This is a genomic window from Methyloparacoccus sp. NF-16 (genome assembly GCF_056880625.1).
Map to the genome: position 1 here is coordinate 1683403 of NZ_CP174130.1, position 55885 is coordinate 1739287.

Here is a 55885-nt window from a genome sequence, read left to right on the forward strand (position 1 = left end):
GGCCGTCCAGAAAACGGCGCGGAAGTCGTTTGCCCAGGCCAGCATCAGCCCCATCGCCAGCAGGGGGCCCAAGAAGGCGCCCAGGGTATCCAGCGACTGGCGCAGGCCGAAGGCGGCGCCCCGGATGGCCGGTGGCGCCAGGTCGGCGACCAGCGCGTCGCGCGGCGCCCCGCGGATGCCCTTGCCCGTTCGGTCGACGAGACGCGCGGCGAACACCAGCCCCGGGCTTGTCGCCAGCGCGAACAGGGGCTTGGACAGAGCCCCCAGACCATAGCCGAACAGGGCCAGGGGCTTGCGCTTGCCCCAGAGATCGGACAGCACGCCGGAGAAAACCTTGACGATCAGGGCGGTGGCTTCCGCCGCCCCCTCTATCAGCCCCACCTGCAGAAAACTGGTGCCCAGGGAGGCGACCATGAATACCGGCAACAGGCTGTGGATCAGCTCGGAGGAGATATCCATCAGCAGGCTGACGAAGCCCAGTGCCCAGATGGCGCGCGGCATGCGGGGGACCGTGCCCGATGCGGCGGCGCCGGCATGACAGCGTGCGCTCATTGCGCCGCGGGATGGCAAGCCCCAGCCGGGTGGACGGCGTCCTCGGGCACGGGCTTCGCGGCCAAGGCTAGCGCCGTGTCCGGGGCCTGCCGCCCGGCTGGCGCGCCGCAGTTTTTGCCGGCCGCGCGGACCTGTCCGGGTGCCCGGCGGAACCGCCGACGGCAGGCGCCAGGCCGACGAAGCCAAGGAGCTGCTCGACCTGCTCCGGCGGCAGTTCCAGGAAGGTCCGCGCGCGCAGCCGGGGCGGCAGGTCGATATGCGCGAAGCGCACCCGGATCAGCCGGCTGACGGTGATGCCCTGCGATTCCCAGAGGCGGCGCACGATGCGATTGCGACCCTCGCGCAAGGTCACGTGGAACCAGCGGTTGGCGCCTTCCCCGCCGGCCTCGTGCACGGTTTCGAAGCGCGCCGGACCATCCTCCAGCTCGACGCCGCGGGCCAGTCGCTCCAGCATGCGCTCGTCGACCGGACCGAGCACGCGCACGGCATATTCCCGCTCGATTTCCCGCGACGGGTGCATCAGCCGGTTGGCCAGCTCGCCATGATTGGTCACCAGCAGGAGGCCCTGGGTATTGATGTCCAGCCGGCCAACGGCGATCCAGCGGCCCCGGGCGGGGCGCGGCAGCTGGGTGAAAATCACCGGGCGCCCTTCCGGATCGCGCCGGGTCACCAGCTCGCCGGTGGGCTTGTGATACAGCAGCACGCGCACCGGCTCGTCCTGCTGGGCGTCGAGGTTCAGCGGACGTCCATTGACGATCAGCCGGTCTCCCGGCTGGTAGCGATCGCCCAGCTGGGCATAGCGCCCGTTCAGGGACACCCGGCCCTGGCGAATCCACGTCTCGATCTCGCGGCGGGAGCCCAGGCCGAAGCGCGCCAGGACTTTCTGCAGGCGTTCGCCGGCCGGATCGGCCGGCGGCGCCGGCTTGGGGTCAGGATGGGGTCGGTTCTGGCTGGGGGTTCGCATCGTCGCTGGTATCGGGAAGGTCGGCAGTGGCAGGGGGTTGCGCGGCCGCCGGGATCGCGGCGGCCACGGCGGGCAGTTCCGGCTCCGGTTGCTGCAGGAAATCCTGCATGGGTGGCAGGTCTTCCAGGCCGGTCAGGTTGAAGTAGTCGAGAAAGCGCCGCGTGGTGGCGAACAGCGCGGGCCGGCCGGGTACCTCCTTGTGCCCGACCGCGTGTATCCATTCGCGTTCGAGCAGGCCCCGGATGATGCCCGAACTGACGGCAACGCCGCGGATGTCCTCGATCTCGCCGCGGGTGAGCGGTTGCCGGTAGGCAATGATGGCCAGGGTTTCGAGAAAGGCCCGCGAGTAGCGTCCCGGCCGATCCTCGAACAGGCGCCCTATCCAGGGTGAATAGTCGGCGCGCACCTGCAGCCGGTAGCCACTGGCCACCCGCTGCAATTGCAGCGGGCGCGCGGCATAGTCGCGCTCGACCTCGCCCAGCGCCTGCAGCAGGGTCTCGTCGTCGGGTCGCTCGCTTTCGCCGAACAGGCCGGCAAAGGCCGCGAGATCCAGCGGCCGGCCGGCGGCCAGCATGGCCGCCTCGAGGATATGGCGGAGTTCCATGCTCAGGCGACCGCTTCTGCCGGTGTCGGGGTCCTGACATGCAACGGCCCCAGGGGTTCGTCCTGGAGAATGTCGATCAGGCGCTCCTTGCTCATTTCCAGGATGGCCAGCAGCGACACCAAGGCGCCCGCCCGCCCCTCGCGCGGCTCGAACAGGGCCGTGAACGGCAGGCTGGCATGGGTCTGCAGGCGGGCCAGAATGCTGGCCATGCGCTCGCGCACCGAGAGCGGCTCGCGCCGGATCTGGTGATGGGTGGAACGCTCGGCGCGCCGCAGCACCTCTTCGAAGGCCAGCAGCACCTCCTTCAGGCCGACCTCCGGATAGATCCTGTTGACCTTGATCTGGCTGGTGTCGGCCGAGGTCTCGTGCACCTCGCGCTCGCAACGGGGCAGTTCGTCGAGCGCCTGCGCGGCGGCCTTGAAACGCTCGTATTCCAGCAGCCGGCGGGCGAGTTCGGCGCGCGGATCGTCCTCCGCCGCCGGCGCCTCGACCGGGCGCGGCAGCAGCCAGCGGGACTTGATCTCCGCCAGGATGGCTGCCATGAGCAGGTACTCGGCGGCCAGCTCGATCCGCAGTTCCCCCATCATCTCGATGTAGGCGATGTACTGGCGGGTGATCTCGGCCACGGGGATGTCCAGGATCGAGAAGCCTTGCCGGCGGATCAGGTAGAGCAGCAGGTCCAGCGGGCCCTCGAAAGCTTCCAGGAAGACTTCCAGGGCGTCGGGCGGTATGTAGAGGTCGTCCGGGAGATCGTGCAGGGGTGCGCCCCGGACACGCGCCAGCGGTATCGATTCGCCTTCGGTGGCCGGCGGCGCCGGTGGTTCGCGGACCTCGGTGCAGTCAGCCGTCATGAAACGCCGGCGATCCCCATCAGCAGGCCGCGCAGCAGGTGCATCGGCAGCCCCAGGAACAGGCCCAGGATGCCGGTGAACATCAGGCCCAGCAGGATGAAGAAGCCATAGGGCTCCAGCCGGGCCAGCTTGTCGGCCAGGTGATAGGGCAGCAGGCCGACCAGCAGGCGGCCGCCGTCCAGTGGCGGGACCGGCACCATGTTGACCAGCGCCAGCATGGCGTTGAACAGGATGCCGATCATGCTCATCAGGCGCAGGGGATCGAGGTAGGGGCTGTCGTCCGGCAGCAGGCCCGAGGCGCGCGCCACCAGGGCCCAGAAGATGGCCATCAGCAGGTTGGCGGCGGGACCGGCGATGGCAACGATGGCCATGTCGCGGCGGGGATTGCGCAGGCGCCCGAAGTCGACCGGCACCGGCTTGGCCCAGCCGAACATGAAGCCGCTCTTCATGGCGATCATCAGCCCGGGGATGAGCACGGTGCCGACCGGATCGATATGGTGCAGCGGGTTGATCGACAGCCGCCCCTGGCGCTCGGCGGTATCGTCCCCGCAGAGCCGCGCGGCCCAGCCGTGGGCCACTTCGTGCAGGGTGATGGCAAACAGCACCGGCACGATGCCGGCTATCACGAGTTGTTCGATGGAATACTGGTCCATGAGCGGTTTCCAGGTAGGGTGGGGTTAACGCAGCGATTCGACGATGCCCTTGCCTTGCCGCAATATCTCCGGCCGGTCACCGGTAAAACCGATGATGGTGGTGGGCTGGTAGGCCACCACGCCGGCGTCGATGATCAGATCCACCTCCCGCTCCAGGCGGTCGCGTATCTCCTCCGGGTCGGTCATGGCCGCGTCCTCGCCGGGCAGGATCAATGTCGAGCTGAACAGGGGCTCGGCCAGCTCCCTGGCGATCGCCTCGGTTATGGGATCGTCGGGCAGCCGTATGCCGATCGTCTTGCGCTTGGAGTGCTGCAGCCGTTTGGGAGTTTCCCGGGTGGCGCCGAGGATGAAGGTGAACGGGCCCGGTGTCAGGGACTTGATCAGCCGGAAGCTCTCGTTGGTGATGCGCGCGAACGTCGAGACCTGCGAGATGTCGATGCAGACCAGCGTGAAGTTGTGGTCTTCCTCCAGCCGCCGGATGCGGCGGATGCGTTCCAGCCCTTCCTTGTTGTCCATCCGGCAACCCAGCGCATAGGAGGAATCGGTCGGATAGACGATGATGCCGCCGTCACGGACGATGTCCACCGTGCGGCGGATGAGCCGGGCCTGCGGGTCCTTGGGATGTATCTGGAAGAACTGTGCCATGGCCGCATTCTACACCAGCGATCCGGGCGATCCGTCCGGGCGCGTGCCGGCCACGGCCGGCTTGCGGGCGACATCATCACGCAGGTAGACCGGCAGCGCCAGCTCCGCCGGCACACCGCCCTCCCGGGGAAAGCGTCGGGCGGCCAGCCGCGCCACCGCGCCGGCGCCCGGGAACCGGTCGGAGAGGACCGCCGCCAGGCAGCCTTCGGCCTTCCGGGACAGGATATCCGCATAGGTGGACCAGCCGCTGCCGATACCGATGCCGGCCATGCCAGGCGGAACCGTCACGGTAGCGGCGGGACAGACGCGCTCCTGCCCGGCCAGCTGCGGATAGCCGTCGGCATCACGATCGTAGACCGCCCAGTAGACCTCGTGCATGCGGGCATCGAGGCAGGGATAGGCGCGCGTCAGGGCCGGATAACGGGCCAGGGCGTCGAAGGCCAGGGCCGCCAGCGTCGAGATCCCGATCACCGGCAGGTCCAGCCCCAGCGCCAGGCCCTGGGTAACCCCGGCGGCCATGCGAACCCCGGTGAAGGACCCCGGTCCACGGCCGAAGGCGATCAGGTCCAGCGAGCGGGCCGGGCAATCGGCCTCCGCCAGCAGCGCCTCGATCATCGGCAGGATCAGCCGGTTGTGTTCGCGGGGAGCCAGCTGGTACCGCTCATGCAGGCTGTCGCCGATCAGGAGGGCCGCCGAGCAGGCCTCCGTCGCCGTCTCAATGGCCAGCACCTTCATGGGGCGGCCGCCGGAATGGCGTGTTCGTGGGCGAAGAAGGCGGTGACGTCATCGAGGGAACGGCTCCGGGGCAAGGGCGGCAGGCTGTTCAAGAAGGTTTTCCCATAAGGTTTGGCAAGCAGGCGGGGATCACAAAGCATCAGCACACCGCGGTCCTCGTGGTCGCGAATCAGCCGCCCGACGCCCTGCTTCAGGGCGATGGTCGCGGCCGGCAGCTGATGGCAGGCGAACGGATTCAGGCCGGCACGGCGCAGGCTGTCCAGCCGGGCAGCCAGCACCGGATCGCTGGGCGCCGCGAACGGCAGCTTGTCGATGATGACGCAGGACAGGCTGGGGCCCGGCACGTCGACGCCTTCCCAGAAGGTGGCGGTACCGAGCAGCACGCCGTTGCCGGCGCGCTTGAAGGCTTCCAGCAGGCGCGATTTCGGCTGTGTTCCCTGGACGAACAGAGGATAGTCGACCGCCGTCGCCAGCCGGGCAGCCGCCTCGGCCAGGGCCTGATGCGAGGTGAACAGCATGAAGGCCCTGCCCTGGCTGGCGGCCAACACCGGCAGGCTGGCCTCGACGACCCTGGCCGTGTAGTCCGGCGCGGCAGGACCGGGCATGCCCTGCGGCAGATAGAGCAGGCAGCGGTTACGGTAGTCGAAAGGACTCTCCCAGGCCTCGCAGCGGGCGTCGTACAGGCCCAGTTGCCGGGTGAAATGATCGAATCGCCCGTTCACCGTCAGGGTCGCGGAGGTAAAAATCCAGGCGGCCCTGGAGGTGCCGCGGAAACGGCCGAATTCCTCGGCGAATGCCAGCGGCGTCCGGTTGAGGGTGAAGCCTCGCTTGCGCGTCTCGAACCAGCGCACCTGGTTTTCCGCCTCGCCGTCGAAGAACAGCTGCAGGCGCTGGTCGAGTTCCCGGCAGCGCTGCCGGCAGGACTCCAGTCCCTTGCCCCGCACCGCCAGCGGTTGCAGCAGTTCCGCGAGCGTCAGCAACTGCCGGCAAACGGCCGCCAGCGCCTCGGCAAGCTCGGTATCCTGCGCCACCGCCTGCCAGGCATCGCGGCGCGCCTCCAGTCCCAGCGCCAGTCGCGCATCGTCCACCAGGCGTTCGAGCCGTTCCGCCTCCTCGGCCAGGGTCTGGGCGTCCGGGGCGTCGCGCAGGCGTTCCACGCCGATGTCGCTGGCCAGTTCATGCAGCTGGCGCGAGCTGATCGAGAGCCCCAGGAACTGGGCGGCCGATTCGAGGAACTGGTGAGCCTCGTCGATGATGACGGTATCGGCGGCCGGCAACAGCTCGCCGAAGCCTTCGTTGCGCAGCGTCCAGTCCGCCCACAGCAGGTGGTGATTGACGACCAGGATGTCGGCCTCGCGTGCCCGGGCGCGCGCCCTGACCAGATGGCAGTCGGCATAGTGGGGGCAGTCCTGTCCCAGGCAGTTGTCCACCGTCGAGGTCGCCGCCGGCCACAGGGGGCTCTGTTCGGGCACCTCGACCGCCTCGCCGATGTCGCCGGTCTGGGTCCGGCGGGCCCAGCGGCGTATCGCCCCCAGATGGCTGGCTTCCTGGCTGCCGTGACCGGCGCGGAATCCCAGCACATGTTCGAGCCGGTACAGGCACAGGTAGTTGGAACGTCCCTTGAGCAACGCGATGCGCAGGGGCTGCCCGAGCACACGGCGCACCATGGGCAGGTCCTTGGCCACCAACTGGTCCTGCAACGTCTTGGTGGCCGTCGAGATGAGGGTTCTTTTACCGGACAGGAACGCCGGCACGAGATAGGCGAGGGTCTTGCCGGTCCCGGTGCCGGCCTCGGCCACCAGGCAGCCGCCCGCTTCGACGGTCTCCGCCACCGCCACCGCCATCGCGGACTGGGCCGGGCGCAGCCGGAAACCCGGCAACGCGCTGGCCAGCGTCCCGCCCAGGCCGAGAACCGCCGCGAGATCGGGTCGCACCTAGTAGCGGGCCTTGTCCATGGCCTCGGCCGCGCAGCTGGCATCGCCCTTGAGGCGGCAGGCCTCACCGATGATGCGCCAGTTGCCGCGGACGAGTTCGGCATTGTCCCTGGCGAGAAGGTTGGATTTCCTCGCCAGATCCTCGGCCAGCCCGGGCTGCTGCTGCCGCAGCCGCACGTCCGCGAGCACATGCCAGAGTTCCGGGTTCTTGGGCTGGATGCGGATGGCGCGCTCCAGCGACGCGGCCGCATCGGCGTAGCCACCGGAGCGGAACTGGCTCTCGATGTCGCCCTGCAGCGCGACCACCGCGGGCGGTGCGTTCATGGCAAACAGCCTGGGTGCCGGCGGTGGCGTCAGCGCGGGCGAGACCGGCTCGCTGGCGGCGGATGGCCAGACCGGCTCCGCGGCCGCGGGCGGCGTTGCGTCCTCGGGCGGTCCATAGGGGACGGGCTCGGCGGTTTCCACCGGCGGCAGCGATTCGGGGATCGGGTTCACCCCATAGGGGGAGGACGAGTAGCCCGGCAAGATCTCCCGCGGCGCGGACTCCGAGGGCAGGCTTTCCTCGAGCAGGGGCGGTCGCGAACTCGGCAGCGGGGTGATCGTGGGGGTCGGCATGGATTCGGTCGCCGCCGGCTGCGGCGTGACGGCCGGTGCCGGTTCGGGCAAGCGGACCGGCTCGACTATCGGGGCCGGCGCCGAACGCTGTCCGCCGATGCCGGCGCAGCCTGCCAGCAAGAGCGCCGGCAACAGGACGAGGCAGCGAAACCGCTGGTCAATGCCGAGCGAAGCGGCTGGATGGCCTTGCGGCAGGCCGCTCCGGTTTCGCGCTGGCGATACGCTCGGGACAGGAGTGATCATGGCCGGAAAGCATACCGGAAATTCCCGCTCCCGCCGCAGGAAACCCTTGCCCGGCGACGCGCGGAGCCCCCCTGAACTTTTACCGCCATGGCCTGTCCATGGGCTCCGAATGTCCGGCGGAATGTTCTTGCCGGACGCGAAATTTCGGGATCAGGGATTGGCGATTGATCGGTCGCTTTGTTGTGCAAGGCAGGGCGCTTCGGTATATTCGCAGAGACTGTATCTAATGACACGCGGCCCACAACCCCCGTCCTTAGCATCCAGCCCGAGCCATTCACACTATAACAATCGATCTGTCACGATCGAGTGAGGGAACAGAACATGCGCAACATCAAGGTCATGAAAAACAGCCTGGCCGCCCTGGGATTCCTGGCTGCCAGCCTTCTTCCACTCTCCGCCTGGTCCCATGGCGGCGCCAGCGTCGACACCGACCAGTGCCGGGTCCAGATTGGCTCTCACCTGGTGCACTTTACCGCTTACCAGCCGCAGCTGACCGGCACCACCGAATACTGCAACGCGATTCCCGAGACTGGCCCCACCACTGTCGTCTTTGACTACGAGGGCAAGGCGCTCCGCAACATGACGGTCGAGTTCGAGATCACCAAGGAGCCGGAAGGCACCCGGGTCTTCTACCAGCCGCCCAGCACGCACCCGAACGGCACCTTCAACTCCATCGTGAACTTCACCGAGGCGGGCAAGTACCGCGTGCACATCACCCTGGTGAACGAAGGCCAGAAGGTGGATGAGCACATCGGCCTGGCCGTCGGCGCGGGCGCCAGCGGTATTCCGACCAGCACCCTCATCGTCGTCCTGACCCTGCTGGTGGCGGGCGGCTACATCTTCTACCTGTCCAACGCCGGCTTCAAGAACGCGGTCGACAAGCTGATCTCCAAGAAGCAGGCCTGATCGTTGACCGGCCCGTTGCCACGGGCCGGTATCCCGGCGCCAGGATGGGGGAAACCCTGTCCTGGCGTTTTACCAACCACGGTTAACCGCCATGTCCAGACTAACGCTCGCTACCCTCACGGCTTCACTGCTCGTAACGCTGCCCCTGCCTTCGGCCGCCGTCTTCAAGGCGCCCCCCACGGCCAAGGTTGAAGCGGGTCAGGCCGAGCCTTTCTGCAACAGCGGCGCGCCACCCGAATGGCGACAGGCGCAGGTGGTGGAAGGGGTGCAGATACAGGAATCGCGCTCCTGCAATCCGGACAACCCGAACGACATCGCCGCCTTCGTCAAGGGCACGAACAACATATCCATGGAAACCCTCATGGATACCTCAAATGTCGCCGCCGATACCCTGACCCTGAGCAACGATATCGACAAGGATGGCGATCCCGACCATTACATCATCAAGCTCGAAATCATGGAGGTCAACGGCCACTCGCCCGACTTCCCGGGCGTGGTCCCCACCTTCGACATCGCCCCGGGCATCCAGCCGAGCTTCTGGGTCTTCACCCCCAAGAGCCGCGACATGTCGACCCGCAGCTTTGCCAGCGCCGAGGCCAACCCCTTGCTGCGCATGCCCTCCCCGCCCATCCGCGTCGAGCAGGGTGACGTGGTCTGGCTGGTGGTCGAGAACTCGCACTATTTCCCGCACTCCATCCACCTGCATGGCGTGGATCATCCCTTCATGGATCATGCCGGCGAAGGCAATGATGGCGTGGGCCAGACCAGCGAGATGGACATCATGCCCGGCCAGAGCAAGACCTACGTGATCCGCCCGCGGCAGGCCGGCACCATGTACTACCACTGCCACGTGCAGCCGCATACCCACATCGCGATGGGCCTGGCGGGCATGTTCATCGTCGAGGAAAACCGCCCGAACAACTGGCCGCAGGTCTTCAACATCGGCGCCGGCCAGGTGCGGCATCCCTCGGTGGCGGTACTGGAAAAATACAAGCAGGAATACGACCTGCACTACCAGTCGGTGGACAAGGAACTGCATTCGATCCCGCAGTCGGCCAACGACGTGCGCCTGGTGGCCAAGAAGATGAACCAGGAATACGACATGACCGACGCCACGGATGACTACTACCTGCTCAATGGACGAGCCTTCCCCTACACCCTGCGCGAGTCGCTGATCACCGTCAATCCCAGCGAGAAGGTGAAGATTCGCATCCTGAATGGCCATACCGAACCGATGGGCCTGCACATTCATGGACACAAGGCTACCGAGACCGATTACGACGGTGTGCCGGTGAATCCCGCCGCCCAGGTCACGCGCGATGTCTACAGCTTGACGCCGGCGCAGCGTCTGGACCTGGCGCTCAACACCACCGATGATGGCCTGCACAGCTTCGGCTCCGGTCTGTGGATGTTCCATGACCATACCGAGAAGGCCTTCACCACCGACGGCATGGGCGAAGGCGGCAGCATCAGTCTGGTCGCCTACAAGGATTACGTGGACGAGAACGGCACCCCCAAGAGCCACGGCATGGATCTGAAGCCCTACTTCACCCGGGAGTTCTGGCAGCGCAAGATCCCCGTCTGGCAGGATCACATGGAGGACTGGAGCCCCCTGGGCGCACCGGCCGGCACCATGGATACCAAGCCCGGCATCAACGCCGGCAACGAGTTGCTGCCGCCGCAGGCAGCGCCTGCCGCCGGACCTTCCGCCAGTGGCGGGACCGCTCCCGTCGCCCCCGCCGGCAATGGCGGCGGCCTGTTCTCCGGCCTGCTGCTCGGCATGGCGGCTTATGTCCTCTACCTGAACCGCGCAAAGGTCATGGCACGACTGGGCCAGCTGCCTTTCCTGGCCAAGCACAAGCAATGAGGTGGATAGCGATGCTTAACCAATCCCTGAAGTTTGTTGGCGCCGGCCTCTTGTTGACCGCGTCGCTGGGTCAGGCCGCCGAAAAGACCGAGACCTTCGCCGAGCACAAGATGCTCATGGACCATGGCGGCGGCCATCTCATGGACATGGAAGGCGGCATGGTCATGGGGCAGAACAAGGACACCCTGCCGCCCGGCTGTTCACGGGTGAGCGAGGACGTGTCGATCACCGTGCGCGCCGGCCACAAGTATGCAAAGGATTATCCCGGCACCATGTTCGGTTTCGATACCCATGAATGGCGTGTCAAGCCGTGTACCCGCCTGACCGTGAACTTCATCAACGAGGACCACATCCGCCATCAGTGGATGATGCATGGCCTGCCCAAGTTCATCTACGACAAGGGCATGTTCCATCTGGAGATGACCGGCCCGGCGAAGATATCCGGCACCCTGATCCTGCCCGCCGAGGACAGGACCTATCTGGTCCATTGCGACATTGCCCAGCATATGGAAAAGGGCATGAAGGGCCAGTTGATCGTTGGCAAGGGCAGCACGCCCTTCCCCAGCATCCCGGGCATCACCGATTTCGTGGTTCCCGACGACTATGGCCCCAAGGTTCCCGACTCGGTCAAGCTGCCGCCACCCGCACCGGCCGGCGCACCGGCGGCGGGCGTGTCCGCCGGCAACAGCGCCACACCAACGTCGTCCAGCAATGGCACGTTCCTGCTGGGCTTGGTACTCGGCATCGTGGGTACCCCCCTGGGTATCGGCTACTATCGTCGGCGCTTTGCCGGCATGTCGGGGCAGGAGGTCGCCACCTGCCTGGTGGATGGCAGCCGCTCCTGGCTGGACAGGCTGATCGGCTTTCTTACCACCCTGATCGGCGGCGTGCACAAGAAGTAGCCGGGTTCCCTGCTGCCCGGCTTCCGGAGAAGCCGGCGATTGGCCGTCGGGGTGACATGACGTCATCCGGCGGCCTTTTCATGTCTGGAGCATCCAGCGCTGGCGCAAACATCGCTCGCATCCATTCCGGGGCATGCCGCACCATTTCGGTGATGCGGCAAGTCCCACGGGACCGGAGCGCCCCGTTATCAGGCCGCTCGCACCAGTAATGACCTGGCCTGAACCTTGCTTGCCTCTCGCGATCCCCTTGATGAGGTCATGCAATGGATAACGTCAACCAAAGTCAGGACGTGCTGTTTGTGCTGCTCGGCGCCATCATGGTGCTGGCCATGCACTCCGGGTTTGCCTTCCTGGAACTCGGCACCGTCCGCCGCAAGAATCAGGTCAACGCGCTGGTCAAGATCCTGGCGGATTTTGCCGTATCGACCATCGCCTACTTCTTCGTCGGCTATTACCTGGCCTATGGGGTGCAGTTCTACCATGCTGCCACCCAATTGACGGCCGACCATGGCTACGCGCTGGTCAAGTTCTTCTTCCTGCTGACCTTCGCCGCGGCGATACCCGCCATCATTTCGGGCGGCATCGCCGAACGCGCGCGCTTCAACCCGCAGATCGCCGCGACCTTCCTGCTGGTTGGCCTGGTTTACCCGTTCTTCGAGGGTATCGCCTGGAACAACCATTTCGGTGCCCAGGCCTGGCTGGAAAAGACTTTCGGCGCCCCCTTCCACGATTTTGCCGGCTCCGTTGTGGTGCATGCACTGGGCGGCTGGGTCGCGCTCACCGCCGTGTTGCTCATGGGGCCGCGCCGGGGACGCTACCACCGCAACGGCGGCATGTCGGCCCATCCGCCATCCAGCATTCCCTTCCTGGCACTGGGCGCCTGGATATTGACCGTGGGCTGGTTCGGCTTCAACGTCATGTCGGCGCAGACCTTGCATGCCATCAGCGGCCTGGTGGCCATCAACTCTCTCATGGCGATGGCCGGCGGCACGCTGGCGGCGTTGCTGGCGGGCCGCAACGACCCGGGCTTTGTCCACAACGGCCCGCTGGCGGGGTTGGTGGCCGTCTGTGCGGGCTCCGACATCATGCACCCGGCCGGCGCCCTGGTGCTGGGTCTCTGTGCCGGCGGGCTGTTCGTCGGCATGTTCACCCTGACGCAGAACCGCTGGAAGATCGACGACGTACTCGGCGTGTGGCCCCTGCATGGCCTGTGCGGCGCGCTGGGCGGCCTGGCGGCCGGCCTGCTGGGGCAGCCCTCGCTGGGAGGGCTCGGCAAGGTCGCCTTCATGTCCCAGTTGCTGGGCACGGGACTGGCCATCGTTGTCGCCCTGACCGGCGGCTTTCTGATCTATGGCGTGTTGCAGCGCCTTTTCGGATTACGGCTGGATCCAGAGGAGGAGTTCACCGGTGCCGACCTGACCATCCACCGGATCAGCGCCAGTCCGGAGAAGGAGTCCGGCTGGTAGGAGGTATCGGCCCCGACCCTGCGGCACGCCGCTGCCACAGGGTCGCGATACCATCGGCGAGACACTCAGGCGTCGCCGTGCACCAGCCTGGCCAGCTGGATCGCCGGGCTGAGGACGCTACCCTGGAACTGCAACCAGTTCAGGAGACCGTCCAGATACACGATATGCGGCGCGACACCCTGGGAGGTGATCCGCACCACGCACTGATGTCCTGGCCCTTCCCAGAGAGAAAAGGTGACTTCCCCGGCATCGACTTCCCGGCGCGTCATCGGCTCGTAGCCTTCGGCCAGGATGGCCTCGACCACATCGTCGGGATGCCTGACCTTGCCGCCGAAATAGCGGGTGACGTCGGCGGGCTGGAATTCACCGCCCTTGTAGGTAAAGAACAGGGCTGAGCTGGATGCCTGGGTCATGCTTGCGCTCCTCGTCAAGGTAAAACAGCGATTGTAACAACCTTGCCCCAGAATGAGAGATTCCGGCGGCAGCCGCCGGGGCCCTCCGTGCCGGTTGCCGAATACGGACGACTCTCTCACACTAGCCGTTTCCAACAGCATCGGATTCACCCCCACGGCATGCCCCGCTCCGCGCTCAAATCGCTGCACGAGACCCTGGCGCTGGCGACCGGGCTGGGCATGCTGGGCGTCGCCTGCCTGCTGTGGTCGCCGCTGGCCCTGATACTGAAGATGCTGCTGCCGGAACGCCACGGGCGCGCACTCGGACGGCGGGTCATCAGCCTCGCGTTCCGGGGCTACCTCCACGTCCTCGGTGCCCTGAACTGGGTCAAGGTCGATCTTGCGGCGCTCGACAACCTGACCCGGCAACCGGCGACGATCATCGCCCCCAACCACCCCAGCCTGCTGGACGCCGTCCTGATCTTCTCGCGCATTCCCGACATCGGCTGCATCGTCAAGGCTCCGCTGCTCGACCATGCCCTGCTGGGTGCCGGTGCCCGGCTGGCCGGCTACATTCCCAACCATCGGTGCCATGACATGATTCGCCTGGCCGTCCGCGAGCTGCGCGAAGGCCGTCATCTGCTGCTGTTTCCGGAGGGCACGCGCACCTCGCGACCACCGGTCGACCCCCTGCGCAGCAGCCCGGCGCTGATCGCGCGCCGGGCGGGAGCGCCCATCCAGACCCTGCTCATCGAGATGAATGTGCCATTCCTCGGCAAACACTGGCCGCTGCTGCGGCGCCCGAGCCTGCCGATCGTGGTGCACGTGCGGCTGGGACAGCGGTTCCCGCCCCCCGGAGAGGTACGCGCCTTCACCGGCACGCTGCAGCGGCATTTCGAGTCCGAACTCCGGCCGGTTTCCCCGGAGCCGGCCACCGAATCCCTGTCCATCTGTTCCGCCAACCCATGAAAGCGTCCACCACCCATCTGGTGCTGATCCCGAGCTACAACCCCGGGCGCAAGCTCCTCGAGACGGTCGACGCCGCCCGCCAGTACTGGAATCCGGTGTGGGTCGTTGCCGACGGCAGCACCGATGGCTCCACCGAACTGCTGGCGGCCCGGATCGCCAAGGACAGCGGCCTGCGCCTGCTGCAACTGCCCGGGAACCGCGGCAAGGGCGCCGCCGTGCTGGCCGGTCTTGAGGAAGCGGCAGCGGCGGGATACACGCACGCATTGACCCTGGACGCCGACGGCCAGCATCCGGTGGCACTGATCCCCGAGTTCATGGCCGCTTCGCGGCGGCGCCCCGAGGCCATGATCCTGGGTCTGCCGGTCTTCGACGAGCAGGCGCCGAGGGTGCGTGTCCGCGGGCGCAGGATTTCCAACCTCTGGGCCAATATCGAGACACTCTGGTCCGGAATCGGCGATTCCCTGTTCGGTTTTCGCGTCTATCCGGTACAACCGCTGCTGAGGATCATGTCCCGCCAGCCCTGGATGCGGCGCTTCGATTTCGACCCCGAGGCTGCCGTTCGCCTGTGCTGGCATGGCGTGCCGGCCATCAACCTGCCGGCGCCGGTACGCTACCTGAGCGCCGCGGAAGGCGGCGTATCGCATTTCCACTACGGGCGCGACAACCTGCTGCTCACCTTCATGCATGTCCGCCTGGTGCTGGAGTCTCTCCTGCGGCTGCCCGGCCTGCTGATCCGGTGGCTGTCGGAGCGAGCCTAGTCCCGGCAGGGGCGCGCCACGAACAGCACATTCGCGAAAGGGGTGCCGCTGCTCATGGGCTGCGCTTCCGGCGTGAATCCCGCCTGCCGCAGCAGCGCATCCCAGGCCTGCCGGGTTCGGCAGCTGAAGCGCCGCCGGCCATAGCCGCGCAGCCAGGCAACGGTATGATCGACCAGGTTGGCGCGCCGCTGGCCGAGGCCGGCAGCCCGATCGCCGACCCGCAGCAGCAGGCGGCCATCGGCCGGCAGCCCGTACCGGATGCGTTCGAGCAGCCGCGGCTGCGCCTCGGCATCGAGATAGTGGAGCACGTCGAAGAGCACCACCACATCCGCCGCTGGCCACGGCAGGTCGAGCAGATCGCCGCATTCGAATGCAGCCCTGGGGCCGAGCGCCATCCGCGCGCGCTGGATGTCGACCCGCAGGGCGTCGATGCCCCGGTAGCCGCGCAGGGATGGCGGCGCCGGCAGGCCGGCAGGCCAGTCGCCGGCATCCCTGCGTTCCCGCGCCGCCCGCAGCCAGGCAGCCAGGAGACCCTGCCCGCAACCGAGATCCAGCACCCGCGCCCGGTCGGGAATCAGCGCCTGCTCCAGCAGGGCGGAGAAGATCGGATCGCCGGCCAGCTTGCCCTGGGCGAAATGCCGCGCATAGAGGCCGGCCGGGCGATAGGCCTCGGCCGCCGACCGGACCAGCGTCTGGCGGAACGCATCGGGCAGCTGCGCCCTCATGCCAGGGTTTGCGGCAGGCTGACCGGCCGCAGGCCCGCCGCCCGCGCTGCCGCCAGAACCTGCGGCAGGGCTTCGAGGATGACCGGGCGACCCGCCGGGGTACGCGCGGCGTTGCCGTCATGCAGGAGCAGGATGTCGCCCGCCGCCAGGCCCCGCAGCAGACGCCGGCTGACTTCGGCGGGCGCGCCTTCGCGCGTGTCGAAGGCGCGCCGGGTCCAGCTGGCCAGTTGCAGGCCAAACCGGCACAGGGCCGGCTCCAGCAGGGGGTTGCGGATACCGAACGGCGCCCGGAAGAACCGCGGCGCCTGGCCGGTGATGTCGGCCAGCGTGGCCTGCGCCGCGCCCACCTCCGCGACGAACCCCCGATAGCCGGACAGGGCAAAGCCGAGCCGGTGGCGATGGCTGTGGTTCTCCACGCTGTGGCCACGCGCGACCATCGCACGGCACAGGGCGGGATATCGCCGCGCCTGCTCGCCGATGCAGAAGAAACTGGCGCGCGCGCCCGCGGCCTCCAGCACGTCCAGCACGGCCGGCGTGACGTCCGGATCGGGGCCGTCGTCGAGGGTGATGGCGATGTCGCCCCGGGCCGCGGCGGCGGTCGGCAGCCGGGTCCAGTTCGGCCCCAGCAGGCGGCTTCTGGGCCACATGCCCGCGGCCGAAATGAGCGCCTGATCCAGGGCGACCGCGCCGGCGCACCAGGGCCAGAGCCCGCCGTCGAGGCCGGATACGATCACGGCGCCCGCGTGTAGGGCCAGGGAGCCCGCGATGAAGCCCGCCGGCCGCCAGGGTCTTGCGGCGAGCGCGACAGGCTCTCGGCGAACCCCGGTAACATATTGCGAACCTTGTTGCGTCACTCCCCCTCCCTCACCTGCGTGCATGCCCGTGGCCCCGGAAAAACCCCAAGTTCCCCACCCCGCCCTGCATCCGCATTTCAGCGACCTCGGCGAGAAACAGGCGTTCCTGCGGCGTGTCTTCGACGACTCGGCCAAACATTATGAACGCATCGCCAGCTGGGGATTTCTCGGTACCGGCGGCTGGTATCGCCGCCAGGCGCTGGCGCGGGCCGGGCTGCGGCCCGGCATGCGGGTGGCGGACATCGCCGCCGGCACCGGCATCACCGCCCGGGCGGCCGCCGCACTGGCCGGCGATCCCGCGCTGGTCACCTGCGTGGACCCGAGCGGCGGCATGCTGCGGGAATCCCGGCGGCGGCTTCCCGCCGCCCGGCATGTGCAGGCCGGGGCCGATGCCGTCCCCCTGGCCGACGCGACGTTCGACCTGCTCAGCATGGGCTTCGCCCTGCGCCACGTCGAAAGCCTGGACATGGCGTTCGGCGAGTTCGCCCGCATCCTCAGGCCCGGCGGACGCCTGCTGATCATGGATATCACCAGGCCCGAGGGTAACACGGCATACCGGCTGGCACGCCTGTATTTCCGCGATCTGATGCCGCGCCTGACCGGCATCGTCACCGGCAGCCGGCAAGCCCGCCAGTTGATGGAATACTACTGGGAGACGCTGGATCGCATGGTGGAGCCCGCCTGCGTGCTGGCGGCCCTGCGCCAGGCCGGTTTCGAGATGCCGGATCGGCATGTCGAAGCCGGCATCTTCAGTGAATACAGGGCCGTCAAGCCATCGGCCTGACCGTGCCCGCGCCCGGCCGGGGATGCGATCGCCCGCCACCCGGGCCACCCGGCCCGGCCCTCCCGATCGTCCCGCGGCGGCAACGTTGTCGCGCCCAAGCCTTTGTTATACTCGGAGTGGCCCGCACGGGTTGCCGCATGGCGGCGTAGACAACCCACGACATGCGGGAACGCGAATCCCCCGTCAAACGAGCGATGATCTTGAACGCGGATACCGTTTCATCCCGCCACTGCGACGTACTGATCATGGGCGGCGGACCGGCCGGCGCAGCGGTGGCCGCGTTGCTGGCCAGACGCGGCTGGCATGCCGTGATCCTGGAGAAGGATCGCCACCCGCGCTTCCATATCGGCGAGAGCCTGCTGCCGCTGAGCCTGCCCTTCCTCGCCGAGCTCGGCGTTCTGGAGGAGATCGAGGCCATCGGTCTGCGCAAGTACGCGGCGGAGTTCCACTCCGTCTACCACGGCAAGAGCATGACCTTCAGCTTCGGCGAGGCGCTGCGGCCCGATTATCCCTATGCCTACCAGGTGCGCCGCGCCGAGTTCGACCATGTGCTGCTGCGCAATGCCGGCCGCCAGGGGGCCGAGGTGCACGAGGGCTGGCGGGTCGACACGGCGGCGATCGCCGACGGCGAAATCCGCGCGGTGACCGCGGTCGACGAGACCGGCGAACGCGCCCGCTGGCAGGCCCGGTTCTATGTCGACGCCACCGGCCGCGATACCTTCCTGGCCGATTTCCTGGCACTCAAGGAGCGCAATGCCCGCCATCGCAGCGCGGCGCTGTACGCCCACTTCGAGGGCGCCGAGCGCGCGCAGGGACAGGCCGAGGGCAACATCTGCATCCACTGGTTCGATCACGGCTGGTTCTGGATGATCCCGCTGAAGGACGGCACCATGAGCGTCGGCGCGGTCTGCAAGCCGGAGTATCTGAAACGGCGCAGCGTGCCGGTGGAACAGTTCCTGTTCGACACCATCGCCCTCTGCCCGGGCGTCAGCCGGCGCCTCGCCAACGCCAGCCTGGCCGGCGAGGTGACGGCGACGGGCAATTACTCCTATCAGTCCCGGCGGATGACCGGCAAGAATTTTCTCCTGGCTGGCGACGCCTATGCCTTCATCGACCCGGTCTTCTCCAGCGGCGTGCACCTGGCCCTCAACAGCGCCTTCCTGGCGGCCGAGGCCGTCGACGGCATCCTGCGGCAACCGGCCAGCGCCAGGCAGCGGCTGGCCCGCTTCGAGCGCGAGGTCCGCAAGGGGCTGGGCGTCTTCTCCTGGTTCATCTATCGCATCACCACCCCCGCCATCCGCGACCTGTTCATGAATCCCGAGAACCTTTTCCGGGTGCGGCAAGCGGTCGTCTCGGTCCTGGCCGGCGACCTGTTCCGGGGCACCCGCCTGCGCGGTCCGCTGCTGGCGTTCCGCCTGATCTATCACGCGAGAAGTCTGCTCATCCGCTGGGGCGTCATGCCGGCAGTAACCCGCTGATGCCGGCGCGGCCCAGTTTCGCCATCCCCGACCTTCGCGGACCGATCGCCCGGCCGGCCGGCCGTCGCAGCGCGACGCCGAGTCTCGGCCAGGCCTACCGGCCGGCGGACGGCCCGCTCGTCCAGGCACCCGGGCAATATGTGCTCGGCGTGCTCCAGCATGGCGGGGACGGCGACCATGACGGTCCGGGACCGGCGCCGGTCGTTGAGGTGCCCGCCTGCCGCGTGGCCATGCCGGTACTCGCCGGTGCGCCCGGCCGGGAGGTCTGGTTCACCGATCAGCCGGTCCATTACGGCCAGCGGCATGGTCTCCGCTATGCCTATCGGGACGGACTGATGTTCGGCGTCGTCCGCTGCCCCGCCGGGGAGCCGGACCGCGCCGCCCACGACGCCTATCTCGACATCGTCCGGCTGACGCGGGAGCATGGAACCGGGCCGATCTTCCGGGTCTGGAACTTTTTCCCGGACATCAACGGGGAGCAGGCGGGACTGGAGCGCTACCGCCGCTTCTGCCTCGGCCGTTACGAGGCGCTGTCCGCCGCGGGTTACCGCCTGGATGCGGATCTGCCCGCCGCCAGCGCGGTCGGCACGCACGGCGGCGACCTCTGGATCGCCTTCCTGGCCGGGCGCGGCATCTTCGCCCAGATCGAGAACCCCCGCCAGGTCAGCGCCTTCCGCTATCCGCCGGCATACGGCCCCCGCAGCCCCTCCTTCTCGCGCGCGATCCGCTTCACCACACCCCGGCAGGACCGGCTGTTCATCTCGGGAACCGCCAGCATCCTCGGTCACCGGAGCCACGGCACGGGCGATCCGGCGCTGCAATGCCGGACGACCGCCGACAACCTGCAGGCCCTGCTGGCAGCCGCCGGCGCGGACCGCCTCGACCGGCTGGGCGAGCGGGCGCGCTGGAAGATCTACCTGCGGCACCCGCGGCAACTGGAGCCGATCCGCGAACAGCTCGGCACCCTGCTGGATCCCGCGAGTCCCTGCCTCTATGTCGCGGGCGACATCTGCCGCGCCGACCTGCTGCTCGAGATCGAAGGCGTCGTGGATCTGTAGGTCCGCCCTCCGGCAAGCCGGTGGCCAAGGCCGCGGCTTGCCCCTGTATCCCATCTTTCCAAGGATCGATCGCATGTCATCACCGAACGCACTGGAAGCCGAACTGGCCCAACTCATGGTCGATACGCTCAACCTCGACATCGCCCCGGCGGCGATCGACCCTGCCGCGCCCCTGTACCAGGAGGGGCTGGGCCTGGATTCCATCGACCTGCTCGAACTGTCGGTGGTCATCTCCAAGCGCTATGGGTTCCTGATCAAATCGGACGATCCCGAGGTGAACCGCATGTTCTCCTCGCTTGCCGCCCTCGCCGAGGCGGTCTCGCATCGGCGGACGACCTGATCAATGACGCGCAAGACCCGGACCAGCGTGCTCCTGATCGCGGGATTTCCGCTGGTTTCCTACCTGTTGCTGCGCTACAGCCCGCTGCCGCCGGACTGGCTGGGCCTGCCCGATGGCCTGCTGGCCGTGGGCCTGTTCCTGGGACTCGGCACCCGCGGCTCCCTGGCCTTGCGGCTGGGGCTGACCCTGGCGGGCCTGGCCGTCACCCTGCTGGGATTCTGGCGCGCGCCGGCCACGACGCTGGCGCTGATCCCGGCCGTCGTCAACCTGCTGCTGGCGCGGATGTTCCAGATGACCCTGGCAGCCGGCCAGGAACCCCTGATCACCCGCATCGCGCGGCTGGCCCGCCAGGAACCCCATGGCCTGCCGGCCGAGCTGCGGGTCTATACCCGCCGGCTGACGGCGGCCTGGGCCCTGTTCTTCCTGGCGCTGGCGCTCAGTTCCGTGCTGCTGGCCTGGCTGGCCACGCCGAAAACGGTCTGGCTGTTCGCCAATACCCTGAACATGCTGCTCATGGCGGCATTCTTCATCGTCGAGAACCTGTACCGGCGCCACCGGCTTCGCGCCTACCCGCATACCCCGCTGCACCGCCTGCTGGCCACCCTGCTGCAGCATGGCTGGCAGAGCCCGGGACGGGTCATGGAGACCCCGCGATGAGCACGCCCCCCGGCTTCACCATTGATGCTGCTCACCCCGCCCTGCCCGGACACTTTCCCGGCCGGCCAGTCGTGCCGGCCGCGGTGATCCTCGCCGAGGTGCTTTCGGCCGCGGCACGGCACCATCCGGCCGCTCCGGTCACCGGCGTCGTCCAGGCCAAGTTCGTCGCCCCACTCGAACCGGGCAGGCGCGCCGAGATCCGCTTCACGAGCAGCGCCCGGGGCCTCTGCTTCGACTGCGTCGCCGACGATCGCCGGATCGCCACGGGTCTGCTGCAAACCAGGCCATGAGCACGGCCTGGCAAAGCCTGCCGGAGCGCAGCAATGCCTTCTGGCTGCGCACCATCGCCTGGATCGCCCTGCATCTGGGGCGGCCCTTGGCGCGCGGCCTGCTGTATCCGATCACGGCCTACTTCCTGCTGGTGCGCAACGCCACCCTGCCGGCCGCCCGGCGTTTTCTCCGCCGCGCCCTGGCGCGGGAGCCCGGCTGGCGCGATCTCTTCCGCCTCTACCACACATTTGCCTGCACCCTGCTCGACCGGCTGTTCGTGCTCGCCGGCCAGGACCATCGCCTGAGCATTCGCGTGCAGGGGCTGGAGGTCCTGGAGCGCTTCACGAACACGGGCAGTGCCTGCCTGCTGGTCGGCTCGCACCTGGGCAGCTTCGAAATCATCCGTGCCCTGGGCCGCAGCCGCTTGGGGCTGCGCGTCAAGGTGCTGATGGATACCGAGGCCACCCCGCAGATCACCCGGCTCTACCGCTCGATCAACCCGTCCCTGTACGAGGACATCGTGCCCATGAACCAGCCGGGCGCCCTGCTGGAGCTGGTCCCGCTGATTCGCCAGGGCGGCATGCTGGCCCTGCTGGGCGATCGCTGCCTCGCCGGCGACCGCCGTGCCGGCTGCCGCTTCTTCGGCGAGCCCATCGATCTGCCGCAGACGCCGTTCATGCTGGCCCAGGCCCTGGAACTCCCCATGGTGCTGTTCTTCTGCCTGCACGAGGGCTGGGGACGCTATATCGTGGTGTTCGAGGACCTGGCTCCGTTTCATCCCCTGCCCCGCCGCCAGCGGGAGGCGGCCGCCCAGGCCACGATGCAGCATTACGCGGACCGGCTGGAGCACCATGCCCGCCGGGCACCCTGGAACTGGTTCAACTTCCATGACATCTGGCAGCGCGAAGCCTGAGGCGAAACCTCTCCCGCCCTGGCGCCGGCGGCGGCTGGCGGGGCTCTGCCTCGCGGCCCTGTCCACCTGGGTCGCCGCGGCCGAGCCCGGTCCCGTTCCCACGCTGGAAAGCCTGCTGGCGCGCCTCGCGGCTCGCGCAGCAATCCGCGTGCATTTCGTCGAGACCCGGACGCTTGCCCTCCTGACCCAGCCGCTCAGGCTCGAAGGCACCCTGGAATTCCGCCCGCCCGACCACCTCGCCAAGCATGTGGAACAGCCTGCCGAGGAGCACTACCTGATCGACGATGGCGTGGTGACGGTGCGCAAGCCCGGCCAGGGCGCCGATCTCACCCTGAACCTCCAGGACTACCCGCCCCTGCAGGCCTTCGCCGAGAGCCTGCGCGCGCCCCTCGCCGGCGATATCGAGGCGCTGCGGCGCTACTGGCAACCCAGCCTCGGCGGGTCGTGGCGGCGCTGGCAGCTGACGCTGACACCGGCGCGGGCGGAACTGGGCGCCGTGGTGCGCAGCGTCCGCCTGGAAGGCGAGCAGGACCGCCTGCTGCGCATGACGCTGGAGGAGGCGAACGGCGACCGTTCGCAGCTCGGTTTCCAGCCCTTGCGATGAGGCGGCGGCTGCCCATCCTGATCTGGCTGGCCTGGCTGGGCTTCGGCCTCGGATGGCTGTGGCTGCGGACGCCGGTCTCGACCGACCTGACCTTCTTCCTGCCCCGCACGCCGACCCTGCTCGACAGCATCCTGGTGCAGCAGATGCGCGAGGGACCGGCCTCGCGCATGCTGCTGATCGCCATCGGCGGCGGTACGCAAGCCGACCGCATCCATGCCAGCCGCCGGATCGTGGAAGCCCTGCGGCCCCTGCCGATGTTCGAGACGGTGCTCAACGGACCCGATCCACGCAGCCTGGCCGGGCTGGAGACACGGCTGTTCCGCTACCGCTACGCCCTCAGTCCGGCCATGGCGCCCGATCATTTCGATGGCCCGTCCCTGCGCGCCAGCCTGGAGCAGCGCCTCGGGGAGCTGGCGTCTCCGGCCGGCTGGCTGGAGAAGAACTGGCTGCCGCGCGACCCGACCGGGACCTGGATGGCGCTGCTGACCACCTGGCTGCCCGCGACCGGTCCGGCGCTGGAACAGGGCGTGTGGGTATCCGGCGACGGCCAGCGGGCGCTGGTGCTGGCGAGAACCCGCGCCTCGGGCTTCGATCTCGAGGCCCAGGCGGTCGCCCAGGAGGCCGTGCGCATGGCCTTCGGTGCCCAGCCCGAGGCGGCCCGCCTGACGCTGACCCTCGGCGGACCCGGTGCCCTGGGCGTCGAGGCGAATGCGGAGATCACCGCCGATGCGGGCCGGCTGTCCCTCGTCAACGGCCTGCTGGTGCTGCTGCTGATGGGCGCCGTCTACCGCTCGGCCCGGGTGCTGGGCCTGAGCCTGCTGCCGCTGGCCACCGGCCTGGTCAGCGGCGCCACCGTCACCAGCCTCGCCTTTGGCGGCGTGCACGGCATCACCCTCGGTTTCGGCGCCACCCTGGTCGGCGTCGCGGCGGACTATCCCAATCACTACTTCACGCATCTCTCGCCGCGGGAAACCCCCGCCGGCGCCATGCGCCGCATCTGGCCCACGCTGCGCCTGGGGCTGCTGACCAACATCGCCGGCTTTGCCGCCATGCTGTTCTCCGGCTTCGTCGGTCTGGCGCAGCTGGCCGTCTTTGCCGGCGCCGGACTGCTGGGTGCCGGGCTGTCGACGCGCGGGGTGCTGCCGGCGCTGTCGGCGGCGCAGGTCCGGCTGCCGGCCTGGGTGGAACGGGGGTTGCCGTCGCGGCGCCCGGGCGCCCCTCCCGCCCTGCGCTGGCTGCCGGCCGGCCTGACCGCCGTGGCCGGGCTCGCTTTCGTGTCGCTGGACCGGCCGCTCTGGAACGACGACATCGCCGTGATGAACCCGGTACCGCTGGAGCGCCTGCGCCAGGACGAGGCCTTGCAGCGGGATTTCGGCGCGCAGGATCTGCGCCAGCTGCTGGTCGTGGCCGCGGCGAGCGCCGAAGCCGCCCTGCGTGGCTCCGAAGCGCTGACGCCGGTGCTGGATCGCCTCCGGGCGGATGGCGTGCTGGGCGACTACGACGCGCCCGGACGCTATCTGCCCAGCGCCGCGCGGCAGGCCGAGCGGCTGGCGGCGATCCCCGCCCCGGAAATCCTCGCGGCCCGGCTGCGCCAGGCGCTTGCCGGCCTGCCCTTCCGAAACGATGCCTTCGCACCCTTCCTGCGCGAGGCGGCGGCAGCCCGGCTGGCCGGGCCGGCAACGCGGCACGAACTGGCCGGGACGCCCCTCGCCGACCGTCTCGACGGTCTGCTGCTGCCGGTCGGCGCATCCTGGGCGGCGCTGCTGCCGCTGGCGCGGATCGCCGACCCATCCGCCCTGGCCGACCGCATCGCCGCCCTGGACCGGGCGGATGTCCGCCTGCTCGACCTGCGCGCCGAATCGACCCGGCTGATGCGTGATTACCGCCAGGAGGCCCTGCGACTGCTGGCCGGGAGCCTGATCGCCATCGTTCTGCTGCTCGCCGCCGGCCTGCGCAGCCTGAGGGAGAGCCTCAGGGTGATCGCACCGGTGCTGCTGGCGGGCCTCTGCACCGGCCTGATCATGGCGATCGGCTTCCGGGGCCTGAATCTCTATCATCTGGTTTCCCTGCTGCTGGTCATGGGGCTCAGCCTGGACCAGGCGCTGTTCTTCAACCAGGACGCAGCCGATCCCGAGCAGCGACGGCGCACGCTGCTGTCGCTGCTGGTTTGCAGCGCCAGCGCCGTGCTGGCCTTCGGCACCCTGGCGCTGTCGCGGGTCAACATCCTGCAGGCCATCGGCACCACCGTGGCCGTGGGCGCCATCCTCGCCATCGGCTTCGCCGCGCTGCTGGCGCAACGGCACCGGGTTCCGCGATAATCGAGCCTTATGCCCGCCCTCATCGATCTCCGCGCCCGTTACCCGGAACTTCACGCGGTTCGCCCCGGCTCCCCCCTCGCCATTCGCCATTACACCCTGACCAACGCGCTGGGCGCGGGCCGGGCGGCGAGTCTGGAGGGCCTGCGCGGCCGCCGCTCCGGCCTGCGGCCCTGCGATTTCCCCGGAGCCGGGCTCGCCACCTGGATCGGCCGCGTCGCGGGACTGGAAACCGCGCCACTGCCGGCCGAGCTGGCCCGCCACGAGTCCCGCAACCACCGGCTGGCCTGGCTGGCCCTGCAGCAGGACGGGTTCCTCGCGGCGGTCGCCGCGGCCATCGGCCGGCACGGAGCCGAGCGCGTCGCCGTGGTGATGGGCACCAGCACCTCCGGCATCCTCGAAACCGAGCGCGCCTATCGCCGGCGCGATCCCGACAGCGGCCGGCTGCCGCCGGACTTCCGCTACCGGGAAACCCAGAACACCTTCGCGCCGGCCGATTTCGTGCGCCGGGTCCTGGGCACCCGCGGCCCGACCCTGACGCTGTCCACGGCCTGCTCCTCCAGCGCCAAGGTGTTCGCCAGCGCCGCCCGCATGCTCGCGGCCGGCTGGTGCGACGCGGCCGTGGTCGGCGGCGTCGACAGCCTCTGCCTGACCACCCTGTATGGCTTCGATGCCCTGGACCTGATGGCCGAGGAGCCCTGCCGCCCGGCCGACGCGCAGCGCCGGGGCATTTCCATCGGCGAGGCGGCCGGTTTTGCCCTGCTGGAGCGGGCCCGGCCCGGCGAGCCGGGGCTGGCGCTGCTCGGCCATGGCGAGAGCGCCGATGCCTACCACATGTCCTCGCCCCATCCCGAGGGCCTGGGGGCGGCCCTGGCCATGGCCCAGTGCCTGCTGCGCGCCGGCCGCGAATCCGACGACGTCGACTTCACCCTGCTGCACGGGACCGCCACGCGCGCCAACGACAGCGCCGAGGACCGGGCGCTGGCGGATGTCCTCGGACCGGGACGACCGTGCAGCTCGATCAAGGGCTGGATCGGCCACACGCTGGGTGCCGCCGGCATCATGAACGCCCTGATCGCCTGCCTGTGCCTGGAGGAGCGGTTCGCGCCGCCCAGCCTCCAGACCCGTCAGGTGGACCCGACATTTGTCGGCCGGGTTCTGCTGGCGGAGGAACGCCGGCCGCTGCGCACCGTGCTCAGCAACGCCTTCGGCTTCGGCGGCAGCAATGCCTGCCTGCTGCTGGGCTGGCACCCATGACACTGCCGGTCCGCATCGTGGGCATCGGCGTGCGTGGCCCGGGCCTGCCCGACTGGCCGGGCTGTCGCGACACGCTCCGCGAGCCGGCCTCCCATGTCCCCGGGCCGCTGTCCCGCCCGGTCGGCCAGGGATTGCCGGCCACCGAGCGGCGACGCGCGACGACCGTCACCCGGCTGGCGCTGGACGTCGCCGCCGAGGCGCTGGCCGGGCATGACGCCGGCCAGGTGGCTGCGGTCTTCGCCTCGTCCGGCGGCGAGGTGGACGTGGTCCACGGCATCTTCGAGCAACTGGCCGGGACCGACCGGCGTCTGTCGCCGACCGCCTTCCACAATTCGGTCCACAACGCCGCGGCGGGTCACTGGAGCATTGCCAGCGGCTCCCATGCCGCCGCCGACAGCCTCTGCGGCTACGATGACAGCTTCGGGGTCGGCCTGGCCGAGGCGTGCCTGCGTTGTCAGGAGGGGGATAGCCCCGTGCTGCTGGTGGCCTGCGACTGGCCGCCGCTGTTTCCCATCGCCGAGTTCCGCCCCATCACCCAGCCCTTTGCCGTCGCCCTGCTGCTCCAGGCGGATGGGCCGGCAGGTCCGGGGCTGGCGCGGCTGGCGGTGGACTACCGGCCCGTGCCAGCCCATGCGGAAAGCCTGCCGGGGCCGACACTGGAGCAGCTCCGCACCGACAACCCCGCCGCCCGCAGCCTGCCGCTGCTGGCCGCCATCGCCGCCGGGCGGCCGGCACGGCTGTCGCTGGGCCATGGCATGGGCGGCTCGCTGCGGATCGAGGTCGAGCCGTGCGGCTGACATCGGCGGAGATTGCCGCCCTGATCCCCCATGCCGGCAGCATGCTGCTGCTGGACAGCGTCGGCGACTGCCATGCCGGGCGGCTGCAGGCGGCCGCCGGCAGCCATCGGCGATCCGACAACCCACTGCGGCGGGAGGGCCAGCTGCCGGTGGCGGCGGCCATCGAATACGCCGCCCAGGCGGCCGCCGTGCATGGCGCCCTGATGGCGGGTGACAGATCGCCCAGACCCGGCCTGCTGGCCCTGGTCAGGGATTTCCGCTGGACGGTCGATCGCCTCGATGGCATTGCGGCGGAACTGGCCATCGAGGTATGCCCGGTCGTGGCCCAGGCCGGCAGCACGCTGTACGACTTCCGGCTGGCGGCGGACGGCAACCTGCTGGCCAGCGGCCGGCTGGCGGTGTTTTTTCCCGTGCCGGAATCCGGCACATGAGGCGGGCCCTGGTGACCGGCGGCAGCGGCGCGCTGGGTGCCGCCATCAGCCAGGCGCTGGCCGGCATGGGCCTGCATGTCCTGGTGCATGCCCATCGCCACGGGGATGCGGCGGCGCGCGTGGTGGACGCCATCCGGCAGGCGGGCGGATCGGCCGAGGCGGTCCAGTTCGATGTCACGGATACCGGGGTCTGCCAGGACATCCTCGGCCGGCTGGCCGAGGAACACCCCATCCAGGTGCTGGTCAACAATGCCGGGCTCCATGACGATGCGCCGCTGGCGGGCATGAGCCGGAGCCAGTGGGCGCGGGTGATCGACGTTTCCCTGCATGGCTTCTACAACGTCACCCAGCCGCTGCTGCTGCCGATGCTGCGCACGCGCTGGGGCCGCGTCATTTCGATCGCCTCGGTGGCCGCCCTGACCGGCAACCGGGGGCAGGCCAATTACGCCGCCGCCAAGGCCGGCCTCATCGGCGCCAGCAAGTCGCTGGCCCTGGAGCTCGCCAGCCGCAACGTGCTGGTCAACGTCGTCGCCCCCGGCATCATCGCCTCGCCGATGAGCGAGTCCGCCTTCCCGGCCGAACGCATCGCCCGGCTGGTGCCGATGCAGCGCGCCGGCCGGCCCGAGGAAGTCGCGGCCCTGGTGGCGTTCCTGGCGTCGGACGCGGCGTCCTACATCACCGGGCAGGTGTTCCCGGTCGATGGCGGCATCCGTTGACCAACGCCCCGCGCCATCCACCCACGTTATGACGACCGTCGCCGCCGGCCAGCAGGCCCTGGAAACGCTGCTGTTCTTCACGCTGCTGCAACTGATGGCGATCCTGCTGGCGGCGCGCCTGGTCGGGGGCTGGTTTCAGCGTCTCGGACAGCCGCGCGGGGTCGGCGAAATCGTCGCCGGCCTGCTGCTGGGACCCACGCTGTTCGGGACCCTGGCGCCCGATGTCTCCCGCTGGCTGTTCCATTCCGTCGATGCCACGCCGCTCGCGGTGATGAGCCAGATCGGCCTCATCCTGCTGATGTTCCAGGTCGGCATGGAGTTCGATTTCGCCAAGCTCGGGCAGCGCGCCAACCGGCGCCTGGCTTTCTGGATCGGCCTCACCGGCATCGTGCTGCCTTTCGCGCTGGGCCTGGCCTTCGGTGTCGTCTCGGCTCCCTGGCTGGCACCCGGGCTGCCGGCGCTGGCCTACAGCCTGTTCCTGGCCGTCGCCCTGTCGATCACGGCGGTGCCGATCCTGGGGCGGATCCTGATGGAGTTCGGCCTGACCCGCAGCCGGCTGGGTGTCATCACCATCGCCGCGGCGGCGGCAAACGATGCGCTCGGCTGGGTGCTGCTGGCCCTGGTGGCCGCCATCGCGGCCGGTCAGGCGTCCTGGCCAGCGGTGCTGCACCAGACCGGGCTGCTGCTGGCCTACGCGCTGGCTTCCTGGTGCCTGGCCCGCCCGCTGCTGCTGCGTCTGCTGCGGCGATTCCAGCGAAGCGCGGACGAACCATCCCAGGACCTGCTGGCGCTGCTGTTGCTGGCCATCTTCGGTTCCGCCCTGATGACCAGCCAGCTGGGCATCTTCGCCATCTTCGGCGGCTTCCTGGCGGGCGTGCTGCTGCACGACCAGCAGGCGCTGGTCCGCTTCTGGCGGGAACGGGTGGCAGACCTGCTGACGGTTTTCTTCCTGCCGATCTTCTTCACCTACACGGGGCTGCGCACCGATGTCGGCAGCCTGACCAGCCTGCCCCTGTGGCTGTGGTTCGGCGGCCTGCTGCTGGCCGCGGGGATCGGCAAGTTCGGCGGCTGCTACCTGGCCGCGCGGCTGGGCGGCCTGCCGCCGGCGGAATCCCGCTGCGTCGGCATCCTCATGAACACGCGGGCGCTGATGGAACTGATCGTCGTCAATCTCGGCTATGACCTCGGGGTGATTCCGCCGGTGGTCTTCACCATGCTGGTACTGATGGCCATCGTCAGCACGCTGCTGACGGCGCCGGGGTTGCGTCTGTGGCTGCCGCCCGGCGAGCGGCAGGGCTGAACCAGACCCGGAGCCCCCGGCCTCAGGAACCCGACGCCTGGCACTGCGCCAGCAGCCGGTCCAGTGCGGCGCGGGACAGCTTGCCGGTCTCGTTGCGCGGCAGCGAGGCCACCCGGTACACCGCCCGGGGCCAGAACGCCGCGTCGAGCTGGGCGCGCAGGCGCGCGCGGATGGCCTCGGCCGCCACATCCGGCGCCACGGCCAGCACCACCAGGCGCTGGGTGACCGCCTCGCGCGCGTCGGGCAGATGGAACGTACCGTCGACCACGCCCTCGATGTCCAGCAGCGTCTGGTTGAGGAGCGCCAGCGAAGCGCGCTTGCCGGCGATGTTGACCAGATCGGCGCAGCGTCCCAGCAGGCGGAAGCCTGTCGCATCGACCGCTTCCAGTTGATCCGCCAGCGCCACGGGTTCCGGCAGATGTCCGGCCAGTACCCGGTGGCGGCCGCTGGCGTCCTGCTGCACGCGGATGCCCTGGAACCAGCGCCAGACCGGCGTCCGCGCCGGGCGGCGACCGGCCAGCGAGCCGGCCTCGGTACAGCCGTAAATCTCGTGCAGCGGCGCCCCCCATTGCTGCTCGCAACGCCGGGCCAGCTGCGGATCCAGAGCCGCCGTCGCCGACACCAGTCCTTGCAGCGGCCCCAGCGGCACGCCGCTCTCCAGCAGCGCCCGCAGATGGATGGGCGTCGTCACCAGCCGGCGCGGCGCGGGAACCTGCGCCAGGGCGGCGGCGATATCGGCCGGATAGAACGGCTGGTCGGCGGAGAGGATGGCATCCCGGCACAGCGGCAGCAGCACGCTCAGTTCCAGGCCATACATGTGCTGCGGCGGCACGGTGGCCACCAGAACCTGCCCGGCGACGCCGCCCAGCGAGGCGTCGATCAGGCGGGCGCTCTCGGCAAGCGTGCCCCAGGTCTTGGCATGCGGCTGGGGCTGGCCGGTGCTGCCGGAGGTGAAGGCGATCACCGCCGGCTGCTCGGCCGGCAGATCCAGCGATGTCGTATCGGTTCCGGACACTGCCGGCGGGCGCTCGACGCGGCAGACGGGCGCATCCTCCTCCGGGTACGGCTCGTCGACCAGCAGCAACGCGCCGGGATACTGCTGGCGGAGCCGTTGCAGATGGCTCTGGCTACGATCGGGGGGCAGCAGGGTGATGACGCCGCGCAGCAGGCAGGCGACCAGTCCCAGGCTGAAACGGTAGCGATCCGTGCACAGGTTGATCGCCTGGCGGGCGGCTGGCAGAGCCGCCGCCAGCCGGGCGCTTTCGGCCAGAAACCGGTCCCGGCCGACGGTCTGGCCGCGAACCTGGGCAAATGGCGACGACATGGCCTGCGAACCGGCGTAATGCGATGAGCGGCGGCGGGGCGTCAGGGCCCGAGATCCGCGGCGATCGCATCCAGCATCGGGGTTGCGAGACCGGCAGCCCGCGCGTGGCGGCGCGCGCGCTGGAGACGCTCGGGCGCCGAGCGGCCCGTGCAGATGTGCTCGGGATCGCCGAGAAAGCCTTCCAGCATGCCGGCCATGAGCCGGTCGCGGGGCAGCGACTGTTGCGTCAGCGAGGTCTGGATGTCGAGAATTTCCGCCGCCACCGCCGCAGCCAGCGCGCGATGATCGCGCCAGAGCTGGCGCACGGTGCCCCCGGCGCGGAGGCCGGCGATATTGATGGTCAGGATGTACAGATTCTTGCGGACCATCTCGTACAGCAGTTCCCCGCGGGGGATTTCCCAGCAGGGCACGTCGATGATGTCCAGGCTCTCCCGGATCAGGGCAGCCTGCGGCCCCGCCACCGGTGTCGGCAGCACCGGCACGAAGGGGCGTCCCTTCTTCTTGTCGAACCACACCACGATGACCGTGGGGTCGCTCAGCCCATGCGCCTGCCAGTCGCGTGGCAGCAGTTCGTTCTGCAGCAGCGCCAGCCGCGGACGCCAGACCGGGGGCAAACCGGACAGCAGCGGGTGCAGATTGTTCTCGCCGACCGCGACCAGCACCAATGCCGGGGACGGGATGGCACGGGCCAGCGCATCCATATCGGTTCCACGCAGGACCGGCACGACCGGACAGCCGAGCTTGAGCAGACCGCGGGCGAACAGTTCGCCCAGCTCGCCCATGCCGATAATGATGATGGGGGATGTCATCGATACCCGCCGCCGGAATCCGGCCCCCGGCGGCAGCGCGCTGGGGGAGACGCTGACCGGCCGTCAGGACTCACGCGGGGGAACCATGCTGCGCGAGCGCCCAAGCCTCAGTCCAGGGGGTCGAAATAGCTCTTGTCCACCCCGCATTCCGGACAGACCCAGTCGTCGGGGATGTCCTCGAAGCGAGTACCCGGCGCGATGCCGGAATCCGGATCGCCCAGTTCCTCGTCGTAAATCCAGCCACAGGCGGAGCAGATGTATTTCTTGAAGTCGGCCATGATGTCGCAGGTGTCGAGGTTGTGGAATCAACCGGTCATTTTACGTGCACCCCGCGGTGCCGTGAAGCCGTGAGCAAGCGGCATGGGTGGCCAGCCGCCCCCGCCGCGGTGGCCATGTCGGATGGCAGCAGGAACGGGCCGATGGCAACGACCTGACCGAGCCGCTATAATGGCGAGCTTCGCTGCCGGAGTGGCGAAACTGGTAGACGCGCCAGACTCAAAATCTGGTTTGGGCAACCAAGTGTCGGTTCGATTCCGACCTCCGGCACCAATTGAAAGTCCCGGGGCATCCTGGGCAATCCATGAAACCCGCGAGCTGCAAGGCTTGGCGGGTTTTTTCGTTCAGGGGTCGCCGATGACAACGCCCCATGGTGGCCCCGATACTTGTTGGCATGCCGCCCCCCCTCAGGGGAGGACCAAAGCGATGCCAGCACGCCGGCCAGGCCGAGCATGCCGACTCCGTTTGCTCAATCTCTGACCAGAACACTCGGCATCGGGGGAACATCCAGTCCGGCCGGCGATCGTCCCCGGATCAACTGCCCGGCGGCACCCGGAACCCACGTCCATACCAACCCTTGCCGCAGCAATGCGACCAACCCTGTCCCGACAGGCGCGGCAAACGGTCACCGAATCCATCATGAATGCCTTAATTGAGGCATATGCCGCAGTGCGATCGGCGATATGCCGCAATCTTCTCCTTGCCCAGCGTCAAAAGCATCATGTTTTTCAATTAATTATATTTGGCATGCCCCATGCCTAGATTAATGTTCTAGCATTCAGCCCCTCCCGATTTGCAGGGGCGATATGCAACTCAACTACAACGCGCATGAAAACAATGTCAATTACAGCTCGTCACCTACCCAACATCCTGTCTTTCGTTTTCCTTGCGTGCTCAGCAGCATCAACGGCGGCGCCATTGCCACCAATATTCGCAACCTCCATACCCATCGGCGGTGGGCTATTTGCGAGGGGTGTCAACGATTGGGATGGGGAAATTTATGAAGCGAGCGCGGATGAACGTAAGGTCTATGTCGTGGACGCGGCGAAAGCCATCATCAAGGATGCCATTGATATTGACTTTGCCGCCAATGGTCTCGCCTATTATCGAAAAGCCGATCAGATTCTGCTGGTGGACATGGGCAATGAGGCACTGAAAATCGTCGACCGGAAAACCAGGAAGGTTGTCGGTTCGATAAGCATCCCTGGCCATCATGCGGTCAAAGTTGCCGTTGATCAGTCCTTGGGCAAGGCCTGGGTCACCAGCATGCATGGAGGTTCTGTCTCGGTGGTCGATCTCAAGAAGGGTGTTGTACTGGACACGATCACGATTGGCACGGGTGGCGCCCAGCCCCCGCACTGCAATGCCTGGGCCGGCGAGTGCGCCACTCAAGGCTCGACGCCGATTCAAGTTGCCGTGGATCAGAAGCGTCATCGAGTCTATGTGGCCAGCTACGTTGAAAACCATATCACGGTCATCAACGGAAAAAATCACAAGGTTATCGGTTCCCGGATACCGGTTGGCTCGGTGCCGAATGGCTTGGGGATCAATGAGAAAACAAACCGGATCTATGTCGCCAACTGGCAGGATGGGACGGTTTCGATCATCAATGGCGCCAAGCGGAAAGTCATGGCAACCGTGCTGGTTGGTAGCGGTGCCCAGGAGCCTGCCCATTGCTACGAGGCACTTGAGCTGACTGGCTGCACAAAATGGGGGTCCATGCCTATTGGTGATATTGGTGTCAACCAAGCCAAGAACCAGATGTATGTCGCCAACTCCAACGATGGCACCGTATCCGTTATTGACGGCAGGACCAACACCGTCGTGGGGAGTCCCCTGCCGGTGACCAGCGGCAAGCTGTTGCCTGATGGCTGTTTCGACTTCGGTGCGTGCGTCTCTGGTTCAGCAGCTCGCTCGGCGTTATTCAGCAAAAAGACCAGCAAGGTCTTCATCGATAGCGTCCACGACAAAACGATCTCCGTCATTGACGTGAGATGAGCCTGGCCAAGGCCAGGCCGTCAGGGAGTCGCTGCTCATGTGGCAGTTTGTGCCGCATGGTGCGGCAATCCGGGTAGGTTTAGGGTATCGACAAGTGCGTAACGTCATCGCTAATGGCCATATGCTGGCCCTGTCATCATTGGTTTTCATGCTGGACAACGCGGCCGCGTTGGCGGCCACGCAAGCAGCCAGAGGGTTCGACAACCGTAGCAATGGGCTGGTTGTCCAGGGCGACATGAATCATGATCGCTCCTTTTTTGAAAAGACATGGACGGCAGAAATGGGGCTGGGGCCCGTCTTTAATGGCGAATCCTGCGTCGAATGCCATAACGACCCGGTTCCCGGGGGGTATAGCAAAGTCACGGTTACCCGTGCCGGCGTGTTTGACGGCCAACATTATTTTGACTTGCCGGGTGGATCGCTGTTCCATGAGAAGGCCATTCTGCCTTCCATTCAGGAAACGGTTCCATCGGCAGCCAATGTGATTGTCAAACGCCTGTCAACCAGCCTCTTGGGAGCGGGTTACGTCGAAGCCATCGCGGACGAGACCTTGCTCGGGATTGCCCGGAGGCAGGCGGCTGAAACTCATGGAGACATTGAAGGCGAAGCCGTGATGGTCGACGTGCTGGAGGCCCCCGGCCTGAAAAAGGTGGGGCGATTTGGCTGGAAATCGCAACATGCGACGTTGCTGTCATTTTGTGGGGACGCCTTTCACAGCGAGATGGGCGTCAGCAATTCGGTGGTACCGACAGAGATCACCTCGAATGGTCAATCGCTCGCGGCTTACGATATCCGGGCTGATCCAGAAAGCAACGGCTGGGAAGTCCAGTTGGTGGCTGAATTCATCAGGGCGACAAAGGCGCCACCTCGTGATGCCAGGCTCGAGAGATCAGCGACAGTCAAGGCCGGGAGCAAGTTGTTCGATAGCGTGGGGTGTGGCGTATGCCATGTTCCGACGCTGACAACGGCCAGGACAGGTTCGCTCCTGGCAGGTATCGCTTCGGCAGTCCCCGCAGCCCTTAGGAGCAAGACTATTCACCCATACAGCGATTTCCTCCTCCACGATATCGGTACCGGGGATGGCATTGTTCAGAACGGGCCCGCTTCAACCCGCAACAAGATGAGAACCGCGCCGCTGTGGGGCCTGAGAATCCGCAGTGAATTCCTGCACGATGGTAGTGCCCATACCCTTGCCGAAGCGATAGAACGGCACAGGGGAACCGCGTCCAAGGTGGTCGAGCGATACAAGGCGTTGACCAAAGGACAACAGGCCAGGCTGCTCAAGTTCCTGCGTTCGCTGTGAGCAGTCAGCCTTGTCCGAAAAATCAACCTTGACCCGGGGCAGCGCGCCTCGCGCGTGCTCCCCCAGGTGATGCCCCGGGTCATTTGCGTGCGTCGGCCTCTCCGCGCTAACGAACGTTACAGGCGTTGCCCCAGGTTACGTTGTTCGACACGATCGAACCATCCTTGAGGCGGTTGGCGGCAATCTTGCACACCAGCGCCCAATTGCTGGATTGATCCAGGATGAAGAATTCCTGGGTACTGTCGGCTATGACCGGCGTGACACTCGGATTGTTGTTGGCAATCGCGGGGGGCAGGCTGTGCAGGACATCTCCGTTCTGTACCACCTGGAGCTGTCGGTCGGCATAGTTCATGACGGTGATGCTGGCGTCCTTGGTGACTGGCTGAAGGGCGGGATTGAAGTTGTCGGGACAAGCCACCGTGGCGGGATTGCTGGCCGGCAGTGGCAAGACCTTGTTTTCGACAGCCGCAAATTGCGTGGCCAGGGCTTGTGCCCCACCCCAGGCGGTTTCCGGGAGACTGGCGCCATCGTCGTAGTACAGCCCGAAGTTGTTCGATTCGTTGAAGAACTCGTAGGCGGTCTCGCCGGAGAGATTGTTGATCAGGCTGTCCCGGTCATAAAACGCACCGACGATCTTCCAATCCCGGGTATGGGGCTTGTTGCTGTTGATGACCGTGCCCTCCTCGTCCAGGTACACCGGCACCGGCAGATTCGCCACCTCCTGCGCAAAGTCGTCGAGGGCGCCCATGTCGCCATTCTGCTGATAGCGATAGACATTCGCACCGATGTAATCGGCCCGCTCGGCGACGTTGGTCCCGCAGGCATAGTATTGCGACGCGATGTCGGTGCCCACCAGACCGTTCAGGTTGGCGGGAATGGTCGAGGTCGGCACATCCCGCAGGGCGATCCCCACCGGGATGGTCCGGCCCTTGCTCTTCAGATAGGCCTTGGCATCCCGCATCATGGACTTCTCGATGGAAGCGGCCCGTTTCTCCAGCATGACCGTGCGCGCGATGCAATCCTCGGGGGTATGGCACTGCCTGGGGCTCTCCGACTGGGTGACATAGGCGTAGGTGCCGAGCGGGTCCAGCACCTCGTTGCCGACGGAGAAGCTGAGGACATTGTCGTACTTGGCAAAATCGTCGATCACCTGGCGAATGCGCTTTTTCAGCGCCGTGGTGTACTGCGGATTGACACGATTGACGTTGATGGTATCGGAGGTGATGGAAATCTCCGCATAGATGCCGTTCCGCTTGAGCAGATTCATGACATTGTCATGCCCTTTGGTCACGTCGACCTGATAGACCCGCACCATATTGACATGCAGCGCCTGTAGCTTGGGCAGGATGTTGTCCCGCGTATAGGCAAAATTGTTGTCCGCCAGCAAGTCGTTGTTGATATTCAAGGGCGCCAGGGCCACGCCCCGGACCATGAACCGCTGGCCATTGCCCGCCACCAGCGCCTTGCCCTGAACCTGTACGCGCCCCTGGAACGGGGCTGCCGAGACCGTGGCGGAACAGCAGGCGACAGCCAGAGCGGCTGCAAGGGTAGAAATGACAATCTTGATCTTCATCGATGCGCTCCGTGGGTTATTGTCTTTCGATACCGCACTTTGTCACCCTTATCTTGATGCATGGCATTGCAAATGAGAGTGCACCGCCATGCTGACGGAAAAATCACCCGTTTGCAATCGGGTCAATGACAGCAGGTGACGCGAGGCACACACCCACCAACCTGGCTGCATCCTGGATTGTCAGGATCGTCGGGAGATTCACTTTTCACCTCTAAAAAAACGGGGAATGACTCGCCACAAAGCAAGACGCGCTCGGCCTGAACCGATGCCAGCAATATTCGCCTTAGCCTCCCGTTGCGGGTGATTTGGTGAAGCGATATTCCATTATTCTTAAAACCAAAAATACAAGTATTCACGGATATGATTCTGCCTCGCATATTCAAATCTGCATACCGGAACCTACCGGGTCAGATATCCACTGCAACATCGGTAATCTCCAAGGCTCAGTCACTTATAATTTCGGCCTTGGCAATCATTGAGATGTCGCTCACGAGGGCGAGGCTGCTTGCCTATGCTCGCCTCACCCTGATTACCTTTCTGGTGACCGGCCTGGCCTGGGTCTGGCTATCCCATAATCGTGTTGACATCTCCGGCAATCCATTGGGTGGCGATTTTTCCGTCTTCTGGGCAGCCGCTAAACTGGCTGAAGCAGGGAATGCTGCAGAAGCCTACGATACCAGCCGATTGAATGAAGTACAGCGGCTGGCCATACCCAATGTCGAAGCTCGATATGGATGGTTCTACCCGCCAAATTTCCTGCTGATCTTGTGGCCACTATCGAAACTTGACTATCCTGTCGCCTTCTGGACATTCATGCTCGCAACGGCCGGAGCATATTTTTTCATCCTGCACCGAGCTGCCGAGGGGATCCCCATTCTGTTCCTGATGGCCTTTCCCGGATTTTTCGTAAACCTGATTCAGGGGCAGAATGGATTTCTGACTGCGGCATTGGCAGGTCTGTCTATCCTGCTGATGGAGCGACGTCCCAGGCTTGCCGGAATATTGATAGGTTTGATGATCATAAAGCCTCATCTTGCCGTGCTGTTTCCCATCTCGTTGATCGTCTCCCGCTCTTGGAATACACTTGGCATTGCTGCGATTACAGCGGTCGGCTTTACTGTCCTGAGCAGTCATGTGCTAGGCTGGGAAACGTTCAAGACGTTCATGGACAATCTCCATATCGCTCGGACCCTCATCGAAGAGGGAGGCTTGATCCAGAACAAGATGCCCAGCGTGTTTGTCACCCTTCGTCGGGCAGGACTTCCCATCAATCTGGCCTGGCTCGCTCATGGCCTGCTGGGCGCATTGGTGGCATTGACAGTCTTCCGGACATGGAAAACCTCGGCACCCCTTCCCCTGAAGGGAGCCATGCTGATGACAGCCAGCCTCTTGACGACGCCTTACCTGTATGATTACGACCTGGCCTGGCTCGCCTTTCCTATACTATGGGTGATCAAATCAGGATGTCAGTCAGGGTGGCTACCTATGGAGCGGATAACCTGCTTCCTGGCATGGTATCTACCAATACTCGTCCTTCCATTAGCAAAACTGACAGAATGGCCAGTCGCCCCTTTTCTGATCGGGTTGCTTCTCTGGATTTCCATCAGACGCTGTATAATGGCAGGCCAAGCCACCGAAAAAACACGCGTGAGCCGTGCCGGCAATCATCACCCATCGAGCGATATCGTTTGAATCATGGAAGAGCTTGTTAGAAGATCGTTATTACTAGGTTCGCTCGGTGTGCTGACGGCCAGCTTTACCTTGATACCGCAATCCATACTCGATCCGGACATTGGGTGGCACATCAGGACCGGCCAATGGATACTGGAACACTGGAACCTACCCAACAGTGACCCATTTTCGGCCTATGGGGAAGGTAAAGATTGGATTGCTTATAGCTGGCTCTTTGAGATCATTCTGTATCTCTTCCATGCCCGTCTGGACCTGGTCGGATTGCCCCTCTTCACCGCCACCCTGACGTTCCCTATCGCAGGCGTATTGCTATTTTCGCTCCGGCGCCATAACCGCGATCCAGGCACACTCGTTGTGCTGACGGCGTTCGGCATTCTAGGCATGGCGGGTCTGCTCCAAACCCCGCGCCCCTGGCTGATCAGCATTCTGTTCATGACGATCGAGCTTGATCTGCTGCTGGAAGCCCGTTCAAGCGGCCGGACCGGTCGGCTTTACCTCTTGCCCATTCTGTTCTGGCTGTGGGCCAGTATGGCCATACAGTTCATCTATGGCCTTTACGTGCTGGGTCTGTTTCTCCTTGAGCCAGCACTGGCCCATGTGCTACGGAAACCAGGGCTGCCCATGGCACCGGCCAAGGCCATCGATCGTAAAGTCTGGATTGCCGCCGGGCTGGCGGTTGCCGCAACCTGGCTGACACCCTACTACCACGAACTCTATCTCGAACTCTTCAAGGTCATTGGTCAAACCGGGGTTTTCACGACCATTGGCGAACTGCGAGCGATGCCATTCCGGTCTTTTGACGACTGGGTGGTGTTGGCGGTCGCCATCGGTGCCGCCTTTGTATTGGGCAGAAAGCGCGAACTGGATGGTTTTCTGATTCCCCTGTTCCTCACCGGGCTGGTGCTGGCATTCCGCGCACGGCGCGATGTCTGGTTCCTGCTCCTGCCATCCCTGGTGATTCTGGCATCCGCCCTGCCGCGACCAAAGCCCGGGGAAACCAGCTTCACGCGCCCGCAATTGCTGGTCAGCCTTTTGCTGACCCTGCTGGTTACCAGCGTCGGCATGCGCATCCGTCATGTCGACAATCCTCAGCTGACCCGGCTGCTGGCGGACAATTTCCCCCAGCGTGCGATCGATGTGGCCAGGCTGCACCGCCTGCAAGGGCCGCTCTACAACCATTACGATTGGGGCGGTTACCTGATCTGGCAATTGCCCGAACACAAGGTCAGCCTGGATGGCCGGGCCAACCAGCACGGCGACGAACGCATCGAGCGATCCCTGCGCACCTGGTCCGGCAAACCCGGATGGGCTGATGACCCGGAACTGCTTGGTGCAAACCTGGTGATTGCCCAGCGGGACCAGCCCTTGTGTTCGCTGCTCAAGCTGGACCCGCGCTTCGCGCTGTTCTACGAGGACAACGTAGCCGCGCTGTTCATCTCGCGCCCGACGCCAAAAGCCCTGCCGGGCATCGCCGCGCCGTGAATACGGACCCGGCCCCGCCTGTCAGTCCGAGTGCGGGAGTTCTCCGCTGAGCAGCCGGCGCAGGTTCTCGTTGGCCAGCGTGTGATAGGCCGGCGAGGTACGGATGGCCTTTTCAAAATATTCGTGCGCGGTATCCGGTTCACCCTGGGTCATGTAGATGTAACCCAGATCATTGTAGGCATCGGCTTCATCCATCACCTGCCGGAAGGCCGCCAGTGCGCCCTTGTCGTCCCGCTGGCGGGCCAGCAGCAGCCCCTTGTTCAGCCAGGCGCCTTCATGGGCCGGGTCGATTTTCAGGGCCTGCTCGTAGGCCTGCATCGCCCCCGGCCAGTTACCGGCCAGATAGCGTGAGTAACCCAGGTTGGTCAGGATACCGGCATCGTCGGGGTGGATGCGCAGTGCCTGCTGGTAATGGCCCTGGGCTTCCGCATGCCGGCCGTCGCGGTCGGTCAGCAAGCCCAGGGCGTTGTGCGACGGCCAGCGCCTGGGATCGGCGGCAATCGCGGCCCGGAAGGCAGCCAGCGCACCCGCCGAATCGCGATCGTTCAGCTGGCACAGGCCCAGCCCCTCCTGGGCGGCCGGGTCACGCGGATTCCGCTTGATCAGCATCCGGTAGGCGACCTCGGCCAGTTCCCGGTTGCCTTTCTCCCGGTGCAGATCGCCGGTTGCCTGCAAGGCTTCGGCATTCAGCGGATCGCGTTCGAGAGCCCGCACGAACAGATACAGTGCCTCATCGTCCCTGTGTTCCTTGCGCGCCAGCCGGGCCTTCTGCAGCAACTGTGGCAGGTCCTCGCGAGACGTTGCCAGCCCGGCCGAAGCCTCCGGGTTGCCGTCGAAATGGACCGATGTCCTGACATCCGGCGTGCCGGCCACGCAACCCGCCAGGATCGCCGGGATGATGGTCCAGACACAGCGGAGACCTGAATGCTTGGGCATGAGCCTCTCCCGCTTCAGAAATTCTTCACCAGACTGATCATGGCCGGGCCAATGGCGGCCACGAAGAAGGCCGGCATGAAGCAGACCACCATGGGAAAGATCATCTTGGTCGCCAGCTTGGCCGCTTCTTCCTCGGCCTTCTGCATGCGCTGCTCGCGGAACTCCTCGGAATAGACGCGCAGGGTTTCGGCGACACTGGTACCCATGCGCATGCTCTGGATCAGCAGCACCACCAAGGCCTTTATATCCTCCAGTCCGGTACGGTCGATCAGGCTCCGCAAGGCGCGCTCCCGGTCGAGCCCGGCCCGTATCTCGCCCAGGACGATGGCCATCTCCTCGGCAAACTCGGGATGGATATCCGCCAGCTCCCGGGTGACGCGGACCAGCGCCGCATTCAGGCTCAGGCCCGCCTCGGTGCAGATCACCAGCAGATCCAGCAGGTCCGGCACGGCGTTCTGCAACAGCCGCTGGCGCCGCTCGATCATCTTGTCCAGGCAGTAACTGGGAATGATCATGCCGACGACGAAGGCAAACCCGGCGTAGGGCGTCAGTTCCCGGAATGTCATCCCCGGCACCACGGCCGGCAGCAGCATGACCAGCAGGGGCAGCAGCAGCATCGCGGTCGTGCGCACCGTGAAGTAGCTTGCCATGGCCGTTGAGGACCGGTAGCCGGCCAGGCGCAGGCGCTGCGAGTTCAGGGCCAGGGCCTTGTCGTTGCGGGGCAGGAAAATCGTCGTGAACTTGTCCCAGGATGTCTGCTCGGCGAGATTCGGGGCGATGGATCGGATTGTCGATGGACCGGGCTCGTCGATCAGGCCCAGCGACCGTCGGCGATCGTCCAGGCGCTTCTCCTGGGGTAGAAAGACCCACAGACAGAGAAAGATCGCCAGTTGCAGCAGCACAACCTGAACGCCGAGCAACAGCCAGCCCTCGAATGATTGCGGCAGCCAGGACAGGAATTCGGCGGACATGCGGACGACGGCTCAGACTTTCAGGTTCAGCAATACGCGCAGCCAGACAACGCCCACGCCCATGAAGCCCAGCGCGTAGGCGATCATGGTCTGCCCACTGGGATCGTTGATGAACTCCCGGATCATCGTGGGCTGCAGCAGGGTGATGCCGCCAAAGATGACAAATGGCATCAGGCCCATGACCCAGGCGGAAATCCGCCCTTCCGCCGTGAGCGTCCTCATACGGCGCTGAAAGCTGAAACGCCCGCGAATGACGCCGCTGATCTTCACCAGCGACTCGGCCAGGTTGCCGCCGCTCTCGCGCTGGATCATGACCGTCGTCACCATCGCCATCAGCGTCACGCTGGGCATGCGAATGACCAGGTTGTTCAGTGCCGTGCGCACCTCGATGCCGGCATTGATCTCCTCGAAAGCCATGCGGAATTCCGTGGCAATCGGGTCGTCCATGTCGCGCGCCACCTGCCGCAGTGCCTCGGCGAACGGGTAACCGGCCAGCAGCGCCCGCACCATCGCATCCAGCGCCCCCGGCAACTGCTCCTCGAACCTGTTGAAGCGTTTCAGCCGGTCGCTCCTGAGTTTCAGGAAGGGCGCCGCCGTTCCCAGGCCGCCCAATGCCAGGCTGACGGGCATGGAATGGGACAGCAGCCAGCCCAGCGCCAAACCGGCGGGCAACAGCAGGATGGCGGCCAGTATGTAGGCATAGCCGGAAATCGACTGACTGGGATGCTCAAGCGAACGGGCCAGCCGCTGCATGCCCGGGATCCAGCCGAGGCCCTGCTCCAGCAGCGAGGGCGTGCGCCGGAAGCGCTCCCGCAGCACGCTCATGGAAACCCCCACGGGTTCCTCGTGCGCCAGGCCTTCCATGCGACGCCGCAGACGCTGCATTTCCCGGCGACTGGTCGTCTGGTTCGGCACGATCAGCACCTGCGCCAGCAGGAAGAACGCACCGAACAGCAGAATCAGGAAGATGACGAGAGCGTGCTTGTCCATGAGGTTGATCGCGGTTCCCGCCGCCGCGGGTATCCTGCCCTTGCTGGCGACATCATCAGAGGCTGAAAATCTCGTTCGGTGGCGCAATCCCCCGGCGCTGCAGGCGATCGAAGAACAGCGGCACCACGCCGGTGGCCCTGAGATTGCCCCGCACCCGGCCCAGGTCGTCCAGGCCGCGCCGCTCGAAGGTGAAGATTTCCGCCAGGGTGATGACATCCGCTTCCATGCCCTGCACCTCGGTCAGGCTCAACAGGCGCCGGCTGCCGTCCTCCAGCCGGGCCACCTGGATGATGGCATCCAGCGCCGAGGCAATCTGCGCATGCACCATTTTGGCGGGCAGGTCGATGCCGGACATCGCCACCATGCTCTCCAGGCGCGCCAAGGCGTCGCGGGGAGAGTTGGCGTGAATGGTGGCCAGCGAGCCATCGTGGCCGGTGTTCATCGCCTGCAGCATGTCGAACGCCTCCTCGCCGCGGATTTCGCCCAGGATGATGCGCTCCGGCCGCATGCGCAGGGCGTTCTTCACCAGCTCGCGCTGCTTGATTTCGCCCTTGCCCTCGACATTGGCCGGCCGCGTTTCCAGGCGCACCACATGCGGCTGCTGCAACTGCAACTCGGCGGCATCCTCGATGGTGACGATACGCTCGTCGACCGGAATGTAGCCGGACAGCACGTTCAGCATCGTCGTCTTGCCGGAGCCGGTGCCACCCGAGATGAGGATGTTCAGGCGCCCGCGGACCATGGCCTTCATCAGCTCGGCGATGGCCGGCGTAAGGGTGCCGAGGGTGATCAGGTTCTCGGTTCGCAGCCGCTCCGCCGGGAACCGGCGTATCGACATGCAGGGGCCATCGATGGCCAGCGGCGGGATGATGACATTGACCCGCGAACCGTCCTTGAGGCGCGCGTCCACCATCGGCGAGGATTCGTCGATGCGCCGGCCGACCGCGGTCACGATCCGGTCGATGACGCGCATCAGGTGCGCGTCGTCGTGGAACTTCAGCGGCGTCAGCTCCAGCTTGCCGTGCCGCTCCACGTAGATCTGCTGGGAGCCATTGACCAGGATGTCGGTCACCGTCGGGTCATCCAGCAACGGCTCCAGAGGCCCCAGCCCGAGAATCTCGTCCTCGACGCTGCGCGTGATGACCTCGCGCGAGGCGGCGTTGAACGGCAGGGCATGCTTCACGAACAGCTGCTGGACGATGTCGCGGATCTGCCGGCGCGCCTCCGCCGGCTCCAGCTCGATCATGACCGACAGGTCGATCATCTCCATCAGTTCCCGATAGAGCTTCAGCTGCCATTCCCGCTCCGATTCGTTCAGCCCCCGCAGGACCAGGCGCTCGTGGGCGCTCCAGTGGGCTGGCGGCTCCTGCCGCGCCGGGGCAGCCCCTGGCGTCGCCTCGACCGGGGCCGTCGCCGCGTTTCTCAGGCCGCGCAGACGTTCCTTCAGGTCCATGGCCTACCCCTTGCCGGCCAGCCAGGCCCGCAGCTTCCCGGAAAAGGTGGGCGGCGTCTCCTCGGCCGGCTTGATGCCCATCATCCAGCCGGTCAGCTGCAACAGGGCCTGGGTGACCGGCGACTTGGGCGCATGCTCCAGCAACGGTATCCCGAGGTTGGCCGCATCGTTGACGCTGCGGAAATCGCTGGGCACGATGCCCACGATCCGCAACTGCAAGGCGTTCTCGATATCCTGCAGGCTGATGGGATTGTTTGCCTCGAACCGGTTGACGACCAGGGCGATGCGGTCGGGCGTCACCTGCAAGTCCTCGCGCAGGATGCGGACCAGCTTCTGGCCATTGCGGATGTTCTGGAAATCCTGCTGCACCACCAGCACGATGCGGCGCATCTTCTCGATGATCAGGCTGAAGGTGGAATCGATCACGCACGGCAGATCGACCACGATCTGGCCATAGTTCCTGATCAGGATTTCCAGCAACTGGTAAAGCTGCCGCTCGGTCACATCGCCCGGCAGCAGGATTTGCGAGGGCAGCGCGCCCATGACATGCAGGCCGCTGGGATGCGCCGCGACATACGCCTTGAGGGCGACCTCGTCGATGGCGTCCACGGCGTCCAGCGCCTCGCGCAGGCCCTTTTCCGGCTTCAGGTCGAGATTGAGGTACTGCGAGCCGAACTGGCAATCGAGATCCATCAACAGGCTCGGCACGTGATAACGCGCCACCAGCATGTGCGCGACGCCCATGGCCACGGTCGAGGCGCCGCCGCCGCCCTTGGGACTCAGGAACGCCGTCAGCGCATGGCCGCCGCTGCCCGACTCGCTGGTCAGCTCGTCCTGAATCTTGTGCACGGCCTGCCGCAGTTCCTCGGCGGCCAGCGGCTGGGTGATGAAATCCCGGGCGCCGGCCTGCATGGCCAGCCGGATGTGCTGCAGATCGCTGTCCTTGGGCAAGCCGACCACCAGCAGCGCCGCCGGCCGCTGCGCGGGCGGACGAACGATCAGGGCGCCCAGTTCCAGCTCGGCCTGCGCGCTCAGGCAGTGCACCAGCAAATCCGGCAGGGGACCCGGCTTGCCCAGGGGGTCCGTCTCGTGGTGCGGCAGCAGGCTGATATCCAGCTTGAGCTCGCGCAGGGGCGCCAGCGCCTCGGCGATCTTCTGCAGCAGATCGACCTGATGGCCGGTGATCAGGACGCGGAAGGTTCTTGGCATGGTCGGTCGATGGCGAAGGTAATCAGCAACCTTGAGCGTCGAGGCCTATCCGGACGCGGCCGGCCGGTACCGCCAGATCTCGGGGAAAGGACCGGATTAGGCACGAACGGAGCTCCCCGGCGGCACGATGGCGGCAGACATTCAGTGGCATGGCTACTCAGGATTTCCAAAGATTACCGTTTCGGTCGTGGAAGTTAATGTCCGGTTTATGTTTCCGGGTACGAGTGGATGCGGCACGATGGCGGTATAGGGAACCGATACGGTCACCGTGAACGTCGAGCCACCACGCTTGCCGGAGGGATCATCCCAGGCTGGATTGACTATGGCGGATTCCAGTCCGGGAAAGGCGTGGACAATGTCAGTGATCGCGGCTTCGTCCACGCCCCCGCCTTTCCGCGCGGCAACGCGGGCCGCCCGGTTGGCGGCATAATTGACCGACTCGTAGAGCCAGAACAGACGCCCGTATTCCAGGATGCCGAAGATCAGCATGAACGCCAGCGGCAGCACCAAAGCAGTTTCGACCACGGTCAAACCGGCCTGGCGCTGGCCATACGCCAATTTGGACCTTCCTCGGCACGTCATGATCCACTTCGACAACGTCGATGGCTACGTCGGCCGCACATCACTGCAAGTAAATCCGTTCGACCTTCTGGGCACTCAGGAGGCAGGGCTGACCGTTCGCGTCGGCAACACTGTTGCTCTTGGAGACTGTCAGCCGGCCGCTGCCCACGGCAGAAATCCTGTTGGCCGTGACGGCGCCGTCGAGAAGCAACGCCGCTCCGCCGGAAACGGACAGATCCTGAGAGGGCAGACAGATAATTCCATCGCCGTTCAGTTGAGCGCTGCCTTCAATGGTATTCACATACCCGGGCACATCGGAATATAACAGGATATTCCTGAACGCCCCCGACGCTGGGGCAGCCAAGGAGATGGTCCTATCTCCTCCCGAAAAGCTGAAGGCCTTAAATGAACCACACAAGTTGATCGTTTGCTTGCCCTGATTTTCTGTCGGACACGCTGTTGGAACTGGTCCTGTGATGGGACAAGTGCTCGCGCCATTGCCGGCTTGCTTACGACATGTATTGTAGAAGGAAACGCCTGTTCCCTTTACCTTGGCACTATTGCCGATGCTCAAGCCTCCCCCCACGGTGATGATTTCAGTATTGTGCTGGAAGGTAATGTCAACATTACCTCCAAAATCCAACCCACCCCAGAATACATAAGTACCGGCCTTGAAGGTTGCCATCAATGATCCATCGAGTCTGAGCTTCCCACAATAGCTGCCTGGATTGAAGGTTGCCGTGCCCCAGTTTGGTGGTGAGGGACTTGGATTACAATGATCGTCCAAGCCAGGTGTGTCCGGCATGTCATCCGAGCCTAACGCTATTTGTGCTTGACCTGTTTCCGGGGTTGGCTTTATTGGATTCCCCCATTTGAATTCGTCATAGCCGCCGACGATCAGGATGTTGCCACCCTGCGTAGCTTCAATTGTGCCGCTTGGCTCAGTTTTCATGGCACTGTTTGCGGCAGAATTCACCCAGATATCACAGTTATTCGCATAAATCTTTGCCCCACCTGAGCTCAGAATGTCGGTGCCCAGCGCGCTTAAGGCAACCAGACAGACTGGACCGGACCCGCCACCAGCACCTCCTGCCACACTCCCAAGGTTCGCTGTCGCACACGCGCGGATCGTACCGGATGTGTTCAGCCAGGCATACTGATAGGGTTTGGAAATCAAAACTTCCACATATTCGCTGCCCGCTTTCGCGTTGTCACAAGCCCCCGATGAGGGGCTATTAATTGTAACGGTAACCGAATCGGCTAAATGCGTGAAGCCATTGGCGGCGGTGGCAGCACGCGCCTGGGTTTCGACCAGATCATTATTTCCGCGCGAGGCTTCCATGGCCCCCGCCAGCGCACCGGCGTTGGCGGCTACCTGCATGCGCTCTTTGAGTGTAATCATGCCGCCCGCGTCCAATGCCAGCGACGCCACGGCAAACAGAGACGCCAGCCCCACCGCGACCAGCGGCAGAATGGCCCCGCGTTGGCCCTCCCTGCCGCGACTCGTTCCCGCTTCTCCGAGACTCATGGCATACCTCGTCTACGCTATTGGACGCGATATTGCGACGACCGGGTGATCGTCCTGGCATTCCAGAAATATCGGGTCAGGGATTGTTGAAGGGTTTTGGTGGTGGTGATCCGGAAGGTAATTTGCGGGTCACCGTAACCGGGACAGGAGACCGTACTACCCGCGGCATCAATGTCAGCACAGGTCGAGTCCGAGGGCGAAAGCACATAACCCGCCGGACAACCGCAAAGCTTGTCGACCGTCACCTGGTTATCCGCCAGCAGGCAAGCGTTATTGCCATTTTTCACGGCGCATTTCACGGCATCCTTGATGGCCTGCAGATTGGGAATCGCAGCGCCAGACCCTTTGACCCACTTCTAATAAGCATATGCCGCCCCGGCATCCGCCGCGTAGGCCAGGTTGTCCGCCAGTGCCAGCGCCTGGCCGAAGTCGACCATGGCGAACATCAGCAGAAACAGGACCGGCGCGGCCAAGACAAACTCCACCAGCGCCAGACCAGTCATGCACGCCCTGCCCGACATCACCCCACGCCGCCGAAGCAATGTCACTGCGATCGGCCGGCTAGCCACGATGGCGGCCCTCGCCTACCCGTTCGCTGACATCATTGACCGCCGCCACCGCCACCCCCCCCCGATCCGCCGCTGCCACCCGATCCGCCGCCGCTCTGGACGTTGATCTGCGACATCTCGCGGACCCGTTCCGGCCGGCCGATATCCATCTGATAGCTGCGCTGCAGGGCCTTGGTTGCCTTCATGCCGGACATGCCATCCGGGGCGTGGGCCGCCGGGTGCGTGGCCTTGTCCTTGTCATGGATCTGATCCAGCATCACCACCCGCACGGATTCGCCGAAATTCCGCTCCACCCGGACGGGCTCAGCCATCCATTCCTGGCAGCCCGCCAGCGCTTGGGCCAGCAGCAGGGCCGCGATCCTCGGATTGATTGTCTGCGTCATGGCCTGTTCTCGTGTTGCCTTGGTCTGGGCAGGGCGTTCCACCGCGTCCCCCGGCGATCGGAAATCGATACGCCAGGCGCCGACGCCACCCCGGTCTTGCGGCACCATCCCGGCGATCGCTACGGTTTGCCGGGGCTTTTCCGGCTGTCCCGCCGACCGGCGTTCGTCGCTGCCCCGGCGCAAGGGGGCGCCCGGCTGGCCTGTCACTGCTCCTTGTTCTCCTGGATGGTCGGCCCGAAGTGCCCGCGCAAGCCCCCCATGTTGTTCTGCAGGCTGCGCGGCCGGGTCGCCAGGGGTTTGCGCGCCTCCGTCCGGCCCATGCCGTAGAACTCCAGGTCGCTGGGTTCGGCGAAGTTGTCGGTCGGCAGCCGGATCCTGTCCGGGTTCACCGGCTTGGCCAGCTGCGGCGTGACGAAGATCATCAGCTCCGTCTCGCTGCGGTTGTACTCCTGGCTGGTGAACAGCTGCCCCAGTACCGGCAGGTCGCCCAGCCCCGGGAATTTGGTGATCAGTTCGCGGGTGCGATCCTGGATCAGGCCGGCGATCCCCAGCGTCTGCCCGCTATCCAGTTCCAGCGAGGACGAGGCGCTGCGCTGGATCAGCGAAGGGATGGTGAAGGACTGCCCGGTCGCGCCCGCGGGCACGGTAACCGTGTCCTGGTTGCTGAGCTCGCTGACCATGACATTGACCTTGAGGCTGATGCGACCGGAATCCAGCACCACCGGCAGGAACTTGAGGATCACGCCGTAGTTGAAGAACTGCACCGAGATGCCGCCACCGGCACCACCGGCCGCACCGAACTGGGCGACGGGCACGGGGAAGGAGCCACCCGACTGGAATTCGGCATCCTGGCCGGAAATGGTGGTCAGGTTGGGCTCCGCCAGCACCTTGGCCAGGCCGTTGTCGCGGGCGGCATTGATGAAGGTGCGCACGGTGGCGTCGCTGCCGGCGAAGCGCAGGAACAGGGCGGCGGGGTTGTAGCTGGCGGCCGCCTGCTCCAGCGGCAGGTTGTTGATCAGCGCCTCGATGAAATCCGGCCCGGATATGGCGCCGCCCTTGATGTCCCCGCCGCCGAAGGCGCTGAAATCCACCTTGAGCCGGCGCGCCAGGCTGGTGGTCATCTCGGCCACGGTGACGCCCAGCATCACCTGCTGCGGCCCGCCGACCTGCATCAGGTTGATGACCCGGGGATTCATGTCGTACTGCATGACCCGCACGCCGCCGGCTCCACCACCACCGCCGCCCATGCCCCCGGCGCCCATCTGGCCCTGGCCACCGGGCATGTCGGGATTGGCAAAGGTGCCGGCGATGGCCAGCATGGCATTCATCTTGTCGACGCTGGAGACCTGCCCCGCCAGCACGATCGCGTTCTGGGAGGAATACACCCTGGGCGATTCGTCGGGGAAGATTTCGTGCAGCTTGGCCTTGAGGGCCTCCAGATCGTGGGTGACTTCCAGCTTGAGCGTGCGGAAGCAATCCTTTTCGTGATGGCGATTAACGCCGCACAGGACCACCGTGGTCGTTCCCAGCTTGTTGCCCATCACATAGAGATGATTGGGGTCCAGCAGCCGGACTTCGGCGATCTCGCCGGTGCCGATGGCGATATCCTGGGTATTGGCCGGCAGCTTGATGACCATGCCCTTGTTCATGGGCAGGGAATAATCGGTAGGCGTGGCAAGTACCGCTGCGGAAAGCAGGGCGAGCGCGCCCGCGAGCAGCAGCGGGCCGGGCAACATGCGTTGCCGATGGCGGCGGGGTTTCACCCGCCGGGACTGCGCCAAAGGATCGGCGGTGCACGATCTGTCCGGCACCCGACCCATGCCGGTCCGGCCGACGGTCTCCGCCGTCGCATGGCAATGGCGGGGGGTCATCGTATTGCGCCGGGTTCGCCCGTGATGGACCCGGCCCCATTCGGCTCGCGCGGCAGTTCAGGCGGACGGGCCGACTTGATGTCGAGAATCTGCGGACTGAGCTTCAACACCGAGAGTTCATCCTTTTCATCGACGGCAAAGCAGCGAAGGTTGCTGCAACGCAGCGTGTCCGACCTCTTCGCGCCGGAAATCACGGTCCGGGGAACGCCAGCCAGTCTGGGAGCGCCAAGGTTCGCGGAGGCCACGGGTTCTCTCGCGGCAGCGGGGGGAGCCGTTCCCCCCGCCTGTGCCTGGGACACGAAGTGGCGTTCGCCAAACAGGTGGCCATGATCGCCCGGATGACGCAGGGCCAGCTGGATCGAGCCCACCGACATCGCCTCCATGACCAACTCGGCCTGCTTGGCGCTCAGTTCCAGCATGATGGGTTCGTTGCCGATGGGTTTGTTCATTGCGTCCGGCGGGCCGACCACTCTTACATTCTGGGCCACGATCTCGACGACCGGCAGTTCGCTGTCATGCTGCGGGCGGGACAGCAGCACGTCGACGAAATCGCCGTCCTTGACCAGGCGCTTGAGCCCGGCCACCTCGTCCACCCGGATGGCCATGACCCGCTGGCTGGGCGTGACCGGATGCCCCGTGGCCTGCAGGCGCTGCCTGACCAGGGGCTCGTTGGGAAACACGGTCTGCGAAACGAACTGGCCCACCACGTCCTCGGCCCTTGCGAAAAAGGGCGAGGCGCCCGGCAGCATGTATTCCTGCGGCAGGGCGCGCTTGAGCACGGGCATCACCCGCACATCGCCCGGCCCGATTTTGGCCAGCCTGGGGATTTCCTTGACGGCCACGACGACCGGGACGGTTTCCTCCTGGACGACGCGCGCGCCGGATTCGCCCGAGTCGACCAGAAAGCGGTTGCCGATCCACACCGCGCCCAGCGCCAGCAGCAAGGCGATTGACAGTAACAGGATCGCCCGCCCATTCATATGTTAGGTGGAGTCCTGACTTGCAGAACAGCGAAAACCCTCATAAGCCTATCCGCAAGCCATCAGCCTAGAAAAGACAGATAAAAATAATGCAATTGTAACTGCGGATCTGACCAGTCGCTCCCGTTGTCCATCAGGGCAACAGAATGTCGGCATGGATAAATGCCAGCTCTCCCGGCCACAGGATGACAGTCAACAAACCGAGCGCGATCACAAAGGCGTAGGGGAAGCGCGTGGTGGCGGCGGTCTCGCCGGCATCCGGTGGTATATAGGCAAAGCGGCCGGTTCGCAGCAGGCAGGCCAGCATGAGGCCATAGCGCTTCAGGTATCCTGCGAGGCCGCCCCGAGCGAGCAAAATGGCAAACGCCGCGAATGAGCCGATCAACAAGGCATTCAAGCAGACAACCAGACTCAACGGCCACCCCATGCAGCAGCCTGCCGCCATGGCGAGCTTGACATCGCCCGCCCCCATCCAGCGGATGACGAAGAACGGAAAGAAAACGGCGAAGGGAACGGCCGCCCCGATCAACCCATCGGAAAATCCCGTCCAGCCCTCGACATAACCCTGGAGAGCCAGCGCAAGCAGGAACCCGTTGATGGTCAACCAGTTCGGCAGACGGTGCCGCGCAAAGTCTATGCAGGTACCAAAACCGACCAGAACAATGGCCAGAACCGTCAGAACGGAATTTGCCAGAACCTCACCCTCCCAGCGAGTCAAGATAGCAGTTAGCTGACTCTCGCAGGATGTGTATTGATGGCATATTTAATAGGATAGAACTGAAGGTGGCGAAACCGAGTGCTTCGCCACCAAAATAGTCGATATCTTGATTACCCAGATGGAACAGCTTACTCCAACATGCGGAATGCCACCAAGATTTCAGATGCTAGCTGCCAAGCGCGCTGTTCAAAACATTCAGCTTGGCTGACGCCTTGCTGCCAATAGCAGTGAAGACGGCAATAACGCCAGCGGCAATAACGCCGGCTGCAATGGCATATTCAACAACCGTCAAGCCCTCATCTTCCTTCCAGAAGGATTTCAGCAGCGATGTAATTGCGTTCATGATACACCTTATCGTTAAGCATAATACCAGAGCCTATGCAATCAAAACCACCATAATTAATGAAGAAGGCCTTGTTGCACAACTTTAATAATATGCCAACATCACCTGCTCGTCCATACAATTTTCAAGCGACCATCACGCTCGCCTAAGCCATTGTTTTTGATGTGCCATTCGGCAAGATCCGCCCGATGCACCGTCCCTGCAGGAGAAATGCCGCTCATGCCCTCAGCGCTTCAACCCGGCATGGGAACTTACAACGCGCAACGCGCGTGCATTAGCCATCCGCCCTGCAGGAAGGCGCCCAGAAGGCGGCGACAGCGGCAAGAAAGACGATGAGGAGCCCATAGCAATAGCGGCTACCCTCCCAAAGCCAGCTGGGCAGATCGTTCATTTCCGCTTCCCCCACCATCAGGGATGGCCATCCCGTCAACAGCAAGCCCGCCAGCAACGCCAGCCTCAAGACGATCCGATGCCGCCGTTCCGAGCTGTAACGCCAGATCAGCAGACCCGCCGGGATCAGCAAGGGGAAGTAGTACAGCCAGCCCAGCGGGCTCAGCAGCACCATGCCGGGCAGGCCGACGGCATGAATCGCATCGGCGGAGTGGAGGGTGCTCCCGTTGCGATGCTTCAGGGCAAGCCAGCCGATCAGGGCCGACAGCAGCAGCGCCACGCCCAGGAACAGCGGCCGGGTGATGGTTGGCAACCCCAGCCAACCGGGGTAGCTGGCATAGCCAAATACCCGCGACAGAAACCCCAGCAGGGAGGCATTCCAGCCATTGCCATACCAGGCAATGCCGCCCAGGGTCGAGAGATAATCGGTGTAGGCATCGAATCCCAGGGCCAGACCCGCCGCCAGCACGCAGAGGCAGCAGATCAGCAAGGCAAGCAGGCTGGCACGTACATGTCCGGCCAGGGCATAGAGGGGGACCAGCAGCAGGACAAACGGCTTCAGGCTGACCGAAAGCCCCAGCCACAGGGCCGACTGGACAGACTTCCCTCGTCTCAGGGCCAACCAAGACAGCGTTATCGTCAACAGAACAAGGAAGCTGACCTGGCCGAACCAGACATTCACGAACACCGGAAAGTAGCCGAGAACCACCACCGCATGGATCAACGACCTGCCGGGAAACCGGCGCCGATCCGGATCGGCGCCGGTGATCAACCGGATGGCGGCCACCAGTGCCAGCAGCGAGAGGCCCATCCACAGACGCCAAGCCGTCGCCAGGTCGAGTTGCGCCAGGGGCCGGGTCAACCAGCCGAAAAAGGGCGGGTTCAGGTTGCCATGCAGGCAAGCTGGCGGCTCGATGACCTGGAGGGGGAGCAAAAAACTCTTGCCCGACGCTGGCGCCACCAAGGGATGGCCGCAACCGGAAGGTGGATTCACTGGCATGGACCAGTACATCGACAGTCCCTGCTGCAAGCGGGCACTGGAAAGGTAGAACTTGTAGAAGTCCGTCGCGGCGGGGTTCTTGGCCATGGTTGCCAGGGTCAGGGCATAGGCGCCCGCAAGCAGGCCCAGCAGCGCCGGCAATACGAAGAGGTGCATCAACCGTTTCAACGGCATGACATGCTCGAAAACATAATCCCGTTTCGATCAGTCGCGGCCAGCCACCGCGCCCGTGACATTGGGGGCCGTTGCCCTTCCGGCCACCGCCAGCAACAGGCCAACCAGGACGACAGGCGCTATTGGCAATGACCAAACCATGGCCATGGGCATCATGATGGCCGGCAGCAGCCACGCGGCGGCCAGCAGCCAGGCATCGCCCTTCCGCCAGCCGGTCTGCAGGGCAAACCCGACCATCCAGGCGATCGGAAAAAGCAACCAAGTGAGATCGTAGTCAAGCAGGTAGGGACTGACGAGAAAGCTTGCCGACATCAGGCTTGCCCCCCGCAAGCGGATATCATCGACATGCCGCCACACCCGCCATACCAACCCGGCCGCCATCATCGCGACCAGCGCATGCGCCAGATAGGCGATGCCGATCGGCGCGCCCAGGAGACGCATCGCGGCGAAAACGGTAGGCATCTTGGCCAGCGGCATCTTGCCGATTTCGATATTGTGCTGGGCCTCCGTGAGGCTGGCCAACGCGGCACCCAAGCTGTCAACGCCCAACACGACGGTGCTGAGACTCACGAAAACGACGACCGTCAGGGTTGCCGCGCCCAGCGTGCGCCAAGCTCTGGCGGCCAGCAAGGCGACCGGAAACAGCACGGCCAGCTGAGGCTTGATGGCCAAAAGGCCGATGCAAATGCCCGACAGGGTGGGCCTTGTTTTCAGCAGCAGCAGCGATGCGCCGGCCAGCGACGCGGTCACGAAGCCATTCTGGCCAACCAGGAAATTGAGCCACAGGCCCGGAAACAGGGTCATCAAGGCGCCGGCGGGGAGATACCGCGCGATCTGCCGCATCGTCCCCAGATACGCGGCCAGTGACACGGTCGAAAAGGCGAAATAGGCCTGGGAGAAGGAAAGACAAGCCAGCGGCAGGATGAGCAAATGAAAGGTTGGCAGGTAATACCAGGCAAAGCCATACCCTACGGAAGGTTGCACCAACTGCTCGGCCGCGAGCAGCCTGTGCATGTCATAGGCATCCGCCGCATGTCCGGACAGCGCCAGATGGGAGGCCGCCCAGAAAACAACGAAGTCCCCCAGCACCGGCTTGCCCTCGCTATCGATATAGCCCTGCGAAAAGGCCGTACAGATCAAGGCGAGCAAGCCAAGAACCTGCACCGACCACCGCAGATATGGATATCTTCGCTCAATGTCGAACCAGTATTTCCGATCATTCATGGGCAGCAAAAACGAGCCTGAAGCCTGTGGCAGCTGCGATCAGGTCATATCGTGTGAAGACCATAGGATATGTTGGCTTGGCATCAATGCTCTCGCTATCATGTTTTGCGCCAACCCATAACATCGCAATACTAAAATCTACTGTCCCACCCATGCCATTCACCCAAAGCCTACCCACCCAACCAGAACAACCCGGACACGCAGTTGCACGACTCTTCACGCTCGCGGCCTGGGGTACAGCCTGGATTTGGCTGGCGATAGCGATATTCTGGGACGATGCCATTCATGCCCTGACCTTTGACGATGCCTTTTACTATTTCACCATTGCCCGGCATATCGCGCAGGGGCATGGATCGACATTCGATGGCATTGACGCAACCAACGGCTATCATCCGTTGTGGATGTTGCTGATCACGCCGGTTTACTGGCTGAATCTGAGCGATGCCTCGGCCGCACGCTGCCTGCTGGCCTTGCAGGCGATACTGTATGGTATCAGCCTTTCCCTGATGGGCCGGATGCTCAGCCTGTGTCTGGAGACGAGGCATGAGTCACGCGCCGTTGCCGCGCCGGAAG

57 protein-coding genes and 1 tRNA gene (2 of these 58 running past the window's edge) are annotated in these 55885 nt (G+C 65.5%); 26 read left to right on the forward strand and 32 right to left on the reverse strand.

From position 1 onward, the window contains the following. From ACH5N8_RS08080 to ACH5N8_RS08120, 9 genes are all read right to left on the reverse strand, one after another. Positions 1 to 501, reverse strand: the start of a protein-coding gene (locus ACH5N8_RS08080) for an MFS transporter (RefSeq protein ID WP_483280926.1). It extends 678 nt beyond the left edge of the window; 501 of the gene's 1179 nt are visible here — the first part of the coding sequence; the start codon lies at positions 499 to 501; the stop codon falls past the left edge of the window. 118 nt (positions 502 to 619) lie between these two features. Beyond that, positions 620 to 1516, reverse strand: a complete 897-nt coding sequence (gene rluB / locus ACH5N8_RS08085) for a 23S rRNA pseudouridine(2605) synthase RluB (RefSeq protein WP_483280927.1) — start codon at positions 1514 to 1516, stop codon at positions 620 to 622. Next, positions 1482 to 2120, reverse strand: coding sequence for an SMC-Scp complex subunit ScpB (scpB, locus tag ACH5N8_RS08090; protein ID WP_483280928.1), 639 nt, complete (start codon positions 2118 to 2120; stop codon positions 1482 to 1484). The genes rluB and scpB overlap by 35 nt, the downstream gene beginning before the upstream one ends. A 2-nt stretch (positions 2121 to 2122) precedes the next feature. Beyond that, the gene (locus ACH5N8_RS08095; RefSeq protein ID WP_483280929.1) at positions 2123 to 2971 is read right to left on the reverse strand and encodes a segregation and condensation protein A; all 849 of its coding nucleotides are present in this window, start codon (positions 2969 to 2971) and stop codon (positions 2123 to 2125) included. Next, the gene (locus tag ACH5N8_RS08100) at positions 2968 to 3624 is read right to left on the reverse strand and encodes a site-2 protease family protein (RefSeq protein ID WP_460026237.1); all 657 of its coding nucleotides are present in this window, start codon (positions 3622 to 3624) and stop codon (positions 2968 to 2970) included. Before ACH5N8_RS08100 ends, ACH5N8_RS08095 begins: the two co-directional genes overlap by 4 nt. Positions 3625 to 3648: 24 nt before the next feature. Next, complete coding sequence (locus ACH5N8_RS08105; RefSeq protein WP_460026238.1) at positions 3649 to 4269, reverse strand: L-threonylcarbamoyladenylate synthase; 621 nt, start codon at positions 4267 to 4269, stop codon at positions 3649 to 3651. A 9-nt stretch (positions 4270 to 4278) separates the two neighbouring features. Beyond that, a complete protein-coding gene (gene tsaB, locus ACH5N8_RS08110; protein WP_483280930.1) occupies positions 4279 to 5004 on the reverse strand; it encodes a tRNA (adenosine(37)-N6)-threonylcarbamoyltransferase complex dimerization subunit type 1 TsaB in 726 nt (241 codons plus the stop codon). Further along, the gene (gene yoaA, locus ACH5N8_RS08115; RefSeq protein ID WP_483280931.1) at positions 5001 to 6938 is read right to left on the reverse strand and encodes a DNA repair helicase YoaA; all 1938 of its coding nucleotides are present in this window, start codon (positions 6936 to 6938) and stop codon (positions 5001 to 5003) included. The genes tsaB and yoaA overlap by 4 nt, the downstream gene beginning before the upstream one ends. Next, entirely contained in the window at positions 6939 to 7796 is an 858-nt protein-coding gene (locus ACH5N8_RS08120) for a tetratricopeptide repeat protein (protein ID WP_483280932.1), read from the reverse strand. A gap of 321 nt (positions 7797 to 8117) precedes the next feature. Here ACH5N8_RS08120 and ACH5N8_RS08125 point away from each other — a divergent pair, with 321 nt between their 5' ends. The 4 genes from ACH5N8_RS08125 to ACH5N8_RS08140 all read left to right on the forward strand — a co-directional run bounded on the left by ACH5N8_RS08125 (position 8118) and on the right by ACH5N8_RS08140 (position 12937). Then, positions 8118 to 8702: a hypothetical protein gene (locus ACH5N8_RS08125; protein ID WP_483280933.1), complete on the forward strand. Its 585-nt coding sequence runs from the start codon at positions 8118 to 8120 to the stop codon at positions 8700 to 8702. Between the two features lie 91 nt (positions 8703 to 8793). After that, positions 8794 to 10569, forward strand: a complete 1776-nt coding sequence (locus ACH5N8_RS08130; protein ID WP_483280934.1) for a multicopper oxidase domain-containing protein — start codon at positions 8794 to 8796, stop codon at positions 10567 to 10569. 11 nt (positions 10570 to 10580) lie between these two features. Then, on the forward strand, positions 10581 to 11471 hold the full coding sequence (locus ACH5N8_RS08135) for a cupredoxin domain-containing protein (RefSeq protein WP_483280935.1): 891 nt from the start codon (positions 10581 to 10583) through the stop codon (positions 11469 to 11471). A 263-nt stretch (positions 11472 to 11734) separates the two neighbouring features. Beyond that, on the forward strand, positions 11735 to 12937 hold the full coding sequence (locus ACH5N8_RS08140; protein ID WP_483280936.1) for an ammonium transporter: 1203 nt from the start codon (positions 11735 to 11737) through the stop codon (positions 12935 to 12937). 65 nt (positions 12938 to 13002) lie between these two features. On the opposite strand, the gene ACH5N8_RS08145 is transcribed toward ACH5N8_RS08140, so the two are convergent. After that, the gene (locus tag ACH5N8_RS08145) at positions 13003 to 13350 is read right to left on the reverse strand and encodes a hypothetical protein (RefSeq protein ID WP_483280937.1); all 348 of its coding nucleotides are present in this window, start codon (positions 13348 to 13350) and stop codon (positions 13003 to 13005) included. Positions 13351 to 13509: 159 nt separating this feature from the next. On the opposite strand from ACH5N8_RS08145, the gene ACH5N8_RS08150 reads away from it, so the two are divergent. Together ACH5N8_RS08150 and ACH5N8_RS08155 are read left to right on the forward strand one after the other, a co-directional pair. After that, positions 13510 to 14298, forward strand: coding sequence for a lysophospholipid acyltransferase family protein (locus ACH5N8_RS08150; RefSeq protein ID WP_483280938.1), 789 nt, complete (start codon positions 13510 to 13512; stop codon positions 14296 to 14298). Then, positions 14295 to 15056, forward strand: a complete 762-nt coding sequence (locus ACH5N8_RS08155) for a glycosyltransferase family 2 protein (RefSeq protein ID WP_483280939.1) — start codon at positions 14295 to 14297, stop codon at positions 15054 to 15056. Before ACH5N8_RS08150 ends, ACH5N8_RS08155 begins: the two co-directional genes overlap by 4 nt. Here the strand turns inward: ACH5N8_RS08155 and ACH5N8_RS08160 are convergent. Then, complete coding sequence (locus ACH5N8_RS08160) at positions 15053 to 15781, reverse strand: class I SAM-dependent methyltransferase (RefSeq protein WP_483280940.1); 729 nt, start codon at positions 15779 to 15781, stop codon at positions 15053 to 15055. The genes ACH5N8_RS08155 and ACH5N8_RS08160 overlap by 4 nt on opposite strands. After that, on the reverse strand, positions 15778 to 16515 hold the full coding sequence (locus tag ACH5N8_RS08165) for a polysaccharide deacetylase family protein (RefSeq protein WP_483280941.1): 738 nt from the start codon (positions 16513 to 16515) through the stop codon (positions 15778 to 15780). Before ACH5N8_RS08165 ends, ACH5N8_RS08160 begins: the two co-directional genes overlap by 4 nt. Before the next feature lie 142 nt (positions 16516 to 16657). Between ACH5N8_RS08165 and ACH5N8_RS08170 the strand changes: the two genes are divergently transcribed. The 14 genes from ACH5N8_RS08170 (at position 16658) to ACH5N8_RS08235 (ending at position 29555) form a co-directional block, all read left to right on the forward strand. Next, the gene (locus ACH5N8_RS08170; protein ID WP_483280942.1) at positions 16658 to 17419 is read left to right on the forward strand and encodes a class I SAM-dependent methyltransferase; all 762 of its coding nucleotides are present in this window, start codon (positions 16658 to 16660) and stop codon (positions 17417 to 17419) included. 200 nt (positions 17420 to 17619) lie between these two features. After that, a complete protein-coding gene (locus ACH5N8_RS08175) occupies positions 17620 to 18897 on the forward strand; it encodes an NAD(P)/FAD-dependent oxidoreductase (protein WP_483280943.1) in 1278 nt (425 codons plus the stop codon). Next, a complete protein-coding gene (locus ACH5N8_RS08180; RefSeq protein WP_483280944.1) occupies positions 18897 to 19955 on the forward strand; it encodes a chorismate transformation FkbO/Hyg5 family protein in 1059 nt (352 codons plus the stop codon). The genes ACH5N8_RS08175 and ACH5N8_RS08180 overlap by 1 nt, the downstream gene beginning before the upstream one ends. Positions 19956 to 20028: 73 nt before the next feature. Beyond that, positions 20029 to 20295 carry a phosphopantetheine-binding protein gene (locus tag ACH5N8_RS08185; RefSeq protein WP_483280945.1) on the forward strand — a complete coding sequence of 89 codons (267 nt, stop codon included), beginning with the start codon at positions 20029 to 20031 and terminating at the stop codon, positions 20293 to 20295. Between the two features lie 3 nt (positions 20296 to 20298). Continuing rightward, complete coding sequence (locus tag ACH5N8_RS08190; RefSeq protein ID WP_483280946.1) at positions 20299 to 20952, forward strand: COG4648 family protein; 654 nt, start codon at positions 20299 to 20301, stop codon at positions 20950 to 20952. Beyond that, positions 20949 to 21242: an ApeI family dehydratase gene (locus tag ACH5N8_RS08195; protein ID WP_483280947.1), complete on the forward strand. Its 294-nt coding sequence runs from the start codon at positions 20949 to 20951 to the stop codon at positions 21240 to 21242. The genes ACH5N8_RS08190 and ACH5N8_RS08195 overlap by 4 nt, the downstream gene beginning before the upstream one ends. After that, on the forward strand, positions 21239 to 22135 hold the full coding sequence (locus ACH5N8_RS08200; protein ID WP_483280948.1) for an LpxL/LpxP family acyltransferase: 897 nt from the start codon (positions 21239 to 21241) through the stop codon (positions 22133 to 22135). The genes ACH5N8_RS08195 and ACH5N8_RS08200 overlap by 4 nt, the downstream gene beginning before the upstream one ends. Beyond that, a complete protein-coding gene (locus ACH5N8_RS08205) occupies positions 22110 to 22739 on the forward strand; it encodes a LolA-related protein (RefSeq protein ID WP_483280949.1) in 630 nt (209 codons plus the stop codon). Before ACH5N8_RS08200 ends, ACH5N8_RS08205 begins: the two co-directional genes overlap by 26 nt. Then, complete coding sequence (locus tag ACH5N8_RS08210; RefSeq protein ID WP_483280950.1) at positions 22736 to 25057, forward strand: MMPL family transporter; 2322 nt, start codon at positions 22736 to 22738, stop codon at positions 25055 to 25057. Before ACH5N8_RS08205 ends, ACH5N8_RS08210 begins: the two co-directional genes overlap by 4 nt. A 9-nt stretch (positions 25058 to 25066) precedes the next feature. After that, entirely contained in the window at positions 25067 to 26311 is a 1245-nt protein-coding gene (locus tag ACH5N8_RS08215; RefSeq protein ID WP_483280951.1) for a beta-ketoacyl-[acyl-carrier-protein] synthase family protein, read from the forward strand. Next, positions 26308 to 27108 (forward strand): beta-ketoacyl synthase chain length factor, encoded by an 801-nt coding sequence (locus tag ACH5N8_RS08220; protein WP_483280952.1) that lies wholly within the window; start codon positions 26308 to 26310, stop codon positions 27106 to 27108. The genes ACH5N8_RS08215 and ACH5N8_RS08220 overlap by 4 nt, the downstream gene beginning before the upstream one ends. Next, positions 27099 to 27539 carry a hotdog family protein gene (locus tag ACH5N8_RS08225; protein ID WP_483280953.1) on the forward strand — a complete coding sequence of 147 codons (441 nt, stop codon included), beginning with the start codon at positions 27099 to 27101 and terminating at the stop codon, positions 27537 to 27539. Before ACH5N8_RS08220 ends, ACH5N8_RS08225 begins: the two co-directional genes overlap by 10 nt. Continuing rightward, positions 27536 to 28255: a 3-oxoacyl-ACP reductase FabG gene (fabG, locus tag ACH5N8_RS08230; RefSeq protein WP_483280954.1), complete on the forward strand. Its 720-nt coding sequence runs from the start codon at positions 27536 to 27538 to the stop codon at positions 28253 to 28255. Before ACH5N8_RS08225 ends, fabG begins: the two co-directional genes overlap by 4 nt. A 28-nt stretch (positions 28256 to 28283) precedes the next feature. Then, positions 28284 to 29555, forward strand: coding sequence for a cation:proton antiporter (locus tag ACH5N8_RS08235; RefSeq protein WP_483280955.1), 1272 nt, complete (start codon positions 28284 to 28286; stop codon positions 29553 to 29555). A gap of 22 nt (positions 29556 to 29577) precedes the next feature. On the opposite strand, the gene ACH5N8_RS08240 is transcribed toward ACH5N8_RS08235, so the two are convergent. From ACH5N8_RS08240 to rd, 3 genes are all read right to left on the reverse strand, one after another. Next, a complete protein-coding gene (locus tag ACH5N8_RS08240) occupies positions 29578 to 30879 on the reverse strand; it encodes an AMP-binding protein (protein WP_483280956.1) in 1302 nt (433 codons plus the stop codon). 41 nt (positions 30880 to 30920) lie between these two features. Further along, complete coding sequence (locus ACH5N8_RS08245) at positions 30921 to 31688, reverse strand: hypothetical protein (protein ID WP_483280957.1); 768 nt, start codon at positions 31686 to 31688, stop codon at positions 30921 to 30923. Between the two features lie 107 nt (positions 31689 to 31795). Continuing rightward, positions 31796 to 31966 carry a rubredoxin gene (gene rd / locus ACH5N8_RS08250; protein WP_483280958.1) on the reverse strand — a complete coding sequence of 57 codons (171 nt, stop codon included), beginning with the start codon at positions 31964 to 31966 and terminating at the stop codon, positions 31796 to 31798. Positions 31967 to 32150: 184 nt separating this feature from the next. Here rd and ACH5N8_RS08255 point away from each other — a divergent pair. The 3 genes from ACH5N8_RS08255 to ACH5N8_RS08265 all read left to right on the forward strand — a co-directional run bounded on the left by ACH5N8_RS08255 (position 32151) and on the right by ACH5N8_RS08265 (position 35265). Next, positions 32151 to 32237: transfer RNA gene (locus ACH5N8_RS08255), tRNA-Leu, on the forward strand. Between the two features lie 555 nt (positions 32238 to 32792). Then, a complete protein-coding gene (locus tag ACH5N8_RS08260; RefSeq protein WP_483280959.1) occupies positions 32793 to 33962 on the forward strand; it encodes a YncE family protein in 1170 nt (389 codons plus the stop codon). A 37-nt stretch (positions 33963 to 33999) separates the two neighbouring features. Then, positions 34000 to 35265: a di-heme oxidoredictase family protein gene (locus tag ACH5N8_RS08265; protein WP_483280960.1), complete on the forward strand. Its 1266-nt coding sequence runs from the start codon at positions 34000 to 34002 to the stop codon at positions 35263 to 35265. A gap of 106 nt (positions 35266 to 35371) precedes the next feature. Here the strand turns inward: ACH5N8_RS08265 and ACH5N8_RS08270 are convergent, their stop codons facing one another. Next, positions 35372 to 36838: a glycoside hydrolase family protein gene (locus ACH5N8_RS08270; RefSeq protein ID WP_483280961.1), complete on the reverse strand. Its 1467-nt coding sequence runs from the start codon at positions 36836 to 36838 to the stop codon at positions 35372 to 35374. A 465-nt stretch (positions 36839 to 37303) separates the two neighbouring features. On the opposite strand from ACH5N8_RS08270, the gene ACH5N8_RS08275 reads away from it, so the two are divergent. Then, positions 37304 to 38530: a glycosyltransferase family 87 protein gene (locus ACH5N8_RS08275; RefSeq protein WP_483280962.1), complete on the forward strand. Its 1227-nt coding sequence runs from the start codon at positions 37304 to 37306 to the stop codon at positions 38528 to 38530. Between the two features lie 3 nt (positions 38531 to 38533). Further along, the gene (locus ACH5N8_RS08280) at positions 38534 to 40012 is read left to right on the forward strand and encodes a hypothetical protein (RefSeq protein WP_483280963.1); all 1479 of its coding nucleotides are present in this window, start codon (positions 38534 to 38536) and stop codon (positions 40010 to 40012) included. A 21-nt stretch (positions 40013 to 40033) separates the two neighbouring features. Here the strand turns inward: ACH5N8_RS08280 and ACH5N8_RS08285 are convergent, their stop codons facing one another. The 16 genes from ACH5N8_RS08285 to ACH5N8_RS08360 form a co-directional block, all read right to left on the reverse strand. After that, positions 40034 to 40948 carry a tetratricopeptide repeat protein gene (locus ACH5N8_RS08285; protein WP_483280964.1) on the reverse strand — a complete coding sequence of 305 codons (915 nt, stop codon included), beginning with the start codon at positions 40946 to 40948 and terminating at the stop codon, positions 40034 to 40036. Between the two features lie 14 nt (positions 40949 to 40962). After that, positions 40963 to 41919 (reverse strand): type II secretion system F family protein, encoded by a 957-nt coding sequence (locus ACH5N8_RS08290; RefSeq protein ID WP_483280965.1) that lies wholly within the window; start codon positions 41917 to 41919, stop codon positions 40963 to 40965. 12 nt (positions 41920 to 41931) lie between these two features. Continuing rightward, on the reverse strand, positions 41932 to 42909 hold the full coding sequence (locus ACH5N8_RS08295) for a type II secretion system F family protein (protein ID WP_483280966.1): 978 nt from the start codon (positions 42907 to 42909) through the stop codon (positions 41932 to 41934). Between the two features lie 55 nt (positions 42910 to 42964). Continuing rightward, complete coding sequence (locus ACH5N8_RS08300; protein ID WP_483280967.1) at positions 42965 to 44362, reverse strand: TadA family conjugal transfer-associated ATPase; 1398 nt, start codon at positions 44360 to 44362, stop codon at positions 42965 to 42967. 3 nt (positions 44363 to 44365) lie between these two features. After that, positions 44366 to 45571: a CpaE/TadZ family protein gene (locus ACH5N8_RS08305; RefSeq protein WP_483280968.1), complete on the reverse strand. Its 1206-nt coding sequence runs from the start codon at positions 45569 to 45571 to the stop codon at positions 44366 to 44368. Between the two features lie 153 nt (positions 45572 to 45724). Next, a complete protein-coding gene (locus tag ACH5N8_RS08310) occupies positions 45725 to 46129 on the reverse strand; it encodes a TadE family protein (protein ID WP_483280969.1) in 405 nt (134 codons plus the stop codon). Between the two features lie 64 nt (positions 46130 to 46193). Then, positions 46194 to 47660, reverse strand: coding sequence for a pilus assembly protein TadG-related protein (locus ACH5N8_RS08315; protein WP_483280970.1), 1467 nt, complete (start codon positions 47658 to 47660; stop codon positions 46194 to 46196). 17 nt (positions 47661 to 47677) lie between these two features. Next, the gene (locus ACH5N8_RS08320; protein WP_483280971.1) at positions 47678 to 47947 is read right to left on the reverse strand and encodes a hypothetical protein; all 270 of its coding nucleotides are present in this window, start codon (positions 47945 to 47947) and stop codon (positions 47678 to 47680) included. 69 nt (positions 47948 to 48016) lie between these two features. Next, positions 48017 to 48163 carry a TadE/TadG family type IV pilus assembly protein gene (locus ACH5N8_RS08325; RefSeq protein WP_483280972.1) on the reverse strand — a complete coding sequence of 49 codons (147 nt, stop codon included), beginning with the start codon at positions 48161 to 48163 and terminating at the stop codon, positions 48017 to 48019. A gap of 98 nt (positions 48164 to 48261) precedes the next feature. Further along, positions 48262 to 48612, reverse strand: coding sequence for a hypothetical protein (locus ACH5N8_RS08330; protein ID WP_483280973.1), 351 nt, complete (start codon positions 48610 to 48612; stop codon positions 48262 to 48264). Positions 48613 to 48815: 203 nt separating this feature from the next. Then, entirely contained in the window at positions 48816 to 50483 is a 1668-nt protein-coding gene (locus tag ACH5N8_RS08335; protein WP_483280974.1) for a type II and III secretion system protein family protein, read from the reverse strand. After that, complete coding sequence (gene cpaB, locus ACH5N8_RS08340) at positions 50480 to 51463, reverse strand: Flp pilus assembly protein CpaB (protein ID WP_483280975.1); 984 nt, start codon at positions 51461 to 51463, stop codon at positions 50480 to 50482. The genes ACH5N8_RS08335 and cpaB overlap by 4 nt, the downstream gene beginning before the upstream one ends. Before the next feature lie 133 nt (positions 51464 to 51596). After that, positions 51597 to 52181, reverse strand: coding sequence for an A24 family peptidase (locus ACH5N8_RS08345; protein WP_483280976.1), 585 nt, complete (start codon positions 52179 to 52181; stop codon positions 51597 to 51599). A gap of 166 nt (positions 52182 to 52347) precedes the next feature. Then, entirely contained in the window at positions 52348 to 52524 is a 177-nt protein-coding gene (locus tag ACH5N8_RS08350) for a hypothetical protein (protein ID WP_483280977.1), read from the reverse strand. Positions 52525 to 52798: 274 nt separating this feature from the next. Continuing rightward, positions 52799 to 54070: a glycosyltransferase family 87 protein gene (locus tag ACH5N8_RS08355; protein ID WP_483280978.1), complete on the reverse strand. Its 1272-nt coding sequence runs from the start codon at positions 54068 to 54070 to the stop codon at positions 52799 to 52801. 48 nt (positions 54071 to 54118) lie between these two features. Then, complete coding sequence (locus ACH5N8_RS08360; protein WP_483280979.1) at positions 54119 to 55237, reverse strand: glycosyltransferase family 87 protein; 1119 nt, start codon at positions 55235 to 55237, stop codon at positions 54119 to 54121. Between the two features lie 227 nt (positions 55238 to 55464). Between ACH5N8_RS08360 and ACH5N8_RS08365 the strand changes: the two genes are divergently transcribed. After that, positions 55465 to 55885 carry the 5' portion of a hypothetical protein gene (locus ACH5N8_RS08365; protein ID WP_483280980.1) on the forward strand. Its footprint extends 1268 nt past the window's final position, so the window shows 421 of its 1689 coding nt (coding positions 1–421); its start codon is at positions 55465 to 55467; its stop codon lies off the right edge, out of view.

Coding starts and splice junctions, on each gene's coding strand:
- ACH5N8_RS08215 (WP_483280951.1), top strand. CDS start 25,067: ATGCCCGCCCTCATCGATCTCCGCGCCCGTTACCCGGAACTTCACGCG.
- ACH5N8_RS08100 (WP_460026237.1), bottom strand. CDS start 3,624: ATGGACCAGTATTCCATCGAACAACTCGTGATAGCCGGCATCGTGCCG.
- ACH5N8_RS08135 (WP_483280935.1), top strand. CDS start 10,581: ATGCTTAACCAATCCCTGAAGTTTGTTGGCGCCGGCCTCTTGTTGACC.
- tsaB (WP_483280930.1), bottom strand. CDS start 5,004: ATGAAGGTGCTGGCCATTGAGACGGCGACGGAGGCCTGCTCGGCGGCC.
- ACH5N8_RS08330 (WP_483280973.1), bottom strand. CDS start 48,612: ATGACGCAGACAATCAATCCGAGGATCGCGGCCCTGCTGCTGGCCCAA.
- ACH5N8_RS08125 (WP_483280933.1), top strand. CDS start 8,118: ATGCGCAACATCAAGGTCATGAAAAACAGCCTGGCCGCCCTGGGATTC.
- ACH5N8_RS08120 (WP_483280932.1), bottom strand. CDS start 7,796: ATGATCACTCCTGTCCCGAGCGTATCGCCAGCGCGAAACCGGAGCGGC.
- ACH5N8_RS08295 (WP_483280966.1), bottom strand. CDS start 42,909: ATGGACAAGCACGCTCTCGTCATCTTCCTGATTCTGCTGTTCGGTGCG.
- ACH5N8_RS08300 (WP_483280967.1), bottom strand. CDS start 44,362: ATGGACCTGAAGGAACGTCTGCGCGGCCTGAGAAACGCGGCGACGGCC.
- ACH5N8_RS08150 (WP_483280938.1), top strand. CDS start 13,510: ATGCCCCGCTCCGCGCTCAAATCGCTGCACGAGACCCTGGCGCTGGCG.
- ACH5N8_RS08260 (WP_483280959.1), top strand. CDS start 32,793: ATGAAAACAATGTCAATTACAGCTCGTCACCTACCCAACATCCTGTCT.
- ACH5N8_RS08155 (WP_483280939.1), top strand. CDS start 14,295: ATGAAAGCGTCCACCACCCATCTGGTGCTGATCCCGAGCTACAACCCC.
- rd (WP_483280958.1), bottom strand. CDS start 31,966: ATGGCCGACTTCAAGAAATACATCTGCTCCGCCTGTGGCTGGATTTAC.
- ACH5N8_RS08180 (WP_483280944.1), top strand. CDS start 18,897: ATGCCGGCGCGGCCCAGTTTCGCCATCCCCGACCTTCGCGGACCGATC.
- ACH5N8_RS08140 (WP_483280936.1), top strand. CDS start 11,735: ATGGATAACGTCAACCAAAGTCAGGACGTGCTGTTTGTGCTGCTCGGC.
- ACH5N8_RS08160 (WP_483280940.1), bottom strand. CDS start 15,781: ATGAGGGCGCAGCTGCCCGATGCGTTCCGCCAGACGCTGGTCCGGTCG.
- fabG (WP_483280954.1), top strand. CDS start 27,536: ATGAGGCGGGCCCTGGTGACCGGCGGCAGCGGCGCGCTGGGTGCCGCC.
- ACH5N8_RS08245 (WP_483280957.1), bottom strand. CDS start 31,688: ATGACATCCCCCATCATCATTATCGGCATGGGCGAGCTGGGCGAACTG.
- ACH5N8_RS08210 (WP_483280950.1), top strand. CDS start 22,736: ATGAGGCGGCGGCTGCCCATCCTGATCTGGCTGGCCTGGCTGGGCTTC.
- ACH5N8_RS08290 (WP_483280965.1), bottom strand. CDS start 41,919: ATGTCCGCCGAATTCCTGTCCTGGCTGCCGCAATCATTCGAGGGCTGG.
- ACH5N8_RS08170 (WP_483280942.1), top strand. CDS start 16,658: ATGCCCGTGGCCCCGGAAAAACCCCAAGTTCCCCACCCCGCCCTGCAT.
- ACH5N8_RS08190 (WP_483280946.1), top strand. CDS start 20,299: ATGACGCGCAAGACCCGGACCAGCGTGCTCCTGATCGCGGGATTTCCG.
- ACH5N8_RS08335 (WP_483280974.1), bottom strand. CDS start 50,483: ATGACCCCCCGCCATTGCCATGCGACGGCGGAGACCGTCGGCCGGACC.
- cpaB (WP_483280975.1), bottom strand. CDS start 51,463: ATGAATGGGCGGGCGATCCTGTTACTGTCAATCGCCTTGCTGCTGGCG.
- ACH5N8_RS08265 (WP_483280960.1), top strand. CDS start 34,000: ATGTGGCAGTTTGTGCCGCATGGTGCGGCAATCCGGGTAGGTTTAGGG.
- ACH5N8_RS08325 (WP_483280972.1), bottom strand. CDS start 48,163: ATGACTGGTCTGGCGCTGGTGGAGTTTGTCTTGGCCGCGCCGGTCCTG.
- ACH5N8_RS08315 (WP_483280970.1), bottom strand. CDS start 47,660: ATGAGTCTCGGAGAAGCGGGAACGAGTCGCGGCAGGGAGGGCCAACGC.
- ACH5N8_RS08195 (WP_483280947.1), top strand. CDS start 20,949: ATGAGCACGCCCCCCGGCTTCACCATTGATGCTGCTCACCCCGCCCTG.
- ACH5N8_RS08205 (WP_483280949.1), top strand. CDS start 22,110: ATGACATCTGGCAGCGCGAAGCCTGAGGCGAAACCTCTCCCGCCCTGG.
- ACH5N8_RS08095 (WP_483280929.1), bottom strand. CDS start 2,971: ATGACGGCTGACTGCACCGAGGTCCGCGAACCACCGGCGCCGCCGGCC.
- ACH5N8_RS08240 (WP_483280956.1), bottom strand. CDS start 30,879: ATGTCGTCGCCATTTGCCCAGGTTCGCGGCCAGACCGTCGGCCGGGAC.
- ACH5N8_RS08280 (WP_483280963.1), top strand. CDS start 38,534: ATGGAAGAGCTTGTTAGAAGATCGTTATTACTAGGTTCGCTCGGTGTG.
- ACH5N8_RS08200 (WP_483280948.1), top strand. CDS start 21,239: ATGAGCACGGCCTGGCAAAGCCTGCCGGAGCGCAGCAATGCCTTCTGG.
- ACH5N8_RS08235 (WP_483280955.1), top strand. CDS start 28,284: ATGACGACCGTCGCCGCCGGCCAGCAGGCCCTGGAAACGCTGCTGTTC.
- ACH5N8_RS08355 (WP_483280978.1), bottom strand. CDS start 54,070: ATGCACCTCTTCGTATTGCCGGCGCTGCTGGGCCTGCTTGCGGGCGCC.
- ACH5N8_RS08105 (WP_460026238.1), bottom strand. CDS start 4,269: ATGGCACAGTTCTTCCAGATACATCCCAAGGACCCGCAGGCCCGGCTC.
- ACH5N8_RS08270 (WP_483280961.1), bottom strand. CDS start 36,838: ATGAAGATCAAGATTGTCATTTCTACCCTTGCAGCCGCTCTGGCTGTC.
- ACH5N8_RS08145 (WP_483280937.1), bottom strand. CDS start 13,350: ATGACCCAGGCATCCAGCTCAGCCCTGTTCTTTACCTACAAGGGCGGT.
- ACH5N8_RS08185 (WP_483280945.1), top strand. CDS start 20,029: ATGTCATCACCGAACGCACTGGAAGCCGAACTGGCCCAACTCATGGTC.
- scpB (WP_483280928.1), bottom strand. CDS start 2,120: ATGGAACTCCGCCATATCCTCGAGGCGGCCATGCTGGCCGCCGGCCGG.
- ACH5N8_RS08305 (WP_483280968.1), bottom strand. CDS start 45,571: ATGCCAAGAACCTTCCGCGTCCTGATCACCGGCCATCAGGTCGATCTG.
- ACH5N8_RS08130 (WP_483280934.1), top strand. CDS start 8,794: ATGTCCAGACTAACGCTCGCTACCCTCACGGCTTCACTGCTCGTAACG.
- ACH5N8_RS08285 (WP_483280964.1), bottom strand. CDS start 40,948: ATGCCCAAGCATTCAGGTCTCCGCTGTGTCTGGACCATCATCCCGGCG.
- rluB (WP_483280927.1), bottom strand. CDS start 1,516: ATGCGAACCCCCAGCCAGAACCGACCCCATCCTGACCCCAAGCCGGCG.
- ACH5N8_RS08220 (WP_483280952.1), top strand. CDS start 26,308: ATGACACTGCCGGTCCGCATCGTGGGCATCGGCGTGCGTGGCCCGGGC.
- ACH5N8_RS08350 (WP_483280977.1), bottom strand. CDS start 52,524: ATGAACGCAATTACATCGCTGCTGAAATCCTTCTGGAAGGAAGATGAG.